Here is a 46,339-nt window from a genome sequence, read left to right as displayed (position 1 = left end):
GACCTCCTCGGATAAGAACATTATCTTTCCATCTTATACCTACTTCATTTACACCGACCATTCCGAATAGCTATGGGACTTTGATTTGTCTGGCAATCTTATCCATGGTCATATGCCTTATATGAAGTTTCTGTTCGTTAGGCCAGATGTTTGCCGCCGGCTTCCTTCAGATTTCACCTCACGATGAACACCCTTGCCTTTGGCTATGTAATTCCCGCTATTAGGGCTTACTCGGGACTTCCACCCGTTAGATAATGCTCATGCCGAGCGTACCAAAGTAGCCAGTTGAAAAGTATTTTCTTCTCAACTGGCTATTTTCTTGAAGTAGGCATTCTATAGATGCCCGGTTGCAAATCGAATTACTTCTCTTCTACTTTAGTAGTGGCAGGCTTGTCGTTGGTTGTTTTCTCTTTATCTTCCAACTTGGCACGCAACTTACCACTCTCTTTTTCAATCTTCTCTATCTTGTTTTGCAACCGCAATATTTCTTTCTCTTTCATCACAATCTCCTCGCCTTGATTTCTTATCGTAGTGAGTAGAGAGTTCAACTCTTCATTATCGATATCTTCAGGATACAAAGTATTTACGCGATTGATAAAATCTCCTAAGATATTCATATAATTGGTAAAGGCATCAAAAGCACTGCTATAAATGCCACGATTGAAACCTACAGCAGATGATTTTGTGGTCATAAACCTGAAGTTATTGCTCGCCTGTAGGTAATCCCAGTCTTGGTTAATACGTGGATCGTTGGCAATGCGAACCCTATCTGCAACACTATAGAGCTTATTAAAAGCTTCACGCTGCATGGGATTTCCCAACCAAGTACTCACATCGCGTTCTTCATCATACCAACTCAACGTATCAGGCACGTCTAACGCATCAACAGTATTGATATTGGCGCATATCTCACTCGGTGTAGAAAAAGTGATTTTCTTTTTCTTGGCGCAGGCTGGCAACGCTTTGAAGAACTCTAAGATATTGGAGTTCAGAGGTTGTGCAATTCCAATAGCCGACAAGTTCATAAAGATATTGACTACTTGCTCACGTTCTGGTAGATCCGCAATGCGATCTATATAATGATCGGCAAACAACGGATAGCCCGGCCAGTCTCTGTTGTTGAAGCGTAGAGAAATATCATCACTCATTCCAACATCTCTTAACAGCAACTTGAGTTGGGGTGCCAAGGCACAATGATAAAGGTAATGAGGAGACTTCCAGCCCAATACGTGCTTCGCTCCCTCTGTCAACATGCCCTCAAAGCTCATATTTGCTACCTGTAATCCAATATCGTCACTATAAATGAGCGACGAGTTGCGCAGGACTTTAGGATATTGTCCAAAGTATTCGTGCATCTTCTGACATTGCCGTTTCACTTCTTCTGCAAAACTTTCTTCATTGGCTAAGGATGCTAATCCATGCGAATAGGGTTCTGCCAAGAATTCCACACAGCCTGTTTCATTCAGCTCTTGCAACTTTTCTAATACCTGTGTGGCGTGGATTTCCATTTGTTCCATTGCCACACCCGACACAGAGAATGCTACCTTGAAGTACTTATCGCTTGAATGAATCATGTCTAACAAGGTGTTCAAAGCTGGCATATAAGACTTTTCTGCAATCTCGGTCATCATACGCTCATTCTCGTAGTCGTCATAATAGTAATGATCGGTACCAATATCAAAAAAGCGATAACGTTTCAGTTGTATGTTTTGGTGTATCTCGAAATAAAGACAAATTGTTTTCATGATCTAATGAGTTTTTCATTTATACTGATGAATATCTTTTCTTTTGGATAGAACTTATCGCCATCCCATCGTGCGTTCGTAAAGTTCTCGAATCCACAATCCTACTTTTTCCCAAGTAATCTGGTCAACTTCTCGCTTGCCTTCTTCTTGAAGATATTTGAACAAGCTTTCATTGTGGCAAATAGAATACATGGCATCTGCTAAAGCATTGATGTCCCAGTAGTCTACCTTGATACAATTGTGCAATATTTCTGCACATCCACTTTGCTTGGAAATGATGGAAGGTGTGCCACATTGCATCGCCTCGAGTGGCGAGATACCAAATGGTTCGCTAACAGATGGCATCACATATACATCAGAGGCTTTCAGGCATTCGTAGACTTGTTTACCACGCATGAAGCCGGGAAAGTGAAAACGGTCGGCAATACCACGCTTTGCAGCTAAGTAAATCATCTGGTCCATCATGTCGCCCGACCCAGCCATACAAAACCTGATGTTATGCGTACGATGCAACACCATGTTCGCAGCTTCGACAAAATACTCGGGACCTTTCTGCATCGTCAACCTTCCTAAGAATGTCACCACCTTCTCTTTTCCTTCATGATTGGGTCGTGGAATATCTTCCAACTCTTGTCGAAGTGGATAGACAGCGTTGTGCACCGTAAAACATTTGCGTGGATCTTGATGATATTGGTGAATAACGGTTTGTCGAGTCAGTTCGCTCACGCACATAATACAGTCCGCATAGTCCATCCCATTTTTCTCAATGCCATACACCGTGGGATTAACTTTTCCTCTACTTCGGTCAAAGTCTGTAGCATGCACATGGATGCAAAGCGGTTTGCCACTCACCTGCTTAGCATGAATTCCGGCTGGATAAGTAAGCCAATCGTGTGCGTGGATAATATCAAAATCCCTTGAACGTGCCACCACACCTGCCACAATAGAATAGTTATTGATTTCTTCATGCAAATTATCAGGATACCTTCCAGAGAACTCTATACATCCCAAATCATTCACTTGCATGTAACTGAAATCAGCATAAATATGGTCACGTAGCTGATAATACTCCTCGGGACTGGTAATCGCTCCTATTCTTCCTTTGACATAGTCGTAATCTACATCATGCCATACCACAGGCACATTGTTCATTGCCAGAATATGGGCATTCGATTGGTCTTCATCGCCCCAAGGTTTTGGCAAGCAGAAAGTGATGTCCATGTCGCCTTGTGCATGCAGACCTTCCGTAATACCAAAGCTTGCAGTGCCTAAACCACCTAAGATATGAGGAGGATACTCCCATCCAAACATTAATACTTTCATCTGTTCGTCCTCCTTTATTAATATTTATACTTTTCCAATAACTCAAGTGCCCGCAGAATCTCAGCCACATTAATGGCATACGAGATGGCACCACGACCACTAAAGGGCGGATTTCCATCAAACAACTCTGGGATTGTACCCAAGCAATGGCGTATCATTTCATCTTCATATCCTACCATCTGACGCTCGATAAAACTCAACCGAGTTCGTTTGTAGAGCTTCAAATTTGCTTCCATATAGAAGCCACCTAACCATGGCCACGCTGTTCCTTGATGATAGGCATAGTCACGTTGTGTTTGTGGACCGAAATACATTGGATTATATCCCACACTCTTCGGCGAAAGGGAGCGCAGTCCCTTCGGCGTTAGCAACTCTCGGGTACAAATATCCAATACACTTTTCTTCTGTTGTTGTGTCAAAGGTGAATAGTCAAAAGCCACAGCGAAAACCATATTTGGCCTAACACTCTTGTCTTGATAGCCCTCATCCACATAATCGAAGAGATAGCCACAATCATTATAAAAGGTCTGAACAAATGCTTCTCCACATTTCTCTGCCATCGACTCATAGTGGTTAGCTGCTTCCTGATCATGGGCTGCAAGGCACAGCGCCGATACATATTTCAAGGCATTGTACCACAAAGCATTAAATTCAACAACATATCCTGTCCGTGGAATCACGGGGCGTCCATTCACAGTAGAGTTCATCCAAGTCACAGGTCTATCTTTACCATTCGTTTTCAACAATCCATTGGATTGCAAACTGAGATTAGGATGGCGACCGTTGATAATATATTCAATGATTTGATGTACCGTCTCTCCATACAATGATAAGCACTTCTCTAATCCTTCCGACTTTCCATATTGCTGAATTGCCCATATCGCCCACAGCAATACATCGGGTTGGTCTATCTCATAGATTTTAACAGAGAGGGGTTCTCCTTGCATAAATTCTTGTAAACCTTGAAGAGCGGTCTTCATTACTTTCTCAAAATAGCCGGTTTCCTCGATAGACAGCGTCAATCCTGGCACAGCTATAAAGGTGTCACGAGCACGACACTTGAACCAAGGATAGCCGGCAATGAGGTAACGTTCATCTTCTGAGGCTCGAATATGAAACTGATGAGCCGCATTTACCAAACAATGGAAAAAGTTATTGCGAGGACTTCGAGATTCTACTTCTTGTGTAAAAACGGATAACATCTTTGTCGTGTCACTTGAAGAAGTAGAAGCTGCAAAGACTACACTTTCCCCTTTTGTAATTCCCATCTCGAAATATCCGGGTACGTACAAATCCTCATTCGATGCATAACCACGTTCCTGCTCCTTAGGATATTCTACTCCACGATACCAATCGGGTTGAAATACAAATTCATTCTTCTTAGAGAACTGCATGTACAAATCGGGATAACCAGCATACATACAAGTCTTTATACCATTAGGTACTTCATCGTAGGCACGGCTTGCTGTAGCATTTTCGTGTGTAAACTGTCGCACACTTCGAAAAGCTAAGAAGGGTTTGAACCTGAGTGTCGTTGATGAATGTGCATCCAATAATGTATAACAAATCAGAATCCGATCTTCATAGTGCTGAAACACCACCTCTTTTTTCAGTAAGACACCTCCCACTCGATATATCGTTGTAGGAACTTTATCGCAATTAAACTGTCGAATATATTTGTGACCCTTTGGGCTAAAATGATTTCCCTGATATTTATGAAGACCTAAATTAAATTCTGCACCGTGCTGTATAACGGTTACATCCAACGAAGATAACAAGACATGGTTGTCTTCATCGATATCAGGAATTGGAACGGTCAGCAGTCCATGATACTTTCTGGTATTACAATCTACAATCGTTGAACACGCATAAGCTCCCGATCGATTGGTACGCAGTATTTCTCTTTGGAGCGAATATTCCAAATTCGTCATCAGGGCCTTTTCAAACTTAATGTAACTCATAGGCCTATATTAGTGTGTGATTTATGTTTTTTACAGATTTAACGTTTCATGCGGCACCTCTTATATTTAATTAGAGATTCCTATCATGCGCTTTCAAAGTTACTCATTTTTTTAGTAAATATGAAACAATTCCTATGTTTTTTGTCTTTTCTTTCCTTTTTTTGTTCTAATCAGGCAGTAAGAAGTTGATGACATCTGGGGCAATCGAGATAGTAAACTTATTGACTGGCGTTTTCATGAGTCGTCCATCAATGCCCACCATAGCGCGCTTGGCTGCAAACACTTCTACTTTCTTCGTGCGATATGGATGTACACTTCGATGATTCAAGAACTTTCCACGTAAAAAGAGATAAATGCCCTCAAAGAGTTGCGTCATCTCTGGATGATAGACAATCGACACATCCAATAGTCCATTGTAAGGCACGGCATTAGGTGTTTGTCCATACCCCAAGGCATTGCCCACACAAACGGTCATCACTTTGCGTTTAATGACATCAGTATTGATTTTCAAGTGCATCTTATAATCTAAACGCTGGAAGAGTAACAAGCCAAACGAAAACAAGAAAGACAAGGCACGCGAACCAAAGATATGGTTCATTTTTCGCCTTAAATTCATGATAGCAGCCACATATCCAATGTTTATGCAGTTCAGGAAATAGCGTCGACACGCATCCCCTTCCGTATTGGTGTAACGGATACAGCCCATGTCTATCTTCTTCACCCTACGGCGTTTGAACGCTTTGACGAGCTTTTCTTCATCATCTTCCTCTATTCCCCAAAAGTGTGCAAAGTCGTTCATTAGTCCATTGGGTATCAATCCCAACACAATTTGGTTGCGTGTCTCTGCATCTACCTGCATCAAACAGTTCACCGTATCATTCAAGGCAGAGTCTCCCCCCACCACAATAATGGTTTTGTAGCCACTGTTGATGAACATTTTGATGAGTCGCTGCACACTACTTGCACTTTCGCTTTGCACATAGTCATAAGCCACCTGCTGTTCCTTCAGATATTTCTCTATCTTTTCCCAGCGCTTTTGTGGTCTGAAAGCGTTTGTCTTTGGACAATATAAGATGCCCCATCGATTGTTGTCAATTGCCATATATCTGTTGTACTTGTTTTATTTTCTCTGGAGTAGGTAACAAAGCGTCTATCCAATGAATCTTAAATCCTCTGCGTTCCATGCCTCGAAACCATGTCATCTGCCGTTTAGCAAACTGATGTATCGCGATTTCGAGACGTTGAAACATCTCATCGTACGACAGCTCACCTATTATATATTCGGTTACATATTTATATTCCAGCCCATAGTATATCAAATCATTGGCAGGTATTCCTGTTGCCAACAATCCCTGTATCTCTTCTATCATTCCTTCTTTGAGCCGTTGTTTCAGTCGGTTAGTAATCTTTGCTCTTCTGCTTTCGCGATCAATATCTAACCCTATGATACAAGTCTCTATGGGAGGAAGGTTCCGATTCTCAAGAGGATGCTCTTTATTGTATGTTTCAATCTCAATGGCACGAATGGCACGCTGTGCTGTATCCACGTCTGAACGGTTGTGCATCGTTGAGTTGTTCTGCGCTTTCAACCGAATGAGTTGCTCGGTGAGTTCTTCCAACGAGCATCCTTCCAAGCTATTTCGCAACTCAGGGTTTTGAGGAACTGGCGAAAGCGCATACCCTTTCAGCACAGCTTCAATATATAGTCCCGTTCCTCCACACAAGATAGGCTGTCGCCCTCTGTTCACGATGTCCTGATAAGCGGCATGAAAATCCTGTTGATATTGAAAGAGGTTATATTTTTCTCCAGCATTGACAATGTCTATCAAATGATAAGGAACGCTGTAACCATGTACTTCGTAATCTGCCAGGTCTTTCCCCGTGCCAATATCCATACCACGGTACACCTGCCGACTGTCCGCACTGATGATTTCGCCTCCCATCTTAACAGCAAGCTGGGCAGCAAAGGCAGTCTTTCCACTGGCCGTAGGACCTAAGATTGTTAACAACTTCACGCCACAAATATAATAAAAAAAGCCGTTCGACAGAAATCGAACGGCATATTTATCGTTAAACAACTATTTTTAATTAGCCATTCACCTTAGCCATGTGCTTGATCAGTTCAACAACTTTGTGAGAGTAACCAATCTCGTTGTCATACCAAGAAACAACCTTAACGAAGGTGTCGGTCAAAGCAATACCTGCCTTAGCATCGAAGATAGAGGTACGAGCATCACCCAAGAAGTCAGATGAAACAACAGCCTCTTCAGTGTAGCCAAGGATACCCTTCAACTCGCCTTCAGAAGCTTCCTTCATTGCCTTGCAGATTTCTTCGTACTTCGCTGGCTTAGCCAAGTTTACAGTCAAGTCTACTACAGAAACATCCAAAGTAGGAACACGCATTGACATACCAGTCAACTTACCATTCAACTCAGGAATAACCTTACCTACAGCCTTTGCAGCACCTGTAGAAGAAGGAATGATGTTGCCAGAAGCAGCACGACCACCACGCCAGTCTTTCATTGAAGGACCGTCAACAGTCTTTTGTGTAGCTGTTGTAGAGTGTACAGTAGTCATCAAACCGTCAGTGATACCAAACTTGTCGTTCAATACCTTAGCGATAGGAGCCAAGCAGTTGGTGGTGCAAGATGCGTTAGATACAAACTGTGTACCCTTTACGTATTTATCGTGGTTAACACCGCAAACAAACATAGGAGTGTCGTCCTTAGAAGGAGCAGACATTACTACATATTTTGCACCTGCGTCGATGTGTGCCTGTGATTTCTCTTTGGTCAAGAACAAACCAGTAGACTCAACTACGTATTCAGCACCAATCTCGTTCCATTTCAAGTCAGCTGGATTGCGTTCTGCTGTTACACGGATAACATTTCCGTTTACTATCAATTGAGATTTTTCTACGTCAGCTTCGATAGTGCCATCGAATTGACCGTGCATGGTGTCATATTTCAGCATATAAGCCAAGTAATCTACTGGGCAAAGGTCGTTAATACCCACTACTACTACGTCTTTAGCATTTGCCTCTTCCAAAGAAGCACGGAATACGAAACGACCAATACGGCCAAATCCGTTAATACCAATCTTAATCATTTTACTTTCTTTTTATTAAAGGGTTAAAAAATAAATATTTTTTTATTGCTATTGAACAAAATCTTAATTTACCTTACAACTTTATATGTAGATCGAAGAAGACATCGTTCCTGAAACATTTTCTTCTTTTCAACCGCAAAGTTACATTTTTTTTCTATATTTGCAGTGGCAATTAGTCTTAAATTTCTTAAAAAAGAAAGGTTTACAAGTCATTCTGTCACATGTACATGGCATAATGACTACTTAAGACAGAAAAATGAGATTTTTTAATGTTACATGATTAAAAATATAAATGACTATGAGTAAATTTTTCAATGAATTCAAGGAATTTGCCATGCGTGGCAATGTGATTGACATGGCAGTCGGTGTTATCGTTGGCGGTGCCTTCGGCAAAATCGTCACTTCATTGGTGAATGACATCATCATGCCCCCCTTAGGTTTTGCCTTGGGACGGGTCGACTTCACCGATTTAAGTATCAAACTGGGTGAGAAATTAGCCGAGGATGGAAAAACAATGGAAGCGGTCACACTGAACTATGGTAATTTTATTCAAGAGGTTGTCAACTTCCTGATTATTGCTTTCTGTATCTTTTTGGCTATCAAGGGCATCAATTCGCTCTCTAAGAAGAAAGAGGAAGTGAAAGAAGAACCTGCTGCTCCGGCACCAACCAAAGAGGAGACGTTGCTCACAGAGATTAGAGATTTGCTAAAAAATAAATAATCTGTACGTATGAAAACCATTGGAAACGTCCTTTGGCTTGTCTTTGGAGGTTTAGAAGCAGCCCTTCAATATTTCATTGGAGGATGCCTTCTCATGCTGACCATTGTCGGTATTCCCTTTGGATTACAGGCTTGGAAAATTGGCTTTTTCATCCTCTGGCCCTTTGGCTCTAAGGTGGTAAGCACATCCGAAGGGAACGGTTGTCTCAACGCAGCCATGAATTTGATATGGATTGTGTTTGCTGGAATTTGGATTAGTATAACACATGTCTTTTTTGGCGTCTGTCTATACCTCACCATTATCGGCATCCCCTTTGGTCATCAGCATTTCAAAATGGCAAGTCTGGCTCTCAATCCGTTTGGCAAAGACGTTCAGGTACAGTAAACGCAGGTCAACTCCATGCTGATAAAGTCATCATCGTGTAATGACTTCATGAAGCCAGCAAATGAAAAAGAGGTGCAGAAAGCAATCACACTTTCTGCACCTCATTCCATTTGTATAGTACTGTCAAACACGCACACCTGCGCCCGTCAGCGCATTGCATGCAAACACGATGCTTAATCTTTCAGCGAATAAGTGATAGTGGTCACCACCCTAACCTTCTTAATATAAGGTGTATTGGAATCGCGGTCTTCAATAGAAAACTGTCCTTGGTCGGCACTTACAATCTTGCTCAGCTTGCTATGACTGTTCTCCGCAAACTGCTGTGCAGTCTTCTCCGCATTCTCAATGGCTTCTTGCATCATCTTTGGTTTCATCGAACTGAAAGCAACATATTCGTACTTCACCGGATTTTCATATCCTCCTTCAACAATGGCAACACCCAATTTCAACAAATTGCCTTGCTTGGCAATGATCTGTCTCACCAACTTTACCTTTTTTGAGGTCACCGTAATAGATGAGGTGATGTTATAACGATAACGAGACTCATTGTTTGAATACTGATTGGCGTTCATATCAATGACCGATGGCGCATTGACACTAATTTCACTTTCGGTGATTCCGTTGTCCAACAAGAATTTCTTAATAATGGCTTGCGTGTGTCCAATCTTCTCATAAAGTTCTGGTAAGTCGTTGCCCAACTCCTTCGACAGAATAGGCCAGGTTACTTTGTCCGCCTCAACTTCACGCTCGGAAAGTCCTTTCACCGTCACTTTGTGGTCTTTATTCACAAAGTTATCGATACCTCCTTTGAGTGCAAAGCCCAATATTACAATGCTGACAGCCAATATGGTTGCCGAAATAATTCGTTCCTTTTGCATAATTTGTATCGTTTTATAAGTTTCACTTCCCCACTGTTCTTCCAGTGTGTTTATGCAAATATAACAAAAAAGGATAAGAACTGCGAGTTTTAAGCGATAAAATTTTGGAGATAAAGTTGGTATATAGCAGGAGCTATAAGTTGACAACCTATATCGTTTTCAACGTCTTATTTACTCATCTTCCGTAAAATATAGATAAACACAACGTTTATGACGAAAAGGAGCAACCACAACTCTTTCTTTGTTAGATGATATTGTTACGACCAAAATCACCCACAAAAATGCCCACAAAACCTCATTTGCAGAATTGGTGGTACATTGCATGAATGAATAATAAATTCAGAATTTTCTTTACAAAGTGCCTCTTATAACTCGCGTATTTGCAACCAACATTAAAGTTGGTCGCAAATACGCGAAAAATGAGCAAGGTTTGTAATTCTTTGACGTTAAGGGTGTTATACTTGTAGATCCTTTTTTCAATCCTCTTTTTATCGTTTTTTGGCGACTAAAGCATTGAGATAAGCTCGCTATTTGCATGCTTTAAGGCTGCTGAAGCATGTGAATAACACCCTAAAAGAGTGTTTCCAAGAGCGTTAGAGTAATATTCTAACTTGAAAAGACATCTATTTTGTTAAAATCAGGGCAAATTTGTTGTGTGTTTGCCTATTGATTTTTTCTATTTTGAAGATTTTAGATGGTCGATTTTTGGTAAAATAATAGGACAAAAGGAAAGACTGTATTTCAAAATAAGTCGACATTTATGAACCGCTGTTTGGTAATCAGCACACTTCGCTGTTACAGTTGTCGGTACCACTTTTTCAATGCGGGGCGTGGCACACCTAATTCTACCAGTCTGTCCAAATCGGCTTTTGCCCGTTGCTTTCTGCCTAATTTTAGCCACAGCTCTACCCTATTGAGCAAGTAATCTGAGTTGTCCGCATCACGTTTCAAGGCTTCGGTATAGTCATATACCGCCAATTCTATCATGCCTTGCTCCTGCTCCATGCCAGCTCGTGCAGCATAAGCGACGGCACTATCGGGGAACTGATTTACCAAACGGTTGATTTGATTCATCGCCTCGGTATGATGCTTGTCTTTCTGATTGAGCAGCGCCAAACCCAATTGTGCCGAAAAATGTCCGGGTACAACTTTCAAAAGATTTTCATAATCTAACCGTGCAAAATTATATCTTCCCAACTGTTGGTTGGCATAGGCACGATAATACAGTCCTGCGATGTTATCAGGATGACTTCGCAACACTTGGTCGTACTCGTCTTTGGCATATTGCCATTGCTCCAACTGTAGATTGAGAGCTGCCTTTTTCAAACGCAAATCGACACTGTCAGGATAGCAAGCCAACACCTCTGTGGCTTCCTTGAGCTGACTGCGGAGCGTTTGATGGTCTTGTGCGTGCATAGGTAAAGAATAAAAATGAACACACACGCACAAGCATGTTATTATCAATAAATTATGAAATTCTATAAAACGTTTCATTTGAAGCATTGAGTTAATAAAGAGGGGAAAATAAGTGAAAAAAAGAAGTGCTATGGAATTGCAAAGTCATTCCTTTTTATCGCCACTTTTATGATGTTGCAAGACGTCCTTTCCTCTCTGTGGTACGCTCTTAAAAGGGGGGATTTTCCCCCGACGTCATTCCATTAAAAGGGGTTGTATCGTCTGGAGGTGGCGGCGGAAAACCATCGTTCATGCGCGATTCCACAAACTCGCCTCCCTCGCGAACAGGCATCGAATACCGATCGTCCACGTTTTCAAAACGAGTAAACTCACCACGGAAGTTGAGCAACACGTCGCCCGTAGCACCTTTACGGTGTTTGGCGATGATGATTTGTGCCTTGCCACGCAGGTCTACTCCGTTGGCATCTTCATACAAGCGGTAGTATTCTGGGCGATGCACAAAAAGCACCATATCGGCATCTTGCTCAATAGCACCCGACTCACGGAGGTCGCTCAACTGTGGACGCTTACCTTCCAATCCCTCTCGGTTCTCTACATTACGGCTCAACTGAGACAGTGCCAATACGGGAATGTCCAACTCTTTCGCCAATCCTTTGAGCGAACGAGAGATGGTAGACACCTCTTCTTGGCGGTTACCAAAGCGAATACCGTTGGCATTCATCAACTGTAGGTAGTCGATCATGATGAGCTTCACCCCCTTTTCGCGCACTAATCTACGGGCTTTGGTGCGCAGTTCAAAGATACTAAGCCCTGGGGTGTCGTCTATATAAATAGGTGTACCTGTAAGATTGCGCACCTTGACGTCAAATCGTTTCCACTCCTCATCCGACAACTGACCGCTCAAAATTTTGCTACCCGATATCTCGCAAGTATTTGAAATCAAACGATTCACCAACTGAACGTTGTTCATTTCCAAAGAGAAGAAAGCAATGGGTTCGTTATAATCAACTGCAATATTCTTTGCAATAGACAGGGCAAAAGACGTTTTACCCATGGCTGGACGTCCTGCGATAATCACCAAATCCGATTTCTGCCACCCGCTGGTAATCTCATCTAATTTGGTGAAACCCGATGGAATGCCCGTAAGGTCGCCCGTATTGGCAGAGGCTTTTTGCAAAATGTCTGTGGCTTGCGCAATGATGGGGTCAATTTGGGTGTAATCCTTCTTCATGTTGGTTTGTGAAAGCGTGAAGAGATTACCTTCGGCTTCTTGCATCAACTCGGCAATATCTTGAGTTTCATCAAAGGCTTTGGTCTCTATCATGCTGGCATACGAAATAAGTTGGCGCGCCAACGATTTCTGCGCAATAATCTTAGCATGATATTCAATGTTGGCAGACGAAGCCACTTGCGAACTCAACTCTAATACATAGGGCGCTCCACCAATCTCGTCAAGGGTGCCCTCTCGCTTGAGTTGGTCTATAACAGTCATGATATCCACAGGATTTTCATCCATGTTGAGGGTTTGGATAGCATGATAAATCTTCTGATGTTTGGGATCGTAAAAGGTCTCTGGTCGAATAAGTTCGGAAACAACAGAAAAGGCATCTTTGTCAATCATCAATGCGCCTAACACTACACGTTCAACATCGGTTGCTTGAGGTTGAACATGCGCATAGGTAGTATCTATCGGAGTCGTTTTTTTGGTCTTGGGTATTGCCATATCATGTACTGTTTTTATCAAGAAGAACGATTGAGTCGGGAGTGCAAATGTATAAAAAAAACTTCAACTACTCGCATACCTTTGTACAAATTAACAAGTTATGAAAGATGCTGTGACTTTTTTCTTGTTTTTTTGTTTTTCCCAGTAAGTTGAAGTATCTTTGCAGGCATGGTGAACATCTCCAAGCGCAGTAAGACGCTCTGTCTATTATTTATAATGTGTACCTGTTTGGCTGCTCAGACTCCTGTTGCCAATCGGGTGCGGGTGGCAGCACGACATTTGCCGCAAGGAGCTACCGTGTTGGCGAAGTACACCGACAACCTGCGCCATTGTTTGTATTACATTCAGGGCGAAAAAATATTTTGTTTGGATGTGGTGTTGAACATCAACGAAGAATTAGACTTTAACCAACAAAACTACAAGGCAGTGGTGTCCACGTCTATTAGTAATGGTGGCGACTACATGTTTGTAGTCTTAGACAGGGGAGAAAACACGGGATGGGCGTTAGAACAGCGGTTTGAACTGTGGCGTATCGATTCTAAAAATCGACATTTTACACCACTTGGTCAAGGTTTCAAGATAGAAAAGACAAAAGAAGGCTATGTTTTAAGCCAAACCGTGAAATGTCTCAACCCTCGTGCCCCACGTTCCCAACAACGTTGGATGGTGAGAGAACAAGGCTATGATGAAAAAGGAAAGCCGCTACCTCCGCAAAAGCCTTACGAAATGAAATAGAAAGTAAAGGGAGAAGTGATGAGCCGATGGACAATGTTCCTACTCACTCGTCCACAATTTACTTCACCGTAATATGAAAACACCCTTGATGAACTTCATATTTCACATGACAGCGATTTTGCTGACGTAAATCATTGAGCACCTCACTGAGTACCCATTTCAGACTGTCATTGCGCACCTTGCGTCGTGACGGACCGTTAGGTTCTTGCACGGTCACATAACGATTGTAGGCTACATCAAAGGTTGTACCGTACAGATGACAGCTGTTGGATTTGGCATTCGTATTCCGTCCTTGGAGTTTCTCTACATCCGCCTTGCTGCGCATGACGCTCGTCACGATAATCTTGTGAAGTGGGATACCTTTTATTTGCAAGCTATCAAAGAAGTTACTACCGATGTCTTGCAGCAAAACAGCTGCATGTGGCACCAAATAAGGAATGCTGCTCTTCAGTCGGTCTACATAAAAAAATGGATTGGCACCCACATACACCAACTCTGCCTTGCGACTTTCAGCCTCTTCGCGGTTGGTCACAGGCTCAACTCCCCAATGGGTAGCCGAAGCCAACTGCACATCATTTTGATCGGGAAAGGCTTTGGAAAAGTTGGAAACACTATAAATACGATTTTTCACCTCACTCCCATCGGCATGAAAGAAGCGAGAAGCCGTGGCTCGTTGCGTTGGCATGTTGGCAGGAATCGACGGGTTGGGTCGACTGGTTTGCTGACTGGTTTGGACAGAGTCGGACAGGTGAGTACTTGAAAGTTGTGCCGTGCCTTGACTTCGGTCGGTTGCAACCTGTGGAAAGATACATCGCACCATGCCTAACAAGACGACAACAAAGGCAAAGCCCTGAAGATATTTTTGTTTTGAAATTTTCATTGAATTGGATATCTGAAGCACAAAGTTACGAAAAACATCATGAGATTTAGGATTTGTTTCTGTTTTTTATATTTTTTAATGCTTTATGGTAATAATTATATAAAAATGGGGCAATCGAACAAAAAGCTGCATCTAAAAGTGAAAATCATGGACGAGAACTTGCACAGAACATCCTTGTCATGAAGAAAAAGGGCAAGAAGAGAAAGAGACAACGAACGAAATCGACAAAATTCATGGACTTTTTATCCCTGTAAGTAAAAAAACTCAAGTGGTAAAATGGTAGTCTGTAATCTTTTTCGTACATTTGCATCATCATATTAAAAGGCAACAAACACCTCCATAAAAGAATCACTTAAAAGTACCTTACAACATTGATAGAGAAGCATATTGTTCTTGAAGACATCGACCCCGTAGCATTTTATGGCGTCAACAACGGTCATTTGCAAATGATGAAGTCGCTTTTTCCAAAACTACGCATAGTAGCTCGCGACAACGTAATTCGTATTTTGGGAGACGAAGAAGAAATGGCAAAGGTCGAAGAGGATATCGAACTGATGCGTAAGCATATTGTGAAGTACAACGCCATTACGGAGGAAGATATCTTAGATATTGTACACGACCATAAGACCAAAGCCGATGCGGTGAAAGGTGTGGTGGTGTACAGCATTGCAGGAAGACCTATCAAGAGCCGAAGTGAAAAGCAACAGCAACTGATTGATGCCTATCATCAGTCAGACATGATATTTGCCATCGGTCCTGCGGGTACAGGTAAGACCTATCTCAGTATCGCCTTGGCGGTAAGAGCCTTGAAAGAAAAGCAAGCGAAAAAGATTATCCTTTCACGTCCTGCCGTAGAAGCGGGCGAAAAACTCGGCTTCCTACCAGGCGATATGAAAGATAAAATCGATCCCTACTTACAGCCGCTCTATGATTCGCTGCAAGACATGATACCCGCAGTGAAACTACAAGACATGCTGGAGAAGAACATTATCCAGATTGCCCCACTCGCTTTTATGCGCGGACGCACGCTCAACGATGCGGTAGTGATATTGGATGAAGCGCAAAATACAACGCCTGCCCAAATCAGAATGTTCCTTACTCGCATGGGATGGAATACGAAAATGATTGTAACTGGCGACCTTACCCAAATAGACCTGCCGAAACATCAGAAGAGCGGACTGCAAGAAGCAGTAGAAATCCTACACAACGTAGAAGGTATTTCTGTGGTAGAACTGGGACAGAAAGATATTGTACGGCACAAATTGGTAACTCGCATCGTCCATGCCTACGAGACATACGACCAGCGCAGAGAAGAGAATGAAGACAATCAACCGATTAAAGATAAAATTAACAACAATGAAAGCATTAACAAAGACTGATTTCCATTTTGATGGACAAAAAAGTGTTTATCACGGAAAAGTACGTGATGTGTATGACATCAACGATGACAAAATTGTCATGGTGGCTACGGATAGGATTTCCGCATTCGATGTTGTTTTGCCGAAAGGTATTCCTTTCAAGGGACAGGTATTGAACCAAATAGCTGCCAAGTTCTTAGATTTGACACAAGACATTTGCCCCAACTGGAAACTTGCTACTCCCGACCCCATGGTTACGGTAGGTATCAAGTGTGAGGGCTTTCGTGTTGAAATGATTATCCGTAGCATCCTCACAGGTAGTGCATGGCGTGAATACAAGGCAGGAGCCAGAGAACTGTGCGGTGTGAAATTACCCGAGGGGATGAAAGAGAACGAACGATTCCCCGAACCGATCGTGACACCCACCACAAAAGCTGATGAGGGTCATGATATGAATATCTCGAAAGAAGAGATTATCAAGCAAGGATTGGTTTCGGCAGAAGACTATGCGGTCATCGAAGACTACACTCGGAAACTTTTTGCACGTGGTCAAGAGATTGCAGCCAAACAAGGACTTATCTTGGTAGATACCAAATACGAGTTTGGAAAACGTGACGGAAAGATTTACCTCATTGACGAAATTCATACACCTGATTCAAGTAGATACTTCTATGCTGACGGCTATGAAGAGAAGTTGGCGAAAGGTGAACCACAGAAACAATTGTCTAAAGAGTTTGTTCGTCAATGGCTCATCGAACATAACTTCATGAACGAACCAGGACAAACGATGCCTGAGATTACTGATAAATATGCCGAGAGCGTAAGCGAACGATATATCGAACTGTACGAACACATCACAGGCGAAAAGTTTGTTAAGGCTGATGAGCACGATGACTTGGCTGCTCGTATCGAACGCAATGTGAAAGAATATCTTAAAGCATAGATTCCTTCAATCGCAAATAAGCTGACCCGTTGATTTGCGCATAGACTTGGGGCGATTCTCCTCCTTATCTATGAGCTTGTCAATCGGTCAGTTTATCCACCACAACCCCACCTACTCATCCTCATCAACGCATGTACGAACAGGAACACATAAAGCCTTATCACGCCGAAGGCGAAAAGAAACAGCAAGTGGCACAGATGTTTGACCACATTGCGCCTACCTACGATGCGTTAAATCATCGTCTCTCTTGGAACATCGATAAGGGTTGGCGCAAAAAAGCCATTCAACAACTCTGCCCATTTGCACCTCAAACTGTGTTAGATATTGCCACAGGTACAGGTGACTTTGCCATAATGGCTGCACAGATGTTACAGCCCAGAAAGCTAATAGGTGCAGACATTTCAACAGGGATGATGAAGATTGGCGAGCAAAAGGTTGCAAAAGCGGGCTTGTCGCATGTTATTTCTTTCCAAAAAGAAGACTGCTTAGCACTTTCTTTTCAAGAAAATTCGTTTGATGCTGTCACAGCTGCCTTTGGCATTCGCAACTTTCAAGATCTCGATCAAGGATTAAGAGAGATACATAGAGTATTGAAACCTGGCGGTCATGTGAGTATTGTGGAACTCACTCAACCTGTGGCATTTCCCATGCGACAGTTATTTAAGTTGTATTCGCACACGTTTTTGCCCTTTTATGGCAAACTACTCTCCAAGGACAAGCGTGCTTACGAATATCTCACCACAACGATAGAAGCTTTTCCGCAAGGCGAGACAATGCTGCAAATCTTTGCCAAAGCGGGATTTGCAAAGGCACAGTTTACACGACTCACCTTTGGCATTTGTACAATGTACTTGGCACAAAAGGCAAAATAAACAATCCCATTGCCCTCAAATTGACGAACGATAACACATAGAATATGGACAAATACGGACTGATAGGCTATCCACTCGGACATTCATTCTCTATTGATTACTTCAATGAGAAATTTGAAAACGAAGGAATAGATGCCCAATATGTAAATTTTGAAATATCCAAAATAGAAAATCTCGAAGAGGTGTTGGCTTCCAACCCCGAACTAAAGGGATTAAACGTCACCATACCTTATAAAGAGAAAGTGATTTCTTATTTAGACGAAATCAGTCCAGAAGCGAAGGAAATCGGTGCCGTCAACGTCATTAGAGTAACGCACAAAGGCAAGAAAACACTTCTAAAAGGCTTCAATAGTGATGTGATTGGCTTTACCAGAAGTATCGAGTCCATGTTAGAAACCTTTCATCAGAAAGCCCTCATCCTCGGTACTGGCGGTGCTGCAAAAGCCATTGACGTAGGTTTACGCTCGTTGGGTATTACGACAAAGTTCGTCTCTCGAACCCCTCGCCAAGGTGTTTTGACCTACCAAGACATCACACCTGCCGTTATGAACGATTATCGCATCGTTGTCAACTGTACACCCGTGGGCATGTATCCACATGCAGACACTTGTCCTCCCCTGCCTTATGAAGCCATGGACATGCACCATCTCCTCTACGACTTGATTTACAATCCTGATGAAACATTGTTTCTAAAGAAAGGAGCCGAACACGGAGCAACCATAAAGAATGGATTGGAGATGCTCTTATTGCAAGCTTTTGTCTCATGGGAGTTTTGGCACGAATACTAATCAATCAACATATCAACTCATCAACTCGTCAACAATAAAAAACTTACAACCACATGGACAGATATATGTTGCGCGGTGTGTCTGCCGCCAAAGAAGATGTACACAACGCTATTAAGAACATTGACAAGGGAATTTATCCACAAGCTTTCTGCAAAATCATTCCTGATATACTGGGAGGAGACCCCGACTACTGCAACATTATGCATGCCGATGGTGCTGGCACCAAATCGTCTTTGGCATATATGTACTGGAAAGAGACGGGCGACCTTGGTGTATGGAAAGGCATTGCACAAGATGCCATTGTGATGAACACCGACGACTTGCTGTGTGTGGGGGCGGTAGATAACATCTTAGTGTCGAGTACCATTGGGCGTAACAAGCTTTTGATACCCGGTGAAGTCATCTCTGCGATTATCAACGGCACGGATGAATTGTTGCAAGAAATGCGAGACATGGGCATTGGTATTTACCCCACAGGAGGCGAAACGGCTGATGTAGGCGACTTGGTGCGCACCATCATTGTCGATTCTACCGTAACCTGCCGCATGAAGCGCAGCGAGGTTATCGACAATGCCAACATCCGCCCCGGCGATGTCATCGTAGGATTGAGTAGCACAGAACAGGCTACCTATGAGAAAACATACAACGGTGGCATGGGAAGTAACGGTCTGACCAGTGCGCGTCACGACGTCTTTGCCAAATACTTGGCAGAAAAGTTCCCCGAGAGTTACGATAATGCCGTACCTAATGATTTGGTGTATAGCGGTAAATATCAACTCACCGATAGCATAGAAGGCGTGGAGATTGATGCAGGTCATTTGGTACTCTCGCCTACCCGCACCTATGCACCTATTATAAAGAAGGTGTTAGATGCACACCGAAGTCACATTCATGGCATGGTTCACTGCACAGGAGGCGCCCAAACTAAGGTGCTACACTTTGTCGGCGACAATTGCAAAGTGGTAAAAGACAACTTGTTCCCCGTGCCTCCCCTATTCAAAACCATCCAACGTTGCAGTGGCACCGATTGGAAAGAGATGTACAAAGTCTTCAACATGGGGCACCGCATGGAAATATATGTGGCTCCGGAGTACGCACAAGAAATCATTTCAATCAGCAAAAGTTTCAATGTTGACGCCCAAATTATTGGTCATATCGAGGAGGGAAAACGCTCTCTTACCATTCAATCAGAATTAGGAACATTCGAATATTAAATATATGATAGAAAACAACAGCATACTGAACAAGCTCGAAGGATTAGAGGCAAGGTTTGAAGAAGTATCTACCTTGATTACCGACCCAGATGTCATAGCCGATCAGCCACGCTATGTAAAGCTAACCAAGGAATACAAAGACCTTGGCGACATCATGGACATTCGCAAGCGATACATTGCATGCCTCAATGCCATACGTGAGTCGAAAGATATTCTTGCCAATGAAACGGATGCTGACATGAAAGAGATGGCTCGTGAGGAATTGCAAGCCAACGAAGATATGCAGCCACAGTTGGAAGAAGAAATAAAATTAGCATTAGTGCCAAAAGACCCTGAGGATGCCAAGAACGTACAAATGGAAATACGTGCTGGCACGGGAGGAGATGAAGCAGCCCTGTTTGCTGGCGACTTATTTAACATGTATAAGCATTACTGCGACTCGAAAGGTTGGACGTTAAGTGTCACATCCGTCAACGAAGGCTCGGTGGGTGGCTACAAAGAAATCGATTTTGCAGTGAGTGGCGACAATGTCTACGGTACATTGAAATACGAAAGTGGTGTACATCGTGTGCAACGTGTACCAGCCACAGAGACACAGGGACGCATGCACACATCGGCTGCTACGGTGGCTGTGTTGCCAGAGGCAGACCAGTTCGAGGTGAACATCAACGAAGGTGATATCAAGTGGGACACGTTCAGAAGCTCGGGAGCTGGTGGACAAAACGTCAACAAGGTTGAATCGGGCGTTCGTCTTCGTTATCCATGGAAGAACCCTAATACTGGCGAAGTGGAGGAAATTCTCATCGAATGTACCGAGACACGCGACCAACCTAAGAACAAAGAACGTGCGCTGTCACGCTTACGTACCTTTATTTACGACCGTGAGCATCAGAAGTACATTGATGATATTGCCAACCGACGCAAGTCATTGGTATCTACTGGCGACCGCAGTGCGAAGATTCGTACCTACAACTATCCACAAGGACGTGTCACTGACCACCGCATCGGCTACACCACTCACGACCTGCAAGGCTTTATCGGTGGCGACATTCAAGGTGTCATCGATGCCCTTACCGTTGCAGAGAATGCCGAGAAATTGAAAGATAGTGAATTGTAAGATGAGTTTTTAAGTTTTTAAGTTTTTAAGTTCATGAGTTTAGTTTGTGAGTTTTTGAGTTTGTGAGTTTTTGAGTTGATGAGGTAAGGAGATAAAAAGTTTATTAGTTAATAAAAACTTTATAAACTTCTCTATAAAAAACTTCTCAACACAAAAAACTCCTCAACTTAAAAACTAAACAACTCACAAACTAAAAAACTAATCTCATCAACTCAAAAACTAAAAAACTCAACTCATCAACTCAAAAACTAAAAAACTAAAAAACTCATCCAATGACCAAACAACAGCTCGTCAAACAAATCTTTGACAAACAAACTTTTCTATGCGTAGGCTTAGATCCAGACATACAGAAAATACCAGCACACCTCTTAGAAGACGAAGACCCTATCTTTGCCTTTAATCGTGCGATCATCGATGCTACTGCTCCCTACTGCGTAGCCTATAAGCCCAACTTGGCTTTCTACGAATCTACAGGTATTAAGGGAATGCTGTCGTTCGAGAAAACAGTGAAATATCTGCAAGACAACTATCCCACACACTTCCTCATTGCCGATGCAAAGCGTGGAGATATAGGCAACACCTCTGCCATGTACGCCAAGACTTTCTTCGAGACGTACCAAGTAGACGCCCTCACCATTGCCCCCTACATGGGCGAGGACAGCGTAAAACCTTTTCTTGCATACCAAGACAAGTGGGCTATCGTGCTGGCACTCACCAGTAATAAAGGCTCACACGACTTCCAACTCACACAAGATACCACAGGTATGCGCCTTTTTGAGAAGGTAATAGCAACTTCGAGCCAATGGGGAACGGATGAGAACATGATGTATGTGGTTGGTGCCACACAGGGAAAGATGTTCGAAGATATCCGGAAAGTAGCTCCTCATCATTTCTTGCTCGTACCGGGCATTGGTGCTCAAGGTGGTAGTTTGCAGGAAGTGTGTCGCTATGGCATGACAAAAGACTGTGGTTTACTTGTCAACAGCTCACGTGGCATCCTCTATGCCAGCAACGATATACACTTTGCCGAAGCAGCGAAGGAAGCAGCAAAGGAACTGCAAGCACAGATGAAAGAGGAACTGCAAGCGCATTGCTGAAATACAAATCGACAACTCACAAAAGCACATTGATTCGCTATTGTTATGGAAGAAGTTCCAATCATACCTACAACACTCCGCTTTGCGGACATCTTTCCCATTTTGATTATTGTTATTGTGGGATTGGGTGTCATTGCATTTTGGCTGTATCGGAAAGGTTACTTTCTGAAAAAACATGTTGTCGCAGCAACGGATAATGACGAGAATTCTAAAAATGAGCAAGAGAATCAATTACCCATCGACGTCATGATGTTCGAGGAAGATAACCTCACAATCTATCCTAACTACCTCTATATCAATAAAACGAAAGTGGGTTTCAACCAAATCGAAGATATAACATTTCATAATAGCAGCAGTCCTTACGAAGCACAGTCGTATCATCTTGTGATTACCACGACGCTCACTCAGCATCCTGTTTTTCGTTTACCGGTAGGCTCCAGCGTCTTATTTGCTCGTGATGCGTCCGAACGTCTCATTCGTTATTGGCAGCAGTACAAATAACACCAATGGTTTGAAAGGTCACTGTTGTAAGAATAGTGCCCCCACGGCTCTTTGATTTAACGGCTATGTTGTTGAACAACAAATAAAACCAATAAAACGAATCAACGCAACAAGACAATGAACGCAAGCGTTCTACAAATGTAACAAATCTATCGACAGCAGCATGTTGTGCGTCTTTGACAAATTAGTTTAATTCGGTGAACGCCTGCGTTCATTGATTCCAGCCGTCGGATTTGTGTCATTTGTTCGATTTGTTGTCGAAACAAAAAAGCATGCTTGTTGTTGCAAACAAACAATCTTAATAAATAAAAGAGAGTTCATGTTGACCCTTCAACGAAAGAGTTTTTTCCTTTTGTTTTTATCTTTTTTTTGGAAAAGCCATTTGTTGTTTTTGTCCTATTATTTTACCAAAAAACGGTCATCTAAAATCTTCAAAATAGAAAAAATTAATAGGCAATTGATATACAAAAATGGGCTGATTTTCACGAAATAATCGTCTCTTGAAACTAAAACATTGACTTAACGGTCTTGGAAACACGCTTTAGAGGTGTTATTCACATGACCTAAGGGCATTAAAGCATGCAAATAGCGAGCATATCTCAATGCTTTAGCGGTTGAGAAAGGGTAAAAATGGGAACAAATGAAAGTGATTTAATCGTAATAGCTTATGTAACAACAGATTATGAATTTCGTTCAAAATTAGCGTATTCGCGACCAACTTTGCTGTTGATGGATTTTACGAGAGTTTTGAGAGGCACTTTGTAAAGAAAATTCAGCATTAAATATTCTTCAAAACAATATACTAACGATTACACAAACGCAATTTCAGAGATGCGCTTCGCAGTAAAAATATCATTGCAAAATGAAAGTGCCATGCTTCATTGCCCCATGTTCAAGGATCCACGTAACCAACCTATTTAGCGAAAAAAATGCGAGCCAAAAAAGCTCGCATTCTTTATATTAAGATAATGATATTTGAAAACTGTCGTTTCAAATATTGTCGTTATTTCTTCTCGTCCTTTTTCTTAGCATCCACAGGCTTGTAAGCCTTGTTCAGTCCTGCCACCACATCCTTGGTGATGTCATACGCCTTGTCGGCATACAGCAAGTTATCCCCTGCCTTCGACAAAATCAAACTGTATTTTTTATCTTTGTTATAACTTGCCAAGAAGTGCTGAATAGAGTCACGCAATGCCTTGTTATATTTATCCGTCTCGGTTTGGAACTCGTTGGTTAAACGTTGATTCAGGGCTTGCAAGTCAGCTCCTTGTTTTTGCAACCCAGCCTGAATCGACTCAGCTTGCTCACGAGTGTACGCATTTTGCTGTAGCTTTTGTTGGAAATTACCAGCTGCCTGCTCCAATTGTTTTTGTTTGCCAGCCAAGGTGTTTTGTATATTTTGACCCTTTTTCTGAAGAATCATACTATAATCTTTGCAAAACTTGTACTGGGTCATGATGCTATCCACCTCCACATAAGCAATCTTAAATTCAGTAGGCACCTTTGGGGCTGCCTCTTCATTTTTGTTGTCTACCTGCGATTTAGATTTGTCGCAAGCCACCAATGTGAATGCTGCCAAAGCGGCAACAGCAACCGAACGAATCATTGTTTTCTTCATTGTTTTATTTAATATTAATGTTTTATTTTCTTTTCATATCAACGCTAACCGCCTTATTGCCTTGAGTTAAGCTCGTTAAAGACATGGTTAGTCACCTTATCTCTACGAATTAACAAGCCTTGTTGCTACGTCGAGCCTCACGGTCTTGGTCTACCACACAATGAATGCCACGCTCCTGCATCGCCTTACTGTCATGAATGTGCTGAGAAGTAAACGATCCGTTTTTCCGAAAAAGCAACTTTACAGCCAGCAATGCAAAGCAGATTGCAATAATTAACAAGCTAAGAAGTAATGTTTTCAACATTTTTAGTTATATTTGCAGGGTCACATTGTGAAATAAACGTGGCAAAGATAGTAGAAATAACGCAATTTACAAAATAAAAAAACAAAAAATAACATGAAAAAGAAAGACTTAAAGCCGGCTGGCGTGTTTGAGCATTTTGCAAGAATTAATGAGATTCCACGCCCTTCCAAGCGTGAGGAAAAGATGATAGAATACCTGAAAGAGTTTGGGAAAAAACATCAGTTGGAAACCAAGGTTGACGAGACGGGTAACGTGATTATCCGTAAACCTGCCACCAAAGGCTATGAAAATCTGTCTACTGTGATTTTGCAAAGTCACATGGATATGGTGTGCGACAAGTTAGTAGATGTTGAGTTCGACTTTGACAAGGATGCCATTCAGACCTATATCGATGGCGAATGGCTCACCGCCAAAGGCACCACACTGGGTGCTGACGATGGTATTGGCATGGCTATCGAACTCGCTATCCTTAGTGCCGATGACATAGAGCACGGTCCTATCGAATGCGTTTTCACCAGAGACGAGGAGACACAGCTCACTGGAGCTATGGGTATGAAGGCTGGTTTCATGACAGGCGACTATCTCATCAACCTTGACTCGGAAGACGAAGGACAGATTTTTGTGAGTTGTGCAGGTGGACGCAGCACCAATGCCACCTTTAACTATCAGGCAGAAGAGGCTCCCAAAGACTATTTCTTCCTGCAAATTGCATTGAAGGGATTGGTAGGTGGCCACTCTGGCGACGATATCAATAAGAAACGTGCCAACGCCATTAAGATACTCAATCGATTCCTCTACAATGAAAAAGAGAAGTTCGACTTGCGCTTGTGTTCTTTCAACAGCGGTAAGTTGCACAATGCCATTCCTCGTGATGGAAAGGTGATATTTGCCATCCCTAACGATGTTAAAGAGCAAGTGCGTGCCGACTGGAACGTTTTCCAAACAGAAGTGATGCAGGAGTACCACGTTACCGATAAGGAGATGGTATTTAGCATGGAGAGCGCAGAAGCATGTCGGGTACTGCCTAAGAACGTAGGTTGCCAGATTATCAATGCCCTGCAGGCTGTCGACAACGGTGTTTTTGCCATGTGTCAAGATGAAATTTTGGCAAAGATGGTAGAAACTTCCAGCAATGTTGCAGCCGTTAAGACCTTAGAAGACAAGGTAGAAATCCTGTCTTCACAGCGCAGTAACGTGATGAGCAATTTGGACAATATGTGCAACACTGTTAAGGCTGCCTATGAATTGGCTGGAGGCAAGGTAGAGCAAACCGACGGATACCCAGCATGGAACATGAATCCTGACAGCAAACTTGTTAAGATTACCGTTGACGCCTATAAGAAACTCTTCAACAAAGAACCAAAAGTACTTGGTATTCATGCTGGTTTGGAGTGCGGTTTGTTCTCAGAGCGTTATCCTCATATCGATATGGTGAGCTTCGGACCTACGCTCCGTTTCGTCCACACGCCCGATGAGCGTCTGCACATCCCTACTGTTCAAATGGTATGGGATCATCTGCTTGAAATTCTTAAGAACATTCCTGAAAAGAAATAATTCTTACAAGTTCATGCCACAACAGGCATGCGCAACTTGTCAATAAGAGGTTTCTATTTGTATATCTTCGCCTGAAGAACGTACAGACTGAAACGCATCTATAAAGAAAGACCATTCCAAAACTCGTTTTAGAGCAAGGGGATGGTCTTTTTTTTTTGTTCGCAAAAAAATCCGTTGCTATAAAGAGGTTACGCCAATACCTCAAAGAAATGAAGCAAGGGTTTCATGAATGGCGTGAGATAACGAGGCTGCAACTGGTTGTGGTAGTCTACCCTATTGCGTGACCACGACACATACAATCGTTGCTTGGCTCGGGTCATGGCAACATAAAACTTGCGTTTATCCTCGGCAACTAACCGCACATTGTCACGATTGAAGTAGTTGGGATATCGACCATCTACCGCATCAAACAAGACAACCTGATCGAACTCTAATCCTTTGGCTTTGTGAACTGTTGTCACAAAGATACGTTCATCTAAAGTCGTACCATGACATAGGTCAGCCTCTTTGAGCGTGTTGATTTCGTTGATATACACCGAAAGCTGCTCGATGAGCGATGGATAGGCATCCTTGTCTATCATATCAGCTGACAAATACTTAATGACATGAGGCAATTTTTCAATGGTTTGTAGCAGTCCTTGTTCACAGAGGGTGCGATACAGATACGCTATTTCGCTCGCCAAGACAGGCAAATGCTCCGAATGTTGACGCTGATACAACAGCTGGCGCGCATGCGTATAGATTTCGAGATAACGCTTTCTGAACACTGCTGCCCTCTGTTGAAACCGTGGATGCTGTATCCATTCCCTTTGAGAGTCGATGTGCAGTTTCGCTTTCTCATAACAATGGCGCACCACACTGCAGGTGGCATGCACATCAGCATCGGCAAGGTGCGAGTTTTGTCCTTCGAGATGCAACACCGACAGTAAATATTTCAGCTTGTATTCTTTTAGGTTTGGTTCGAGTAAACGGATGAGTTTCAGTGAATCAAAATACATGTTACAACGTTCTTCTAACTGTATATCAGGAAGATAACGCTGCAAGTTAAAGTTAAAGATATGATAGTCATAGTCGGCATTATGCCCCAACAGTCTGCTATTTCCCACATACTCCATAAACATTTTCAAGCCCTCGCTTGAGCTGTACAGCTGATGATGCTGCATTTCCTCTAACAGCGGATTGTCAATGTTGCCCAACTTGCGTGGTATCTCACGATTGGTGCGCATAAATACTACAAATTCTGACCCGGGTACCACACATCCTCGTCGCATACGTACGGCAGCTATCTGCACAATATCGTCCTCAAAAACATTCAAACCCGTAGTCTCTGTATCGAACACCACCATGTCCTCATGTTCGTAACACTCCACAAAGGCTTGCACATAGCTGCTATTAGGGTACATCAACAAATCAGATGGCAACATAGCATTATCGAACAACCCTCGTACAAACCTACGAGCGGCTGCATTACTCTCGAACACCTGCAAGCCTTTGAGCAATCTCGACCAGCCCATGAACTGATGTTCATTACACAAAATGTTGAGGTGTGCCAAGAGTAACTTCACCTCCGAAGAAGCAAACACATCCTCTCCCGACACCTTGAAATGAGGTAAATTCTTTTGTGTCAAAGCCTCACTCATCAATTCGGCATCGGCATTCGAGCTTACAATCACAGCTGTTGTCTTATGTGGATACTGCACTTGCAAGCGTTGCACCTTGTCAGCGACATCGGCATATTCCACTTCCACCTGTTCGCTCGACATCAATTGCAGTTCATCACCCTGCCGAGGAGGGTCAAAATCGGTGGTAGGCAACAAGGCAGGGTCGATGTCTAACATCTTTTCGGCAAAGGTATTGAATACTTGAAGTAGATACCGAGGTGAGCGATGATTGACGAACAACCGATGCAGATGCCCCTCACAACGCTGCTTCAGTGCATCGAGGGTACTCATCTTCGCACCCATGAAAGAAAAAATTGCTTGTTGTTCATCGCCAAGATACATCACTGTGTGGAAGTCTTTGCTTGTAAAACTATCGATGAGTGCCAACTGTAGCGGGTTGAGATCTTGCACTTCATCTACTTGTATCCAGCGATAGCGTTTCAATTCGAGCTGGTCATCAGCGTTCAGTGCATCGTATGTAAACATGAGCAAGTCCTCAAAGTCGAGCAACTTGTTTTCTTTTTTGTACTGGATATAATACTTTGCTTGCTGCATCTTGCGCAACAATGCCTCTATATCGTGCTGACTCCCTATGTCGTAGGCATCCGAATGGATAAGGCTCTCATACATATCCGCATTTTTGAAAACCTCTTGCAAGGTATCAGCCGTAAGTTCCATTCGCTGTACCCGACACAAAATGCGCAATGCAGCCACGTCTAAAGAGGTGACACATTCAGGATGCAAACGCAAATGTTTGGGGTGATGATGAATAAGTTGATGTATGAATCCTGCAAAATGAAGCACTTCGATGTACTCCTTCTTCAACCGAAAATTGTGCTGCACTGCATATTCATCGTCATCCCGATAGCGAGCCAAGATACTAAACGCATCATCATCGTCAATCACCGAGCTCTCTGCAGGCACCAAACTATTGTCGAATAAGAACTTAGAACAAAACCTATGCACGTTTCCTACAAACAATTCAGCTATTTCTTCATCATTGATGTGAGTCTCAATGCGCTCTCTCATACCTCGTGCAGCACGATTGGTAAAGGTAAGGCACAGCATCTCGTCAAAGGAAATGCCCTGTTCGTGCGCCTTCCGAATACGCTCAGCGAGGATTTGGGTCTTACCACAGCCCGGTGCAGCCAACACTAAATGATAACCACCGCTGGCTTGTATCACTTCGGTTTGGTATTGGTCGGGAGTCAATGAGTTTGGAATATTGTCTTTCTGCATGGTTTTCAATGGGCTTGATTCGTTGTACAAATATATTATTTTATTTCTGTTCCCACGCCCAATTATTGGAAAAAACTGTATCTTTGCAACGATTTTCTACCATTGAAAATCGCCAAGCCGCAGTTGATGGCTTGTTCACATGGCATCAGAAAGAAGGATGTACCACGCTGATGTACTCACACAACCAAAAGAAAATTAAACTATAACGAACCAGTCATGAAGAAGAAACAACAGAAAATACAAGCACACACCGCAATCATCTTAGCCAACGTCATCTTTGGTTTGGGCGTACCAGTCACTAAACTACTTCTTGATCAATGGGTAACGCCAATGGGCTACATGTTCATGCGGTGCTTAGGAGCGGCTGTAATCTTTTGGGCAATCAGTCTGTTCCTGCCAAAAGAGACCGTTCAACGCAAAGACTTGCTCATCATCATGTTGGGAGGTTTGTTAGGTTTTGTAATTTCACAAACGCTCACAGCATGGGCTTTAGTGTACACCACGCCCGTTTACTTCTCGCTCATTGCCACACTCACCCCCGTTGCCACCATGCTCATGGCTGCTTTGTTCTTGAAAGAGAGGATGAATGGTACAAAGGTATTCGGAGTATTGATTGGTATTGTGGGTGCGCTTCTCATGGTATTGATGAGTTGGAAAAGTGGCTCTGGGAAGAATGACTTATTAGGTATCACGCTCACCATTTTAAGTTTGATGACCTGGGTAGTGTATTTACTGATTACGCGCAACGTGTCTCAGAAATACACAGCCGTGACTCAAATGAAATGGATATTCCTTATTTCTACCCTTGCCGTATTGCCCTTTGCGGCTCCAGAGTTCGACCAACAAAGGTTGTGGTCGTCACAATGGGCTTGGAGTGGTGTGATGGAGATGACTTTCATTGTGGTGTTTGCCACGGTGATAGGCTATTTTGCTATTCCGTATGCCATGCGTTACCTGCAAGCTACAACCGTTAGTATCTACACCAACCTGCAACCAGTGGTGGCTTCGTTCGTAGCTATCTACATTGGACAGGACATATTGACGTGGGACAAGCCTGTGGCAGGTATCTTAGTGCTGCTGAGTGCCTATATCATTACCATTCGCAAATCGGATGGGAACTAATGGGACTGCCTTCTCATACAGCCCCATTACTTCCTGAATGACCTCTAATGACAATTTTATACGATAGAAGAAGAACGAATCATGCTTATTATTCACAACCGACTGATACCTTTTAAGAAATACGATGCCATCAATCTTTTTGGCTTATTGTTTTGCCGAAAAGGGACAACGATTACTGCCGATTTGATTCAGCATGAGCGTATTCATACCAGACAAATGATAGAAATGGGTTTTATCTTCTTCTATTTGTTCTATGTTATCGAATGGTTGATTCGCATTCCGATGAAAGGACGTGCCTATCTAAACATCTCTTTTGAACGTGAAGCTTATCGACACATGGACGACCCCAATTATCTGATTCATCGAAAGCCCTATGCTTGGGTGAAATACTTGCGCCGAAAGCCTCAAAACGACATCAACTAATCGATGTATTTTGGTGAAGCTCCATATTTATTTGTCTCTGGTTTTGAATCGTAACAAAACCAAACAATGAGCAAAATACCACCAACAATAGGTATCAACACCCATAAATAGTTCCAGCCACTCTTGTTAATATCGTGCAAACGACGTACAGCGACAGCCAAACTAGGAATAAGCAAACCTAATGAAACGAGGATATAAAGAGGTCCATAACCAATGTCTGTGAACGTTAAGCCAAGTGCAAAGTCTAAAATATAGGCAACCATGCCTGCCAATGTACCAAACAATGCAAAATACCAATATTCAGATCGACGTGCACGACCCGTAAAGGTAGCATACTTGTTGAACACTTGTTTGATTGCTTCACCAAAGGATAAGGTTGGTGTAGCCTGTGGAGTTGTGTTTGTTTCCATAATCTATTGAGTTTTAATGATGCTGTAAAAGTAACAATTTATAATGATATTTGCAATTTTTTATGTTCTTTTTTTTCGCTAATCCACAAAAAACACGCCCCATCTTTCTACAAAAGAAGAGATAGAGCGTGTTGAACTTTACGTTAAATGGTAAGAGACTGTCAAGCAGTTCTTATCAAGAATCCTTCCGTGCATTACACCTTATATTCTACAAAGGCTTCCATCGCCTCGTAGCAAGCCAAGCCTAAACTGTCATAAAGTGCCGCCGTGGCATGGTTGCGGTCTTCAGAACGCTGCCAGAACAATCGCTCATCGTTGCCCAAGAACGGTGCACTTTCCATTTGACTCTGGTGTTTGAGGATACTATTGCGTTTAGCACGCAACTCTTCAGGACTCATAGGAACACACATCTCTATGTTTTCAATTTCCCATTCTGCCCAAGCTCCACGATACATCCACACACGACAGTCTTTGAGCCACTCTGCACCAGCTTCTTTTTCCAAATCGAGTGCTGCCAATACAGCATCTGTACACTTTCTATGAGTACCGTGAGGATCAGCCAAATCTCCAGCGACATAAATCTGATGTGGCTTCACTTGCGTAATCAAATCACGTACAATCTGCACATCCTTCTCTGTCATAGGCAACTTTTCTATCTTACCCGATTCGTAGAAAGGCAAGTCCAAGAAGTGAACATGATCCAAAGGAACCCCATTATACGTGTTGGCGGTACGCGCTTCTCCACGACGAATCAATCCTTTAATGGTTCGTACGTCCAATGTATCAATATCACCTTCCTTCTTTTGTGACAAGAACTCCTTGATTTCCTTGTACTTATTCTTGATGACTTCATCTTTTTCAGAGCCAAACAACTGGTTGAATCCATTGATGAAGTGCATGAAACGTGTCACCTCTTCGTCGCCCACAGCAATGTTACCACTCGTCTCATAAGCCACATGTACGTCGTGTCCCTGCTGAACCAAACGTCGCAAGGTGCCTCCCATGGAGATGACATCATCGTCAGGGTGCGGTGAAAAGACAATTACTCGCTTGGGGAACGGCTTCGCACGTTCGGGGCGATAAGTGTCGTCAGCATTCGGTTTGCCACCTGGCCATCCTGTAATGGTATGTTGCAAATCGTTAAAAATCTTGATGTTGGCATTGTATGCCGAACCATAGAGCGCCAACAATTCGCTCAATCCGTGGTCATTGTAATCCTTATTGGTGAGCTTCAGGATAGGTTTCTTCGTTAATTGACACAACCATACCAAGGCTGAGCGCACCAACTTATCCGTCCATTCACACGACTTTACCAGCCATGGATGCACAATGCGTGTGAGTCTGCTGGCAGCAGACAGGTCGATGACCACATGAACATTATTATGTGTTTGCAGAAAAGAAGCTGGAATGGTATCCGTTATGTTCTCCTCAACCGCCTTTTGAATCATCTCTGCCTTCTCTTCTCCCCATGCTACCAAGAATATCTTTTTGGCTTTCAATATTGTAGCGATACCCATGGTGATAGAACAAGGAGGAACTGACTCATTATTACCAAAGCTCAATGCCATTTCTTTGCGTGACACCTCGTCTACCAAGATGATGCGTGAGGTAGATGTCAACGTAGAACCAGGCTCGTTAGTAGCGATGTTGCCCGAACGTCCAATGCCTAAGAGCATGATGTCAATGCCTCCAAAGGTTTGCATGCGCTCTTCGAAAAGGCGACAATGGCTCTGTACATCTTCCTGCGAGATGCTCCCATCGAGACTAAAGACATTCTTTGGGTCGATGTCAACATGGTTTAAGAAGCGATCGCCTAACTGCTTCATACAACTGTTCTGCGTATCTGCAGTGATAGGGAAATATTCATACGCATTGAACACTATCACATTATGAAAACTTACCTTATCGGTTTGATGGCGACGAATAAGCTCATTATAGATAGGTGTGAGCGACAATCCCGTTCCCAAGCCAAGCACACAAAACTTGCCTTCAGCTTGTTTTTCTTTCACAGTCTTTACAATCGCATCGGCAATATGACTGGCTCCTTCCTCTATTTTTGGAAAGATATCGGTATCAATCTTTTCGTAACGTGTCAACTCAGAGCGGTCAATGGCAGTTGCTGGTCGATACAATTCAACGGGTACTTTGTTGAGAACAATCTCAGAACTTAAATTTAATTTCATAAATCTATCCTTAAAAAACGAGGCTTGTCACGAAACAAAATCGTACAAGCCCCCTATTGATTAAATATTGTTTTTCTCTATATCCTTAAAGTAGCGGTACGTTCCCACACGCAATTCGTCTGTAGCAGGCTCGTCACACACAATAATGCCGTGAGGATGTTGCTGCAACACGCTAATCGTCCAGTAATGGGTAACAGGACCTTCAACTACAGCTTGCAAAGCGCGAGCCTTATGGTGACCGTTGCAGAGTATCATGACTTCTTTCGCATCCATCACGGTCCCCACACCTACTGTCAGTGCATGTTTAGGCACCTTGTTGATGTCGTTATCAAAGAACCTACTGTTAGCAATGATCGTGTCACTGGTGAGGGTCTTGATACGAGTACGCGATGTAAGTGAAGAACATGGCTCATTGAAAGCAATGTGTCCATCTGGTCCAATTCCTCCAATAAACAAATCGATGCCACCCACTGCAGCAATCTTTTCTTCGTAGGCTTTGCATTCAGCTTCCAAATCTTTTGCGTTTCCGTTGAGAATATGGATGTTCTCTTTCGGGCAATCGATATGATCAAACAGATTACGTGCCATAAACGAGTGATAGCTTTCCGGATGCGATTCGGGCAAACCAACATACTCGTCCATGTTAAAGGTGATGACGTGTTTGAACGACACTCTTCCCTCCTTGTTGGCTTTAACTAACCGTGCATACATTCCCTCTGGCGAAGAGCCTGTGGGAAGTCCTAACACAAAAGGACGCTCAGCGGTAGGATTGAACGCACGAATGCGCTCAATAACATGCTCTGCTGCCCAGTTTGACAGCGCATCATAATTTTCTTCAATAATAAGTCTCATGTTCTTAATATTTCGTTGAATGATTATTTTTTATTCCAAAGGTGCTTGGCATATTCATAGTTATACAAGTCGTAGAACTTCGTCAAGCGGGTTAAACGGTTCTTAAACTCAGGGAAGTCCTTCTTATGTTCCGACCATTGTATTTCTGCAATGGCTGCCATGCGTGGCAACAGTTGATATTCTGCCAACTTTGGATAAGGAATATACTCCGTCCAAAGATTACATTGTACACCAATGATATGCTCACGTGCCTCAGCTGGTAAATCGTTGGGCAATGGCTCATAGCTGTAAGTCTTCTCAATAGGCAGGTTTCCGCCAATGAGTAATGGCTCGTTAAAGGTCTTATCGGTCTGGTAATAATCGAAATAAGCATAGGTAGTTGGCGACATCACTACATCGTGACCTGCCATGGCTGCCTTTACACCAGGTTCTACCCCACGCCAACTCATCACAGTAGCACTTTGATTGATGTCTCCATCTAAGATTTCATCCCAGCCTATGAGGCGACGACCTTTGCTATTGATGAATTTTTCAATACGATTAGTGAAATAGCCTTGCAACTTCTTGGCTGTCAAACCTTGTGCTTGCATGACACGTTGGCATTTTGGACATTTTTCCCAACGCACATGAGGAGCTTCGTCACCACCTATATTGATATATTTCGAGGGGAATATATCCATCAACTCGGCTAAGACATCTTCACAGAACTGGTAAGTTTTCTCGTTGCCCAAACACAAAACGTCTTCAAACACGCCCCATTTTTTTGCCACTTCGTAAGGACCACCCGTGCATCCCAACTCTGGATAAGCAGCCATGGCAGCAAGCATGTGGCCAGGCATATCTATCTCGGGAATCACAGTAATGTAACGGTCGGCAGCATATTTCACAATTTCGCGCGCCTGTTCCTGTGTGTAATAACCACCATAAGGCACTCCGTCGCACACACCTGAATTGCGTCCCACTACTGTCTCTTTGCGTATAGAGCCTATCTTGGTAAGTTCGGGATATTTCTTGATTTCAATGCGCCAACCCTGGTCTTCGGTTAAATGCCAGTGAAACACGTTCATGTTGTGCAAAGCCAACAGGTCAATAAATTTTTTAACGAAGTCGATGGAGAAGAAATGGCGACCGCAGTCCAACATTCCACCACGATAACCGAAACGAGGAGCATCCTTGATAACGACTGCTGGCAACATCACTTCCGTTAGGTTGTTCGCAACGGGGAGCGACTTGCGCAAGGTTTGCAGTCCATAGAACACGCCACGTGCCGTTTTTCCTGCCACCGTCACTCCTTGAGGTGTAACGGACAGCACATATCCTTCATCGTTTTTAATTTTAGAATCTATGGCTAAAGAAATCGCTTGTTTGGTTTTCTTCGTCACACAATTGAGTTGCAAGCCCGTCGTCTCACGAATATACGCCGACAAGTATTGGGCATTGCGCTGCAAATCCATGTTTCCTGCAGGACTGTAAATACAGGTTGAAGCCGATAACACAAAGGGCTTCTTCGAAATGAGTGACAACTCATTGGGCATGGGAACAATCTGATAGTCTGCCACATTCTGAGCAGAAGCGGAAAAGAAAGACATCATACCACACACCAATAGTAAGGTGATAACTTTTGTTTTCATGTTTATATCGTATTAAATGAATGACAAAGATACAACTTTATTCTGATAAAACACCTTTGTTGAGGTCCTCAATTTCGACAATCATTTCGCTTTTTTAGTTTTTTTAGTATTCATCTGCAAAAATGGTGCTCAACTGCACAGGATGATAATAGATGCTGAATTTTCTTTACAAAGTGCCTCTCATAACTCGCGTCGTAACAACAAACGTCAAAGTTGGTCGCAAATACGCAAGTTATGAGCGATGTTCATAATTCGTTGTTATTCATAATGTTACGTTTAAGTGTTGTCTTTTCATTCCTTTTTCTACCATTTCTTGACAGCTAAAGCATTGAGATAAGCCTGCTATTTGCATGCTTTAATGCTCTTAAGTCATGCAAATAACCCTTCTAAAGAGTGTTTACAAGCCTGTTAAGTCGATGTTTTAGCCTGAAAAGACGTTTATTTTTTGAAAATCAGCGTAATTTTGTTGGTCGTTTGCCTATTTTTTTTTTCTATTTTGAAGATTTTCAAGAGCCGTTTTTTGGTAAAATAATAGTACAAAAGCAATAGATGCCTTGACCAAGACGGAATGGCAATCAATCTTGAAAAGAAAAATGAGTGTTTTATTTTGTGTTTTTAGGGCTTTATTGTACCTTTGCATGAAATCACATTATATATAAATGAAAGAATTTGTTATTTCCGAAGCCAAATCAGAAACAGCGGTATTGGTAGGTATCGTCACGCAAGAACAAAACGAGGCTAAAACCAACGAGTACCTTGACGAATTGGAGTTCTTAGCAGATACCGCAGGGGCAGAAACCGTGAAGCGTTTCACTCAAAAGGCAGGCGGGCCTAATGCTGTGACCTATGTAGGTAAAGGAAAATTGGAAGAAATCAAACAATATATTGACGAAGAAGCAGAGAACGAGCGTCCTGTGGGCATGGTTATTTTTGATGATGAACTATCCGCCAAGCAGATAAGGAACATCGAAAAAGCGTTGGATGTGAAAATCTTAGACCGCACATCGCTCATCCTCGACATTTTTGCCATGCGCGCTCAGACAGCCAATGCCAAGACACAGGTGGAGTTGGCGCAATATCGCTACATGCTTCCTCGCTTGCAACGGTTGTGGACTCACTTGGAACGACAAGGCGGAGGTTCAGGCTCTGGCGGCGGAAAGGGGTCTGTGGGACTTCGTGGACCTGGTGAGACGCAGTTAGAGATGGACCGACGAATTATCCTACAACGTATCACTCTCTTAAAACAACGATTAGAACAGATTGACAAACAAAAGACAACGCAGCGCAAAAACCGTGGGCGCATGATACGAGTCGCATTGGTGGGCTACACCAACGTAGGCAAATCAACGCTCATGAACTTGCTTTCCAAAAGCGAAGTGTTTGCAGAAAACAAGCTATTTGCGACACTCGACACCACCGTTCGTAAAGTGGTGGTCGAAAATCTGCCCTTCCTATTGGCTGATACCGTTGGATTTATACGGAAATTGCCCACCGATTTGGTCGATTCTTTCAAGTCAACCTTGGACGAAGTGCGAGAAGCAGACTTGCTACTGCATGTGGTTGACATATCTCATCCCGACTTTGAGGAGCAAATTCATGTTGTTGAAAACACGCTGAAAGAGTTAGGATGTGCAGAAAAGCCCTCTATGATTATCTTTAACAAAATAGATAATTACACTTGGGTACCTAAAGATGCGGACGACTTAACACCTTCCACCGCAGAGAATATCACCCTCGATGAACTTAAACAAACATGGATGGCACGGCTCAACGACCAGTGTCTCTTCATTTCTGCCAAGAAAAAGTTGAACATAGACGAATTCAAAGAGGTGTTGTATCAACAAGTTCGCCAACTCCATGTACAGAAATATCCCTACAATGATTTTTTATATCCCATAGAAGAATAACGTTCAACTCTCTATGCAGCGGCTCAATGCTCCACCTTTTTATTATGAAGAGAATCAACTATAAATATGTAACCAATGCCTCCCCTTGCTCTTTCAGAGCGTCAGTCCCCTGCAACTCTCTACCCAGGGCGCTGCCCTGGGCTAAGTTCCTACTGGACCTTCGGTCCGCATCGTAGCCATAGAAACAATCAGAGAAGGACGAAAAACTGAATGAAGTAAAGAAGAACATATAACAAGTAACACACTGCAGAATATATAACAATTCAACAAAAAGAGCGATGTCTCTAAATAATATAAAGAAGAGAAATACAAATAAGCTAATGAAAGTGGAGAAAATCTTGCACGGAGATAGAACAAAATTCCAAAGAGAACATTGTTTGGGGCTCTGCTCTCGGCAAACTATGACAAGTAACTTGCGCTCATAAAGGACAAAAGGGACTACAAAAATAAGGATGGAAATAATATGGCACAATCATTATGTAAAATATATATACATTTGATTTTTCATATCAAAAGCGATAGTCCTTGTATTCGTGAAAATGACTTAAGTCGTATTCACGAATATTTAGCAAAACTTGTGGATTTAGCAACAAACTGCAAAGTCTTGAGTGTTGGAGGTATTTCCAATCATATACACATTTTATTCACACTTTCCAATATAGAAACTGTTGCACATGTAGTGGAAGAAATCAAGAGAAAAAGTAGCAAATGGATAAAAACTATAGACGCTCATTATCAGAAATTTTCATGGCAACATGGATATGCAGCATTTTCAGTGAGTCAATCACAAATTAACAAGACTATACATTATATTAAAAACCAACATCAGCATCATCAAAAATTATCATTCGCAGATGAATATAAACATTTCTTAGAAGCATATCAAATCCAATATGACCAACAATATATATTTTCAGATTGATCCCCTATCGCTTTTCTGCCTACGTAAATATCGTACGGTCTGCACATTGATGATAGATAAATAAACAGGAATAAGTGGACGGATGAAAAAGGAAAGGAGTAACAACATTCACTTGATGATAGATAACTAAACAGGAATAAGCGGACGATGTGGACAAATAGCTTGCGCAGAGACGGGGCAAAGCCCCAAAAGGAATACAGCCCAGGGCAACGCCCTGGGGTAACAAGGGAATGTAACTTGCGCTCTGAAAGAGCAAAAGGAACCATGATAATAAAATAAATAATGTATGAAAGAATACCGTGAACTGACAGAAGAGGAGATTCGCATCCTCGAGGAAAGAAGTTGTTGGGCAGAGGAATGGGCGAACATTCATGTAGCCGAAGGATTCAAGCCCAATTACATGCATCGTGTGATGCTGTATGGAGAAGTTTACATTGGTGCTTTCGATGACACCATAGAAGTGAGTAGAGACTTTTTCAAACATTCGGGCATCAACAACGCTACGCTGCGAAATGTGACCATCGGTGACAACAGTCTGGTAGAGAACATTGGCAACTACATCAACAACTATACCATTGGTGACCGATGCTACATCTCGAACGTCTGTACGCTCGAAACCTCAGAGGGGGCTACCTATGGAGAAGGCAACTTAGTGTCTGTATTGAACGAGGTGGGCGACGGCAATGTGGTGCTGTTTAGAGACCTCAACAGTCAGCTCGCCGCATTCATGGTGAAGCATTTTCACGACAAACCGCTCAAAGAGGCGATAAGAAGACTCATCAAAGAGGAGATAAATCTACACGCTCCCGAACAGGGATGGATTGGTAACAACGTGAAGATTGTCAATACGAAAGAGGTGTCGAATACCGTTATCTTTGACGAATGTGAAATCAATGGAGCCTCCAGACTGAGCGATTGTACCATTCTAAGCTCGGACAATGCCAGTGTTTATATCGGCACGGGAGTGATTTGTGAAAACTCTATCATCTCTTATGGCTCATCTATTATCAACAGTGTGAAGATGCAAGACTGCTTTGTGGGCGAAGCCTGTCAGATAAGTAATGGGTTTACTGCATCAGCGAGTGTGTTTTTTGCCAACAGTTATATGTCCAATGGTGAAGCCTGCGCTGCCTTCTGTGGCCCGTTCACAGCCAGTCACCATAAGAGTAGTCTGCTCATTGGTGGCATGTTTTCGTTTTACAATGCAGGCTCTGCCACGAACTTCAGCAATCATGCTTACAAAATGGGGCCAATGCACTATGGTACTCTACAACGAGGATGCAAGACAGCCAGTGGTGCTTACCTGCTAATGCCAGCCAACATTGGCACGTTCTCGGTATGTTTTGGCAAACTGATGTACCACCCCGATACCAGTAGTCTACCTTTCTCTTATCTCAAAGCTTATAGTGACATCATGTATCTCTCACCAGGACGGAATATCACCACGGTGGGTTTGTATCGTGATATTAGAAAGTGGCCCAAACGAGACTTAAGACCACAAGGCACACAGAAAAGTATTGTCAACTTTGACTGGCTTTCTCCTTACTCTGTGGGTGAGATAATAGAAGGAAAGAAAATATTGGAAAAGCTGCAAGATGCCTCTGGCAATGAAGTGGCACTGTACAACTACTATAACTATGTCATCAAATCCAATTCGCTACAAAAAGGTATTGAGAATTATGACATGGCACTTCGCATCTACATGGGTGCCGTATTGAAGCGCGTGCGAAAACGAGATGCCAACCTAACTCCACCCTCCAGCACTGTGGGAACAGGACAATGGACCGACTTGTCTGGATTACTTCTGCCCGTTTCTGAAGAAGAACACCTAATTGAGGATATCAAAAACGGCAACTTAGAGTCTATTCAAGACGTGCTACAACGCTTTGAGGATATCAACGAACATTATCGAGATTACCAATGGGCATGGACTTATCAACTCATTTTGGACTATTATCATTTGAACACCATTACCCCACAAGATGCCGATCGCATTCGAGAAGACTACATCCAAGCACGTCGTAAGTGGATTGCTGCCATTCGGAAAGATGCTGAAAAAGAGTTTGCAATGGGCGATGTTGAGCAAAATGTCTTGGATGATTTCTTAGACAAGCTCGATCACGAAGTAGATTATGAAGAATAAGTATAACTAACTACTTAAAAACTCTTTCACTCACAAACTTAAAAACTCAACCACTCAATAACTTCAACTCAAAACTCAAGAACTTGAAACTCAAGAACTCAAGAACTTCAACTCATTAACTCAAGAACTTAAAAACTCAATAACTCACCCAATGAAAATAGCAAAATTCACGCTCAGTTTGGCTTTGTTGCTCATCACAAGCATCGCATCAGCCAAGTCGTACAACTACAAAACGGTGGCTGGCGACCCTTTGAAAACCCGTATTTATACCCTCGATAATGGACTGAAAGTTTACCTGAGTGTCAACAAAGAGAAACCACGCATTCAAACTTACATTGCGGTAAAGACAGGAAGTAAAAACGATCCTGCCGAAACAACAGGCTTGGCACACTACTTAGAACACCTCATGTTCAAGGGAACAAAGCAGTTTGGTACTACCAATGCCGAGAAAGAAGCCCCCTATCTCCAAGAGATTACCGAGCGATACGAGCAATATCGTTTGCTTACCGACCCCACCGAGCGTAAGAAAGCTTATCATGAAATAGACAGTGTATCGCAATTAGCTGCTGCTTATAACATTCCTAACGAGTACGACAAGCTCATGGCATCGATTGGTTCCGAGGGTTCTAATGCTTTTACGAGCAACGACATCACCTGCTATGTAGAGAACATTCCTGCCAACGAAGTAGAGAATTGGGCAAGAATACAAGCCGACCGCTTTCAAAATATGGTGGTTAGAGGTTTCCATACCGAACTGGAAGCAGTGTACGAGGAGTATAATATCGGCTTAGCTAACGATGGTGAAAAGGAATGGAATGCTATCAATGCCAAGCTGTTTCCAACACATCCCTATGGTACACAGACCACGATTGGCACACAAGGACATCTAAAAAATCCCTCGATTGTAAACATTCAAAACTATTTCAAACGCTACTATGTGCCAAATAACATTGCCATCTGTATGGCAGGTGACTTGAATCCCGATGAGGTGATGACCGTTTTGGAACGCTATTTCGGCACATGGAAGAAGAGCGAAACACTGTCTTACCCCACTTTTGCACCTCAACCGTCTTTGCAAGCCAGCGTAGATACAACGGTTGTAGGCTTAGAAGCCGAGAATGTACTCATGGCATGGAAGTTCGATGGTGCTGCATCACTGCAAAATGACACCCTCACTTTGGTGGATAAAATATTGAGCAATGGACACGCAGGACTGTTAGACCTGAACCTCAATCAAAGCATGCAAGTGCTTGAGAGTGGCACTTTTATCAATCCACTTGCCGACTACAGCTCCTTTTGCATCATAGGAATGCCGAAAGAAGGGCAAACTTTGGACGAAGTGAAGCACTTGTTGTTGTCGGAGATTGATAAGTTAAAGCAGGGAGCGTTTGCCGATGACCTGCTGCTCTCTATCCTCAACAACTATAAACGCGAATATTATCAATCGTTACAATCCAACCGTTCGCGCGTTTCGATGTTCACCGATGCCTTTATCAATGGGCAAAAATGGGAAGATGTAGTGAACAAACTCAACCGATTGACAAAGATTTCTAAGCAAGATATTATTGCTTTTGCCAACCGACACTTCAAAGATAACTTTGTATGTGTGTACAAGAAGCAAGGCGAAGACACCACACAGAAGAAAATAGACAAGCCACAAATCACGCCTATTCCAAGCAATCGCAACGAGAGTAGTGCCTTCTTAAATAACATTAGAAATACACATACCACTCCCATTCAACCGCAGTTCCTCGATTTCAAACGCGACCTCACCTTCACGAAAACGAAGAAGAAGTTACCTATTGTTTACAAACACAACAGTGAGGACGGACTGTTCAACCTTATATTGACATGGGATTTCGGCACAACAGCAAACAAAGAGTACGACGAGGCGTGCAACTATATCGACTATTTAGGCACATCGAAGAAGTCGGCAAAAGACTTCAAGCGCGAATTATACAAGTTGGCATGTAGTCTCCACATTTCAGCAAAGCCACGTAACATCACCATTAACCTGTCTGGATTGGATGAAAATATGCCGAAAGCGCTCCAACTTCTCAACGAACTGATGACCGATGCGCAACCCGATACAGCGGCATATAAACAGTATGTTGCGTTAGTATTGAAAGCAAGACAAGACAACAAACAAGATCAAAAGAAAAACTTCAATGCCTTAATCAACTACGTGAAATTCGGACCTTATAATGTTGTCCGCAATATCGTTAGCGAAAAGGAACTGAAAGCATTGCAACCACAACATTTGGTCGATTTGTTTCAATCGCTTCGGAAGTACGAACACACCGCCCTTTATTACGGTCCAACAAGCGTGCAGCAGCTATCCAACGACCTCGACAAGTTGTATCATCATTTCAAAAAGAAGTGGCCAACTCCACAAAATAAAGAGTATCAAGAGCGTACTACCTCACAGAACCAAGTATTTATAGCCCCTTATAAGGCTAAAAACATCTATATGTTGATGTATCATAACGAAAACAAGCCCTTCGATGAGAAACAGTTAGCAGTGGGAGCACTATTCAACGAATACTTTGGAGGAGGCATGAACACCGTTGTCTTCCAAGAGTTACGCGAGGCAAGAGGCTTGGCTTATAGCGCATCGGCATATTACAACAACAGTCCACTGAAAGGACATCCCGAATATGCCCAAACCTATATCATCTCTCAAAACGACAAAATGATGGATTGCATCAAGGTGTTCAATAACATCTTAGACACCATTCCACAAAGTCAGGCAGCCTTTGAAATTGCAAAACAAGGACTTACAAAGCAATTGGCAAGCCGCAGAATCACTCGGAGTGGTGTGCTCGAAGCTTATCATAATGCCAAGGAAAAAGGCATTGACTATGACGTAGCAGAAAAGATTTACCACGCTTTGCCTGCCATCACCTTGCAAGACATTGTTGATTTCGAAGTAAAACACATGGCACACAAGCCATACCATTATATTATTTTGGGAGATGAGAAGAATTTGAATGTCAAAGCACTGCAAAAGATAGGCAACATCAAGCATCTTACTACCGAGGAAATCTTTGGTTACTAAACAAACATCACAGAATAAGCAATAACAAATAACTTTATAAAACATAACAAAAAAACATTATGGCAAAAACACCTGATTTCAAGTATGCGCCCATGTTTCAGATGGGCAAGGATGACACAGAGTACTATTTACTGACCAACGAAGGCGTATCGGTGGGCGAATTTGAGGGCAAACCCATGCTAAAGGTAACCCCAGAAGCTTTAACCATGCTCACCCAACAAGCCATTCACAATGTGAGTTTCATGTTGCGCCGCACTCACAACGAACAAGTAGCGAAGATTTTAACCGACCCTGAGGCATCAGACAATGACAAGTATGTGGCTCTCTCCTTCTTGCGCAATGCAGAAGTAGCATCAAAAGGCAAACTGCCATTTTGCCAAGACACGGGTACCGCTATTGTACACGGTGAAAAGGGACAACAGGTATGGACGGGCTTTTGCGATGAAGAAGCCATCTCTCGGGGCGTTTACAACACCTACACACAAGACAACCTGCGCTACTCACAGAATGCACCTCTCAATATGTACGACGAGGTGAACACCAGATGCAACCTTCCTGCACAGATTGACTTAGAGGCAACCGAGGGAATGGAATACAAATTCTTGTTTGTTACCAAGGGAGGCGGCTCTGCCAACAAGACCTATCTGTACCAAATGACCAAAGCCATTATCCAAAACCCTGGCACCTTGGTTCCTTTCTTGGCAGAGAAAATGAAATCATTGGGTACAGCTGCTTGTCCTCCTTACCACATTGCATTCGTCATTGGAGGCACCTCGGCAGAGAAAAACCTGCTCACCGTGAAGTTAGCGTCTACTCATTATTATGACAACCTACCCACCTCTGGGGACGAAACAGGACGTGCTTTCCGCGATGTAGCATTAGAGAAGGAACTTTTAGACGAAGCACACAAGATTGGACTGGGTGCTCAGTTTGGTGGTAAATACATGGCTCACGACATTCGGGTGGTACGCTTGCCACGCCATGGAGCATCGTGTCCCATCGGAATGGGCGTCAGCTGTTCGGCAGACCGCAACATCAAAGCCAAGATTAACAAAGAGGGTTTGTGGATTGAGAAGTTGGATGAAAATCCCGGTTCACTCATTCCAGAGGAATTACGTCAAGCTGGTGAAGGCGATGTGGTGAAAATCAACCTCAATCAACCCATGGCAGACATCTGCAAAGAGCTATCAAAATATCCCGTATCTACACGTGTGAGTCTCAACGGTACTATCATCGTGGCACGCGACATCGCACATGCCAAGCTCAAAGCACGTCTCGACGCAGGCGAAGAGTTGCCCGAATACTTCAAGAACCACCCTATTCTCTATGCTGGTCCTGCGAAGACTCCAGAAGGAATGCCTTGTGGCAGTATGGGTCCTACTACCGCAAACCGCATGGACCCTTATGTAGACGAGTTCCAAGATCATGGAGGTTCGATGGTGATGATTGCCAAAGGCAACCGCACACAAGTGGTTACCGACGCTTGTCAAAAGCACGGAGGTTTCTATTTGGGTAGCATTGGCGGTCCTGCTGCTGTGCTGTCGATGAACTCTATTAAGAGCATAGAATGCGTGGAATATCCCGAACTCGGCATGGAAGCTATTTGGAAAATTGACGTTGTCGACTTCCCTGCTTTCATTTTAGTAGACGACAAGGGAAATGATTTCTTCAAACAACTGAAACCTTGGACGCCCTGCTGCAACAAGTAGTACATATAGAGCAACACAAGACATAAGTCTATTGCCACGGTTAGGATTCATTTAGCATCTATACTTGGCAGTCAATCATCGCCGGTTTCTACAAGAGACTGGCGATTTCTTTTCTTCTCCGCCTCGTCTCCACCTTCGGTTCGTTCCTTGAAAATTCATATTTTTACACAGAAAAACATCCGCTGCACAGGTCGCTTTCAATTAAAATAATCGTTTATTGTCAGAAACAATCATGGCCTTTTGTTTCAACAACAAATCAAACAAATGACACAAATCTGATGGCTGGAATCAATGAACGCAGGCGTTCACCAAATAAAACGAATTTTGCAAGCAAACACAACATGTTAATGTCAATAGATTTGTTTCATTCTCAGAACGCTTGCGTTCATTGTCTTGTTTAGTTGATTGGTTTCATTGGTTTCATTCGTTGTTCAAAAACATTGCCCTTAAATGAAAGAACCATGTCCTCTTTATTGGTCGTTGATACGTTGCAAGAAAGCAAAATAAATGCTGAATATTCTTTACAAAGTGCCTCTCAAAACTCGCGTAAAATCAACCAACACCNAAGTTGGTCGCAAATACGCTAATTTTGAGCAACTTTCATAAACTATTGTTACATAAGTTGTTGCGATCAAATTACTTTCGTTTGTTCCCTTTTTTATCATTTCTCAACGGCTAAAGCATTGAGATAGGCTGATTATTTGCATGCTTTAAGACTGCTGAAGCATGTGAATAACGTCTCAAAAGAGTGTTTCCAAGCCTGTTAAGTCAATGTTTTAGTTTCAAGAGACGTTTATTTTTCGAAAATCAGCCCATTTTTGTTGGGCGTTTGCCTATTG

At 42.8% G+C, this 46,339-nt stretch carries 36 protein-coding genes; 19 read left to right on the top strand and 17 right to left on the bottom strand.

The features are described 5' to 3' along the window. Positions 1-359 precede the first annotated feature (359 nt). The 6 genes from HMPREF9304_RS08250 to gap form a co-directional block, all read right to left on the bottom strand. On the bottom strand, positions 360-1,745 hold the full coding sequence (locus HMPREF9304_RS08250; protein ID WP_036928166.1) for a glycoside hydrolase family 57 protein: 1,386 nt from the start codon (positions 1,743-1,745) through the stop codon (positions 360-362). A gap of 54 nt (positions 1,746-1,799) precedes the next feature. Next, positions 1,800-3,068 (bottom strand): glycosyltransferase family 4 protein, encoded by a 1,269-nt coding sequence (locus HMPREF9304_RS08245; protein WP_008121719.1) that lies wholly within the window; start codon positions 3,066-3,068, stop codon positions 1,800-1,802. Positions 3,069-3,085: 17 nt separating this feature from the next. After that, positions 3,086-5,029 (bottom strand): glycogen debranching enzyme N-terminal domain-containing protein, encoded by a 1,944-nt coding sequence (locus HMPREF9304_RS08240; protein ID WP_036928165.1) that lies wholly within the window; start codon positions 5,027-5,029, stop codon positions 3,086-3,088. A gap of 166 nt (positions 5,030-5,195) precedes the next feature. Then, a complete protein-coding gene (locus tag HMPREF9304_RS08235; RefSeq protein WP_036928163.1) occupies positions 5,196-6,131 on the bottom strand; it encodes a diacylglycerol/lipid kinase family protein in 936 nt (311 codons plus the stop codon). After that, entirely contained in the window at positions 6,121-7,038 is a 918-nt protein-coding gene (miaA, locus tag HMPREF9304_RS08230; protein WP_036928173.1) for a tRNA (adenosine(37)-N6)-dimethylallyltransferase MiaA, read from the bottom strand. The genes HMPREF9304_RS08235 and miaA overlap by 11 nt, the downstream gene beginning before the upstream one ends. 79 nt (positions 7,039-7,117) lie before the next feature. After that, positions 7,118-8,137: a type I glyceraldehyde-3-phosphate dehydrogenase gene (gene gap / locus HMPREF9304_RS08225; RefSeq protein ID WP_008121715.1), complete on the bottom strand. Its 1,020-nt coding sequence runs from the start codon at positions 8,135-8,137 to the stop codon at positions 7,118-7,120. Between the two features lie 298 nt (positions 8,138-8,435). Between gap and mscL the strand changes: the two genes are divergently transcribed. Beyond that, positions 8,436-8,858, top strand: a complete 423-nt coding sequence (gene mscL / locus HMPREF9304_RS08220) for a large-conductance mechanosensitive channel protein MscL (RefSeq protein ID WP_008121713.1) — start codon at positions 8,436-8,438, stop codon at positions 8,856-8,858. Between the two features lie 9 nt (positions 8,859-8,867). Then, positions 8,868-9,242: a YccF domain-containing protein gene (locus HMPREF9304_RS08215; protein ID WP_036928161.1), complete on the top strand. Its 375-nt coding sequence runs from the start codon at positions 8,868-8,870 to the stop codon at positions 9,240-9,242. 173 nt (positions 9,243-9,415) lie between these two features. On the opposite strand, the gene HMPREF9304_RS08210 is transcribed toward HMPREF9304_RS08215, so the two are convergent. From HMPREF9304_RS08210 to dnaB, 3 genes are all read right to left on the bottom strand, one after another. Beyond that, entirely contained in the window at positions 9,416-10,120 is a 705-nt protein-coding gene (locus HMPREF9304_RS08210; protein ID WP_036928160.1) for an SIMPL domain-containing protein, read from the bottom strand. A 795-nt stretch (positions 10,121-10,915) separates the two neighbouring features. Beyond that, positions 10,916-11,536: a tetratricopeptide repeat protein gene (locus tag HMPREF9304_RS08205; RefSeq protein WP_052046028.1), complete on the bottom strand. Its 621-nt coding sequence runs from the start codon at positions 11,534-11,536 to the stop codon at positions 10,916-10,918. Positions 11,537-11,744: 208 nt separating this feature from the next. Continuing rightward, complete coding sequence (gene dnaB / locus HMPREF9304_RS08200; protein WP_008121702.1) at positions 11,745-13,259, bottom strand: replicative DNA helicase; 1,515 nt, start codon at positions 13,257-13,259, stop codon at positions 11,745-11,747. A 228-nt stretch (positions 13,260-13,487) separates the two neighbouring features. Here dnaB and HMPREF9304_RS08195 point away from each other — a divergent pair, with 228 nt between their 5' ends. Beyond that, the gene (locus tag HMPREF9304_RS08195; RefSeq protein ID WP_231564498.1) at positions 13,488-13,994 is read left to right on the top strand and encodes a hypothetical protein; all 507 of its coding nucleotides are present in this window, start codon (positions 13,488-13,490) and stop codon (positions 13,992-13,994) included. Between the two features lie 58 nt (positions 13,995-14,052). Here the strand turns inward: HMPREF9304_RS08195 and HMPREF9304_RS08190 are convergent, their stop codons facing one another. Further along, on the bottom strand, positions 14,053-14,874 hold the full coding sequence (locus tag HMPREF9304_RS08190) for a DUF5715 family protein (RefSeq protein ID WP_036928159.1): 822 nt from the start codon (positions 14,872-14,874) through the stop codon (positions 14,053-14,055). A gap of 371 nt (positions 14,875-15,245) precedes the next feature. Here HMPREF9304_RS08190 and HMPREF9304_RS08185 point away from each other — a divergent pair, with 371 nt between their 5' ends. The 8 genes from HMPREF9304_RS08185 to HMPREF9304_RS08150 all read left to right on the top strand — a co-directional run bounded on the left by HMPREF9304_RS08185 (position 15,246) and on the right by HMPREF9304_RS08150 (position 22,764). Continuing rightward, entirely contained in the window at positions 15,246-16,253 is a 1,008-nt protein-coding gene (locus HMPREF9304_RS08185; RefSeq protein WP_036928157.1) for a PhoH family protein, read from the top strand. Continuing rightward, the gene (locus HMPREF9304_RS08180; RefSeq protein ID WP_036928156.1) at positions 16,231-17,175 is read left to right on the top strand and encodes a phosphoribosylaminoimidazolesuccinocarboxamide synthase; all 945 of its coding nucleotides are present in this window, start codon (positions 16,231-16,233) and stop codon (positions 17,173-17,175) included. The genes HMPREF9304_RS08185 and HMPREF9304_RS08180 overlap by 23 nt, the downstream gene beginning before the upstream one ends. A gap of 131 nt (positions 17,176-17,306) precedes the next feature. Next, complete coding sequence (gene ubiE / locus HMPREF9304_RS08175; protein WP_036928154.1) at positions 17,307-18,047, top strand: bifunctional demethylmenaquinone methyltransferase/2-methoxy-6-polyprenyl-1,4-benzoquinol methylase UbiE; 741 nt, start codon at positions 17,307-17,309, stop codon at positions 18,045-18,047. Positions 18,048-18,091: 44 nt separating this feature from the next. Beyond that, a complete protein-coding gene (locus tag HMPREF9304_RS08170; RefSeq protein ID WP_036928153.1) occupies positions 18,092-18,835 on the top strand; it encodes a shikimate dehydrogenase family protein in 744 nt (247 codons plus the stop codon). 53 nt (positions 18,836-18,888) lie between these two features. Continuing rightward, positions 18,889-20,049, top strand: a complete 1,161-nt coding sequence (locus HMPREF9304_RS08165) for an AIR synthase-related protein (RefSeq protein WP_036928152.1) — start codon at positions 18,889-18,891, stop codon at positions 20,047-20,049. Positions 20,050-20,053: 4 nt separating this feature from the next. Further along, entirely contained in the window at positions 20,054-21,166 is a 1,113-nt protein-coding gene (prfA, locus tag HMPREF9304_RS08160) for a peptide chain release factor 1 (RefSeq protein WP_008121684.1), read from the top strand. A gap of 272 nt (positions 21,167-21,438) precedes the next feature. Then, a complete protein-coding gene (gene pyrF / locus HMPREF9304_RS08155; RefSeq protein WP_036928151.1) occupies positions 21,439-22,263 on the top strand; it encodes an orotidine-5'-phosphate decarboxylase in 825 nt (274 codons plus the stop codon). A 45-nt stretch (positions 22,264-22,308) separates the two neighbouring features. Next, positions 22,309-22,764 carry a hypothetical protein gene (locus HMPREF9304_RS08150; protein ID WP_036928150.1) on the top strand — a complete coding sequence of 152 codons (456 nt, stop codon included), beginning with the start codon at positions 22,309-22,311 and terminating at the stop codon, positions 22,762-22,764. A 1,003-nt stretch (positions 22,765-23,767) separates the two neighbouring features. Here the strand turns inward: HMPREF9304_RS08150 and HMPREF9304_RS08145 are convergent. Continuing rightward, the gene (locus tag HMPREF9304_RS08145) at positions 23,768-24,382 is read right to left on the bottom strand and encodes an OmpH/Skp family outer membrane protein (RefSeq protein WP_036928149.1); all 615 of its coding nucleotides are present in this window, start codon (positions 24,380-24,382) and stop codon (positions 23,768-23,770) included. 109 nt (positions 24,383-24,491) lie between these two features. After that, positions 24,492-24,686 (bottom strand): hypothetical protein, encoded by a 195-nt coding sequence (locus HMPREF9304_RS08140; protein WP_008121676.1) that lies wholly within the window; start codon positions 24,684-24,686, stop codon positions 24,492-24,494. A 93-nt stretch (positions 24,687-24,779) separates the two neighbouring features. Here HMPREF9304_RS08140 and HMPREF9304_RS08135 point away from each other — a divergent pair, with 93 nt between their 5' ends. Continuing rightward, positions 24,780-26,240, top strand: a complete 1,461-nt coding sequence (locus HMPREF9304_RS08135) for an aminoacyl-histidine dipeptidase (RefSeq protein WP_036928148.1) — start codon at positions 24,780-24,782, stop codon at positions 26,238-26,240. 188 nt (positions 26,241-26,428) lie between these two features. On the opposite strand, the gene HMPREF9304_RS08130 is transcribed toward HMPREF9304_RS08135, so the two are convergent. Beyond that, on the bottom strand, positions 26,429-29,140 hold the full coding sequence (locus HMPREF9304_RS08130; RefSeq protein ID WP_036928147.1) for a 3'-5' exonuclease: 2,712 nt from the start codon (positions 29,138-29,140) through the stop codon (positions 26,429-26,431). Positions 29,141-29,356: 216 nt separating this feature from the next. Between HMPREF9304_RS08130 and HMPREF9304_RS08120 the strand changes: the two genes are divergently transcribed. Together HMPREF9304_RS08120 and HMPREF9304_RS08115 are read left to right on the top strand one after the other, a co-directional pair. Then, positions 29,357-30,262, top strand: a complete 906-nt coding sequence (locus HMPREF9304_RS08120) for a DMT family transporter (RefSeq protein ID WP_036928143.1) — start codon at positions 29,357-29,359, stop codon at positions 30,260-30,262. A gap of 81 nt (positions 30,263-30,343) precedes the next feature. Continuing rightward, entirely contained in the window at positions 30,344-30,685 is a 342-nt protein-coding gene (locus HMPREF9304_RS08115; RefSeq protein ID WP_036928141.1) for a hypothetical protein, read from the top strand. Here HMPREF9304_RS08115 and HMPREF9304_RS08110 read toward each other — a convergent pair. From HMPREF9304_RS08110 to HMPREF9304_RS08095, 4 genes are all read right to left on the bottom strand, one after another. Next, positions 30,682-31,095: a DUF805 domain-containing protein gene (locus HMPREF9304_RS08110; RefSeq protein WP_052046025.1), complete on the bottom strand. Its 414-nt coding sequence runs from the start codon at positions 31,093-31,095 to the stop codon at positions 30,682-30,684. The genes HMPREF9304_RS08115 and HMPREF9304_RS08110 overlap by 4 nt on opposite strands. Positions 31,096-31,289: 194 nt before the next feature. Then, positions 31,290-33,278, bottom strand: coding sequence for a glucosamine-6-phosphate deaminase (locus HMPREF9304_RS08105; RefSeq protein WP_036928140.1), 1,989 nt, complete (start codon positions 33,276-33,278; stop codon positions 31,290-31,292). 60 nt (positions 33,279-33,338) lie between these two features. After that, positions 33,339-34,130 carry a glucosamine-6-phosphate deaminase gene (gene nagB / locus HMPREF9304_RS08100; protein ID WP_036928139.1) on the bottom strand — a complete coding sequence of 264 codons (792 nt, stop codon included), beginning with the start codon at positions 34,128-34,130 and terminating at the stop codon, positions 33,339-33,341. A 23-nt stretch (positions 34,131-34,153) separates the two neighbouring features. After that, positions 34,154-35,761 (bottom strand): beta-N-acetylhexosaminidase, encoded by a 1,608-nt coding sequence (locus HMPREF9304_RS08095; RefSeq protein WP_036928138.1) that lies wholly within the window; start codon positions 35,759-35,761, stop codon positions 34,154-34,156. Between the two features lie 659 nt (positions 35,762-36,420). Between HMPREF9304_RS08095 and hflX the strand changes: the two genes are divergently transcribed. The 5 genes from hflX to HMPREF9304_RS08070 all read left to right on the top strand — a co-directional run bounded on the left by hflX (position 36,421) and on the right by HMPREF9304_RS08070 (position 45,500). Then, positions 36,421-37,668: a GTPase HflX gene (gene hflX / locus HMPREF9304_RS08090; protein WP_025072532.1), complete on the top strand. Its 1,248-nt coding sequence runs from the start codon at positions 36,421-36,423 to the stop codon at positions 37,666-37,668. 463 nt (positions 37,669-38,131) lie between these two features. Beyond that, positions 38,132-38,590, top strand: coding sequence for a transposase (locus HMPREF9304_RS08085; RefSeq protein WP_036928137.1), 459 nt, complete (start codon positions 38,132-38,134; stop codon positions 38,588-38,590). A 286-nt stretch (positions 38,591-38,876) separates the two neighbouring features. Then, positions 38,877-40,733, top strand: coding sequence for a DUF4954 family protein (locus HMPREF9304_RS08080; protein ID WP_036928135.1), 1,857 nt, complete (start codon positions 38,877-38,879; stop codon positions 40,731-40,733). A 151-nt stretch (positions 40,734-40,884) separates the two neighbouring features. Next, positions 40,885-43,791: a M16 family metallopeptidase gene (locus HMPREF9304_RS08075; protein ID WP_036928133.1), complete on the top strand. Its 2,907-nt coding sequence runs from the start codon at positions 40,885-40,887 to the stop codon at positions 43,789-43,791. 59 nt (positions 43,792-43,850) lie between these two features. Continuing rightward, positions 43,851-45,500: a fumarate hydratase gene (locus HMPREF9304_RS08070; RefSeq protein WP_036928131.1), complete on the top strand. Its 1,650-nt coding sequence runs from the start codon at positions 43,851-43,853 to the stop codon at positions 45,498-45,500. Positions 45,501-46,339: the final 839 nt, after the last annotated feature.

This window comes from Hoylesella timonensis S9-PR14, from assembly GCF_000762405.1.
In the GTDB taxonomy this organism is placed as follows: Bacteria; Bacteroidota; Bacteroidia; order Bacteroidales; family Bacteroidaceae; genus Prevotella; species Prevotella timonensis_A.
Note: the sequence above shows the minus strand (reverse complement) of the source record. Positions and strands in the feature narration are given on the sequence as shown.

Bases quoted from the DNA above. Each gene is read 5' to 3' on its own strand.
- HMPREF9304_RS08250 (WP_036928166.1), bottom strand. From the start codon at position 1,745: ATGAAAACAATTTGTCTTTATTTCGAGATACACCAAAACATACAACTG.
- HMPREF9304_RS08245 (WP_008121719.1), bottom strand. From the start codon at position 3,068: ATGAAAGTATTAATGTTTGGATGGGAGTATCCTCCTCATATCTTAGGT.
- HMPREF9304_RS08240 (WP_036928165.1), bottom strand. From the start codon at position 5,029: ATGAGTTACATTAAGTTTGAAAAGGCCCTGATGACGAATTTGGAATAT.
- HMPREF9304_RS08235 (WP_036928163.1), bottom strand. From the start codon at position 6,131: ATGGCAATTGACAACAATCGATGGGGCATCTTATATTGTCCAAAGACA.
- gap (WP_008121715.1), bottom strand. From the start codon at position 8,137: ATGATTAAGATTGGTATTAACGGATTTGGCCGTATTGGTCGTTTCGTA.
- mscL (WP_008121713.1), top strand. From the start codon at position 8,436: ATGAGTAAATTTTTCAATGAATTCAAGGAATTTGCCATGCGTGGCAAT.
- HMPREF9304_RS08215 (WP_036928161.1), top strand. From the start codon at position 8,868: ATGAAAACCATTGGAAACGTCCTTTGGCTTGTCTTTGGAGGTTTAGAA.
- HMPREF9304_RS08210 (WP_036928160.1), bottom strand. From the start codon at position 10,120: ATGCAAAAGGAACGAATTATTTCGGCAACCATATTGGCTGTCAGCATT.
- HMPREF9304_RS08205 (WP_052046028.1), bottom strand. From the start codon at position 11,536: ATGCACGCACAAGACCATCAAACGCTCCGCAGTCAGCTCAAGGAAGCC.
- dnaB (WP_008121702.1), bottom strand. From the start codon at position 13,259: ATGGCAATACCCAAGACCAAAAAAACGACTCCGATAGATACTACCTAT.
- HMPREF9304_RS08190 (WP_036928159.1), bottom strand. From the start codon at position 14,874: ATGAAAATTTCAAAACAAAAATATCTTCAGGGCTTTGCCTTTGTTGTC.
- HMPREF9304_RS08180 (WP_036928156.1), top strand. From the start codon at position 16,231: ATGAAAGCATTAACAAAGACTGATTTCCATTTTGATGGACAAAAAAGT.
- ubiE (WP_036928154.1), top strand. From the start codon at position 17,307: ATGTACGAACAGGAACACATAAAGCCTTATCACGCCGAAGGCGAAAAG.
- HMPREF9304_RS08170 (WP_036928153.1), top strand. From the start codon at position 18,092: ATGGACAAATACGGACTGATAGGCTATCCACTCGGACATTCATTCTCT.
- HMPREF9304_RS08165 (WP_036928152.1), top strand. From the start codon at position 18,889: ATGGACAGATATATGTTGCGCGGTGTGTCTGCCGCCAAAGAAGATGTA.
- prfA (WP_008121684.1), top strand. From the start codon at position 20,054: ATGATAGAAAACAACAGCATACTGAACAAGCTCGAAGGATTAGAGGCA.
- pyrF (WP_036928151.1), top strand. From the start codon at position 21,439: ATGACCAAACAACAGCTCGTCAAACAAATCTTTGACAAACAAACTTTT.
- HMPREF9304_RS08150 (WP_036928150.1), top strand. From the start codon at position 22,309: ATGGAAGAAGTTCCAATCATACCTACAACACTCCGCTTTGCGGACATC.
- HMPREF9304_RS08145 (WP_036928149.1), bottom strand. From the start codon at position 24,382: ATGAAGAAAACAATGATTCGTTCGGTTGCTGTTGCCGCTTTGGCAGCA.
- HMPREF9304_RS08140 (WP_008121676.1), bottom strand. From the start codon at position 24,686: ATGTTGAAAACATTACTTCTTAGCTTGTTAATTATTGCAATCTGCTTT.
- HMPREF9304_RS08135 (WP_036928148.1), top strand. From the start codon at position 24,780: ATGAAAAAGAAAGACTTAAAGCCGGCTGGCGTGTTTGAGCATTTTGCA.
- HMPREF9304_RS08130 (WP_036928147.1), bottom strand. From the start codon at position 29,140: ATGCAGAAAGACAATATTCCAAACTCATTGACTCCCGACCAATACCAA.
- HMPREF9304_RS08120 (WP_036928143.1), top strand. From the start codon at position 29,357: ATGAAGAAGAAACAACAGAAAATACAAGCACACACCGCAATCATCTTA.
- HMPREF9304_RS08115 (WP_036928141.1), top strand. From the start codon at position 30,344: ATGCTTATTATTCACAACCGACTGATACCTTTTAAGAAATACGATGCC.
- HMPREF9304_RS08110 (WP_052046025.1), bottom strand. From the start codon at position 31,095: ATGGAAACAAACACAACTCCACAGGCTACACCAACCTTATCCTTTGGT.
- HMPREF9304_RS08105 (WP_036928140.1), bottom strand. From the start codon at position 33,278: ATGAAATTAAATTTAAGTTCTGAGATTGTTCTCAACAAAGTACCCGTT.
- nagB (WP_036928139.1), bottom strand. From the start codon at position 34,130: ATGAGACTTATTATTGAAGAAAATTATGATGCGCTGTCAAACTGGGCA.
- HMPREF9304_RS08095 (WP_036928138.1), bottom strand. From the start codon at position 35,761: ATGAAAACAAAAGTTATCACCTTACTATTGGTGTGTGGTATGATGTCT.
- hflX (WP_025072532.1), top strand. From the start codon at position 36,421: ATGAAAGAATTTGTTATTTCCGAAGCCAAATCAGAAACAGCGGTATTG.
- HMPREF9304_RS08085 (WP_036928137.1), top strand. From the start codon at position 38,132: ATGGCACAATCATTATGTAAAATATATATACATTTGATTTTTCATATC.
- HMPREF9304_RS08080 (WP_036928135.1), top strand. From the start codon at position 38,877: ATGAAAGAATACCGTGAACTGACAGAAGAGGAGATTCGCATCCTCGAG.
- HMPREF9304_RS08075 (WP_036928133.1), top strand. From the start codon at position 40,885: ATGAAAATAGCAAAATTCACGCTCAGTTTGGCTTTGTTGCTCATCACA.
- HMPREF9304_RS08070 (WP_036928131.1), top strand. From the start codon at position 43,851: ATGGCAAAAACACCTGATTTCAAGTATGCGCCCATGTTTCAGATGGGC.